The organism is Dactylosporangium sp. NPDC051485, from assembly GCF_040682015.1.
In the GTDB taxonomy this organism is placed as follows: domain Bacteria; phylum Actinomycetota; class Actinomycetes; order Mycobacteriales; family Micromonosporaceae; genus Dactylosporangium.
This window is the reverse complement of sequence record NZ_JBFAZW010000094.1, coordinates 1-43,237: the sequence shown is the minus strand read 5'-3', so window position 1 is coordinate 43,237 and position 43,237 is coordinate 1. Positions and strand designations below refer to the sequence as shown.

At 72.1% G+C, this 43,237-nt stretch carries 39 protein-coding genes, 1 pseudogene and 1 riboswitch; of the genes and pseudogenes, 18 read left to right on the top strand and 22 right to left on the bottom strand.

Annotated elements, in window-relative coordinates; all coding sequences use genetic code 11:
* Positions 1-104: 104 nt before the first annotated feature.
* The 5 genes from AB0M46_RS38665 (at position 105) to AB0M46_RS38645 (ending at position 6,678) form a co-directional block, all read left to right on the top strand.
* Positions 105-1,805 carry an iron ABC transporter permease gene (locus tag AB0M46_RS38665; protein ID WP_363344598.1) on the top strand — a complete coding sequence of 567 codons (1,701 nt, stop codon included), beginning with the start codon at positions 105-107 and terminating at the stop codon, positions 1,803-1,805.
* Positions 1,795-3,963 (top strand): acetate--CoA ligase family protein, encoded by a 2,169-nt coding sequence (locus tag AB0M46_RS38660; RefSeq protein ID WP_363344596.1) that lies wholly within the window; start codon positions 1,795-1,797, stop codon positions 3,961-3,963. Before AB0M46_RS38665 ends, AB0M46_RS38660 begins: the two co-directional genes overlap by 11 nt.
* Before the next feature lie 29 nt (positions 3,964-3,992).
* Positions 3,993-4,415, top strand: coding sequence for a nuclear transport factor 2 family protein (locus tag AB0M46_RS38655; protein WP_363344594.1), 423 nt, complete (start codon positions 3,993-3,995; stop codon positions 4,413-4,415).
* Positions 4,416-4,629: 214 nt separating this feature from the next.
* Positions 4,630-5,403, top strand: a complete 774-nt coding sequence (locus AB0M46_RS38650) for an enoyl-CoA hydratase-related protein (protein WP_363344592.1) — start codon at positions 4,630-4,632, stop codon at positions 5,401-5,403.
* Between the two features lie 75 nt (positions 5,404-5,478).
* Positions 5,479-6,678, top strand: coding sequence for a CoA transferase (locus tag AB0M46_RS38645; RefSeq protein WP_363344590.1), 1,200 nt, complete (start codon positions 5,479-5,481; stop codon positions 6,676-6,678).
* Here the strand turns inward: AB0M46_RS38645 and AB0M46_RS38640 are convergent.
* Positions 6,658-7,770, bottom strand: coding sequence for an iron-containing alcohol dehydrogenase (locus AB0M46_RS38640; protein WP_363344588.1), 1,113 nt, complete (start codon positions 7,768-7,770; stop codon positions 6,658-6,660). The two genes, AB0M46_RS38645 and AB0M46_RS38640, sit on opposite strands and share 21 nt — an antisense overlap.
* 192 nt (positions 7,771-7,962) lie before the next feature.
* Between AB0M46_RS38640 and AB0M46_RS38635 the strand changes: the two genes are divergently transcribed.
* The gene (locus AB0M46_RS38635) at positions 7,963-8,859 is read left to right on the top strand and encodes a helix-turn-helix domain-containing protein (RefSeq protein ID WP_363344586.1); all 897 of its coding nucleotides are present in this window, start codon (positions 7,963-7,965) and stop codon (positions 8,857-8,859) included.
* 36 nt (positions 8,860-8,895) lie between these two features.
* Here the strand turns inward: AB0M46_RS38635 and AB0M46_RS38630 are convergent, their stop codons facing one another.
* The 6 genes from AB0M46_RS38630 to AB0M46_RS38605 all read right to left on the bottom strand — a co-directional run bounded on the left by AB0M46_RS38630 (position 8,896) and on the right by AB0M46_RS38605 (position 17,103).
* Entirely contained in the window at positions 8,896-9,630 is a 735-nt protein-coding gene (locus AB0M46_RS38630) for a cobalt-precorrin-6A reductase (RefSeq protein WP_363344584.1), read from the bottom strand.
* A 15-nt stretch (positions 9,631-9,645) separates the two neighbouring features.
* On the bottom strand, positions 9,646-11,838 hold the full coding sequence (locus AB0M46_RS38625) for a ricin-type beta-trefoil lectin domain protein (RefSeq protein ID WP_363344582.1): 2,193 nt from the start codon (positions 11,836-11,838) through the stop codon (positions 9,646-9,648).
* A gap of 165 nt (positions 11,839-12,003) precedes the next feature.
* Entirely contained in the window at positions 12,004-12,582 is a 579-nt protein-coding gene (locus AB0M46_RS38620) for a hypothetical protein (RefSeq protein WP_363344580.1), read from the bottom strand.
* 1,229 nt (positions 12,583-13,811) lie between these two features.
* Positions 13,812-15,008, bottom strand: coding sequence for an ROK family protein (locus AB0M46_RS38615; RefSeq protein ID WP_363344578.1), 1,197 nt, complete (start codon positions 15,006-15,008; stop codon positions 13,812-13,814).
* Positions 15,009-15,076: 68 nt separating this feature from the next.
* On the bottom strand, positions 15,077-16,123 hold the full coding sequence (locus AB0M46_RS38610; protein ID WP_363344576.1) for a hypothetical protein: 1,047 nt from the start codon (positions 16,121-16,123) through the stop codon (positions 15,077-15,079).
* Positions 16,124-16,281: 158 nt separating this feature from the next.
* Complete coding sequence (locus tag AB0M46_RS38605) at positions 16,282-17,103, bottom strand: SAM-dependent methyltransferase (protein WP_363344574.1); 822 nt, start codon at positions 17,101-17,103, stop codon at positions 16,282-16,284.
* 283 nt (positions 17,104-17,386) lie between these two features.
* Here AB0M46_RS38605 and AB0M46_RS38600 point away from each other — a divergent pair, with 283 nt between their 5' ends.
* Entirely contained in the window at positions 17,387-17,557 is a 171-nt protein-coding gene (locus AB0M46_RS38600; protein ID WP_363344572.1) for a hypothetical protein, read from the top strand.
* Positions 17,558-17,658: 101 nt separating this feature from the next.
* Positions 17,659-18,273, top strand: a complete 615-nt coding sequence (locus tag AB0M46_RS38595; protein WP_363344570.1) for a hypothetical protein — start codon at positions 17,659-17,661, stop codon at positions 18,271-18,273.
* Between the two features lie 80 nt (positions 18,274-18,353).
* Here the strand turns inward: AB0M46_RS38595 and cobM are convergent, their stop codons facing one another.
* The 5 genes from cobM to AB0M46_RS38570 are packed head-to-tail and all read right to left on the bottom strand — an operon-like array spanning position 18,354 to position 24,612.
* A complete protein-coding gene (gene cobM, locus AB0M46_RS38590; RefSeq protein ID WP_363344568.1) occupies positions 18,354-19,100 on the bottom strand; it encodes a precorrin-4 C(11)-methyltransferase in 747 nt (248 codons plus the stop codon).
* Positions 19,097-20,599: a precorrin-6y C5,15-methyltransferase (decarboxylating) subunit CbiE gene (cbiE, locus tag AB0M46_RS38585; RefSeq protein ID WP_363344566.1), complete on the bottom strand. Its 1,503-nt coding sequence runs from the start codon at positions 20,597-20,599 to the stop codon at positions 19,097-19,099. The genes cobM and cbiE overlap by 4 nt, the downstream gene beginning before the upstream one ends.
* Positions 20,590-21,918, bottom strand: coding sequence for a cobyrinate a,c-diamide synthase (locus tag AB0M46_RS38580; RefSeq protein ID WP_363344564.1), 1,329 nt, complete (start codon positions 21,916-21,918; stop codon positions 20,590-20,592). Before AB0M46_RS38580 ends, cbiE begins: the two co-directional genes overlap by 10 nt.
* A complete protein-coding gene (gene cobO / locus AB0M46_RS38575) occupies positions 21,912-22,514 on the bottom strand; it encodes a cob(I)yrinic acid a,c-diamide adenosyltransferase (protein WP_363344562.1) in 603 nt (200 codons plus the stop codon). Before cobO ends, AB0M46_RS38580 begins: the two co-directional genes overlap by 7 nt.
* A gap of 1 nt (position 22,515) precedes the next feature.
* A complete protein-coding gene (locus tag AB0M46_RS38570; protein ID WP_363344560.1) occupies positions 22,516-24,612 on the bottom strand; it encodes a VWA domain-containing protein in 2,097 nt (698 codons plus the stop codon).
* 75 nt (positions 24,613-24,687) lie between these two features.
* A riboswitch (cobalamin riboswitch) is annotated at positions 24,688-24,816 on the bottom strand.
* A 100-nt stretch (positions 24,817-24,916) separates the two neighbouring features.
* On the opposite strand from AB0M46_RS38570, the gene AB0M46_RS38565 reads away from it, so the two are divergent.
* The 3 genes from AB0M46_RS38565 (at position 24,917) to AB0M46_RS38555 (ending at position 27,072) form a co-directional block, all read left to right on the top strand.
* Complete coding sequence (locus AB0M46_RS38565; RefSeq protein WP_363344558.1) at positions 24,917-25,795, top strand: hypothetical protein; 879 nt, start codon at positions 24,917-24,919, stop codon at positions 25,793-25,795.
* A 66-nt stretch (positions 25,796-25,861) separates the two neighbouring features.
* Positions 25,862-26,644, top strand: a complete 783-nt coding sequence (locus AB0M46_RS38560) for a hypothetical protein (protein WP_363344556.1) — start codon at positions 25,862-25,864, stop codon at positions 26,642-26,644.
* A 50-nt stretch (positions 26,645-26,694) separates the two neighbouring features.
* Positions 26,695-27,072, top strand: a complete 378-nt coding sequence (locus AB0M46_RS38555; protein ID WP_363344554.1) for a hypothetical protein — start codon at positions 26,695-26,697, stop codon at positions 27,070-27,072.
* 42 nt (positions 27,073-27,114) lie between these two features.
* Here AB0M46_RS38555 and AB0M46_RS38550 read toward each other — a convergent pair whose 3' ends face one another.
* Positions 27,115-27,789, bottom strand: coding sequence for an ABC transporter ATP-binding protein (locus AB0M46_RS38550; protein WP_363344552.1), 675 nt, complete (start codon positions 27,787-27,789; stop codon positions 27,115-27,117).
* The gene (locus AB0M46_RS38545) at positions 27,786-28,913 is read right to left on the bottom strand and encodes an FtsX-like permease family protein (protein ID WP_363344550.1); all 1,128 of its coding nucleotides are present in this window, start codon (positions 28,911-28,913) and stop codon (positions 27,786-27,788) included. Before AB0M46_RS38545 ends, AB0M46_RS38550 begins: the two co-directional genes overlap by 4 nt.
* A 90-nt stretch (positions 28,914-29,003) precedes the next feature.
* Here AB0M46_RS38545 and AB0M46_RS38540 point away from each other — a divergent pair, with 90 nt between their 5' ends.
* The 3 genes from AB0M46_RS38540 to AB0M46_RS38530 all read left to right on the top strand — a co-directional run bounded on the left by AB0M46_RS38540 (position 29,004) and on the right by AB0M46_RS38530 (position 31,112).
* A complete protein-coding gene (locus AB0M46_RS38540) occupies positions 29,004-29,606 on the top strand; it encodes a helix-turn-helix domain-containing protein (RefSeq protein ID WP_363344548.1) in 603 nt (200 codons plus the stop codon).
* Between the two features lie 410 nt (positions 29,607-30,016).
* Positions 30,017-30,478: a hypothetical protein gene (locus AB0M46_RS38535; protein WP_363344546.1), complete on the top strand. Its 462-nt coding sequence runs from the start codon at positions 30,017-30,019 to the stop codon at positions 30,476-30,478.
* Positions 30,479-30,617: 139 nt separating this feature from the next.
* Positions 30,618-31,112 (top strand): DivIVA domain-containing protein, encoded by a 495-nt coding sequence (locus AB0M46_RS38530; RefSeq protein ID WP_363344544.1) that lies wholly within the window; start codon positions 30,618-30,620, stop codon positions 31,110-31,112.
* Between the two features lie 11 nt (positions 31,113-31,123).
* Here AB0M46_RS38530 and AB0M46_RS38525 read toward each other — a convergent pair whose 3' ends face one another.
* Complete coding sequence (locus AB0M46_RS38525; RefSeq protein ID WP_363344543.1) at positions 31,124-31,756, bottom strand: DinB family protein; 633 nt, start codon at positions 31,754-31,756, stop codon at positions 31,124-31,126.
* An 83-nt stretch (positions 31,757-31,839) separates the two neighbouring features.
* Here AB0M46_RS38525 and AB0M46_RS38520 point away from each other — a divergent pair, with 83 nt between their 5' ends.
* Entirely contained in the window at positions 31,840-32,745 is a 906-nt protein-coding gene (locus AB0M46_RS38520) for a hypothetical protein (protein WP_363344541.1), read from the top strand.
* A 120-nt stretch (positions 32,746-32,865) separates the two neighbouring features.
* Here AB0M46_RS38520 and AB0M46_RS38515 read toward each other — a convergent pair whose 3' ends face one another.
* The gene (locus AB0M46_RS38515; RefSeq protein ID WP_363344539.1) at positions 32,866-33,585 is read right to left on the bottom strand and encodes a copper resistance protein CopC; all 720 of its coding nucleotides are present in this window, start codon (positions 33,583-33,585) and stop codon (positions 32,866-32,868) included.
* Between the two features lie 146 nt (positions 33,586-33,731).
* Here AB0M46_RS38515 and AB0M46_RS38510 point away from each other — a divergent pair, with 146 nt between their 5' ends.
* Entirely contained in the window at positions 33,732-34,994 is a 1,263-nt protein-coding gene (locus AB0M46_RS38510; RefSeq protein ID WP_363344537.1) for a hypothetical protein, read from the top strand.
* A 245-nt stretch (positions 34,995-35,239) separates the two neighbouring features.
* Here AB0M46_RS38510 and AB0M46_RS38505 read toward each other — a convergent pair whose 3' ends face one another.
* The 5 genes from AB0M46_RS38505 to AB0M46_RS38485 form a co-directional block, all read right to left on the bottom strand.
* Positions 35,240-36,340 carry a hypothetical protein gene (locus AB0M46_RS38505; RefSeq protein ID WP_363344535.1) on the bottom strand — a complete coding sequence of 367 codons (1,101 nt, stop codon included), beginning with the start codon at positions 36,338-36,340 and terminating at the stop codon, positions 35,240-35,242.
* Between the two features lie 154 nt (positions 36,341-36,494).
* Entirely contained in the window at positions 36,495-36,980 is a 486-nt protein-coding gene (locus AB0M46_RS38500) for a hypothetical protein (protein ID WP_363344533.1), read from the bottom strand.
* 124 nt (positions 36,981-37,104) lie between these two features.
* Positions 37,105-37,869, bottom strand: coding sequence for a phosphodiesterase (locus AB0M46_RS38495; RefSeq protein WP_363344531.1), 765 nt, complete (start codon positions 37,867-37,869; stop codon positions 37,105-37,107).
* Positions 37,870-38,033: 164 nt separating this feature from the next.
* Positions 38,034-39,617 carry an MDR family MFS transporter gene (locus AB0M46_RS38490; RefSeq protein WP_363344529.1) on the bottom strand — a complete coding sequence of 528 codons (1,584 nt, stop codon included), beginning with the start codon at positions 39,615-39,617 and terminating at the stop codon, positions 38,034-38,036.
* On the bottom strand, positions 39,614-40,114 hold the full coding sequence (locus tag AB0M46_RS38485; protein WP_363344527.1) for a MarR family winged helix-turn-helix transcriptional regulator: 501 nt from the start codon (positions 40,112-40,114) through the stop codon (positions 39,614-39,616). The genes AB0M46_RS38490 and AB0M46_RS38485 overlap by 4 nt, the downstream gene beginning before the upstream one ends.
* Positions 40,115-40,228: 114 nt before the next feature.
* Here AB0M46_RS38485 and AB0M46_RS38480 point away from each other — a divergent pair, with 114 nt between their 5' ends.
* Entirely contained in the window at positions 40,229-40,804 is a 576-nt protein-coding gene (locus tag AB0M46_RS38480; RefSeq protein ID WP_363344525.1) for a TetR family transcriptional regulator, read from the top strand.
* A 95-nt stretch (positions 40,805-40,899) separates the two neighbouring features.
* On the opposite strand, the gene AB0M46_RS38475 is transcribed toward AB0M46_RS38480, so the two are convergent.
* Positions 40,900-41,532, bottom strand: coding sequence for a hypothetical protein (locus AB0M46_RS38475; protein WP_363344523.1), 633 nt, complete (start codon positions 41,530-41,532; stop codon positions 40,900-40,902).
* 177 nt (positions 41,533-41,709) lie between these two features.
* Between AB0M46_RS38475 and AB0M46_RS38470 the strand changes: the two are divergent.
* Positions 41,710-43,237 (top strand): annotated as a pseudogene (locus tag AB0M46_RS38470) (hypothetical protein); the annotation flags it as partial.

Genomic DNA, 43,237 nt, shown 5'->3' with positions numbered 1-43,237 from the left:
CTGCCTAACGCCATCCCAGCAAACTACCCGAAATAGATCCAAAACGATGGCCGCCACGCCAGTGGCGGCCATCGTTTAACACCAGTCACCTAGGGACGGTATCCATGACCACTGACGCACCCGCCGCGCGTCTGGACACCCCACGGGCGCCACGGCCGCTGTGGCGCCGGGTCAAGCCCAAATCGCTCGTCCACCTGCTGGGCATCGTCATGATCGCCGCGCTCGTGTACCCGCTCATCATGCTTCTGGTCCGAGCGTCGGGGGACGCCCGGGCATCCTGGGATGCGATCGCCGCGATCCCCGATCTGTGGCCGTCCCTGCTCAACACCGTGTGGCTGGCGCTCGGCTGCGTCGTCATCGCGGTCGTGGTCGGCGTCCTTCTGGCACTGTGCGTGGCGAACCTGCCCCGGCGCTGGTACAACACCGCGCAGCTGCTGTGCATCCTGCCGCTGTTCATGCCGCCCATCGCGGCGGTGTCGGGTTGGGTTTTCGTGGCGTCGTCGGCGGTGGGCTACGGCAACGTACTCCTGCGCAAGGTGCTGGGCATCGAGGGCGACGACGGTCCGTTCAATGTGTACTCGTTGCCGTGGATCGTCTTCAGTACCGCGCTGTATCTGATCTCCTACGTATTCCTGTTCGTCAGCACCGCGCTTCGCGAGTCCGACGCGACCCTGGAGCTGTCCGCGCGTGTGTTCGGCTCCAGCTGGTTCATGACCCAGATCCGCGTCGTGCTGCCGAGCATCCGGCCGGCGCTGTACTACGCCATCGGCATCGCCATGCTGCTGGGCCTCGGTCAGTTCACCGCCCCGCTGCTGCTCGGCGCGACGGCCCGGGTGAACGTCATCACGACCGAGATGTACCGGCTGACCTCGGCGAGTCCGCCGAACTACGACGCGGCCACCCTGCTGTCCGTCCCGTTGCTCGCGGTCGCCATGATCATCGTGGCCGTCCAGCGGCGTTCGCTGGGAAACCTGCGCCGGTACACCAGCGTGTCGCGGGGCGCGATGCGGGCCCGCAACCCGCGCCGATGGCTGATCGTGCCACCGATCATCTACGTCGTGCTGGCGATCGTTCCGCCGACCGCGTCGCTGATCCTCGTGTCGCTCTCGCCCTACTGGACGGGCTCCGTCGACTTCTCGAACATGTCGCTGCGTTCGTACCGGGAAGTGCTGTCGACTCCGCAGTACGTGGATTCGATCACCACCACGGTGCAGGTCGTGATCCTGAGCGTCATCGGGGGCATCATCCTCTCCACCGCGGTCGCGTTGTACATCACCAGATCGCGGTCGTTCGTCGCGCGGCTGCTGGAGTTCACCATCAACCTGCCGATCGCGATGCCGGGAATCGTGATCGGCCTGGGCATCCTGATCTCCTACGGCCTCGGGTTCCTCGACCTCTACGGCTCCCAGGCGGTCTTCGTCATCGCCTACATCTACCTGTACATGATCTTCGGCACCCGCATGATCATCAGCGGCCTCACCCGACTACCCGACAGCTACGACCATGCGGCGCGGGTGGCCGGCGCCGGCGCGATGTCGACGTTCCTGCGCATCAAGCTTCCGCTGCTGCGCAACTCGATGACCTCGGCCGGCATGCTGATGCTGGTGCTGATGAGCCACGAGTTCGCCGCATCGATGATCCTGCGTACGTCGTTCCTGCAGGTCCTGTCGACAAAACTGTTCGACGCCTTCAACTACGGCATCTACCCGGACGTGGCCGCGCTGGCGGTCATCATGGTCGCCATCTCGGCGATCTGCGCCGTGGTGATCCTGTCGACCCGAGGTGGGCGCAATCTTGAGCTCTGAGCTGACGGACCACCGTGCCCGGCCCCGGCCGGCAGCGGCCGACGCGACGTTCCAGTACGCGGACATCGAAACGCTCGTCCGCCCGAGGCGGGTGGCGGTGATCGGAGCGTCGAACCGTCCGGGGAGCATGGGCAACTCGACCTACGTCAACGTTCGCCGGCACTCGGACATTGAGGCGGTGTTCCCGGTCAACCCGGGCTCGCCGCAGGTGTGCGGGGACGACTCCTATCCGAACGTGTCGTCGATCCCCGGCCCGCCCATGGACGTCGTCATCATCCTGGTCGCGGCCGAACACGTGCTCGACGCCGTGACCGACTGCGCGACGGCCGGCGTCCGGCACGTCATCGTCCTCAGTTCCGGCTTCTCCGAGGTCGGGGTGGAGGGGGTGGCCATGCAGGAGGCGATCCTGCGGACCGCGCGCGCGGCGGGCATGACGCTCTACGGCCCCAACTCTCCAGGCCTGGCGAACATCGCCGACAAGGTCCTGCTCAGCATGTCGCCGGTGGCACACGAGGACGTGGTCAGCGGGCCGGTCGGCCTGGTCACGCAGGGCGGCGGCATCGGCCGGGCGATCATGCAGTGGATGGACCTCGGCCTCGGTATCGGCTTGTGGGCCTCCCCGGGCAACGCCGTCGACCTCGACATCGCCGACTTCATCCACCAGATGCTCCTCGACGACCGCATCACCGTGATCGCCGCGGTTGTGGAGGGCTTCAGCAACGGCGCCAAGTTCATCGACGTCGCGAAGAAGGCACGCGCCGCAGGCAAGCCGATCGTGCTGATGAAGATCGGCCGTTCCGCGTACGGGCAGATGTCCGCCGCGTCGCACACGGCATCGATCGCCGGCGACGACGAGGTGGCCGACGCCGTCTTCGAGCAGTTCGGCGTCATCCGGGTCAACGACGTCAACGAACTTGCCGAGACCGCCGCGCTGTTCTCCCGCATCACCGATCCGGCGCGCGTCGGGGACATCTGTGTCTACTCCTTCTCCGGGGGGACCTCGTCGCACGCGGCGGATCTCGTCGGGGCGCAGGGGTTGCGCCTGGCCGAGTTCAGCCCGCGGACGAAGGCGGTGCTGGACGAGCACGGGCCCAGCTTCGGCTTTGTGGACAATCCGGTCGACCTCACCACCCGCGTCTTCACCGACTCGGAGCTCAACCGGAAGATCCTCGGTGAGATCGCCGCGGACCCGGCGGTCGGCTCCATCCTCTTCGCGATGCCGGCGGACTATGCGGACAGCACCATCTCCGTGGTGAGCGAGGCGATCGAGATCGTCTCCGGTTCCGACACGCTCCTGGTGCCGGTCTGGATGTCGCCGCGGCACGGCGGCGGGTTCCGGGTCATGGTCGACGCCGGCATGGTGCCCTTCGCGAGCGTGTCGGCAGCCGTCCAGGCGCTCGGCCGCATCTCCCGCTGGGCGAAGGGCGCGAAGGCGGACGCCGGCCCGGCACCGCACCCGCAGGACAGGCAGGACGGTGACTCGTCGCCGGTCCGGGCGCTGGACTACGAGTCGTCGCGCGCGCTGCTCGAACCGGCGGGCATTCGCTTTCCGCGCGAAGTCTTCGCGGACTCCGCACCGGCCGCCGCGGAGGCGGTCGTGGCCATGGACCGGCCGGCCGCGGTCAAGGTGGTGGCGGACGGGCTGCTGCACAAGACCGAGGTCGGTGGCGTACGGCTCAATGTCAGGAGCCGCGAGGAGGCGGTCGACGCCTACGAGTCGATGTGCGGCCCGGCCGGCGTTGCCCGCCTGGGCGTGGTCCCTTCGGGAGTCACCGTCCAGGAGATGATCGAGGACGGCGTCGACGTGCTGGTCGGCGTGCACGACGACCCGATCTTCGGACCGGTGCTGACATTCGGCACCGGCGGCATCTACACCGAGCTCGAGCGGGACGTGATGCACCTCAGCATCCCCTTCGACCGGCAGTCCTTCGACACGGCGGCAAGCAAGCTGCGGATCTGGCGGCGCCTGACCGGGGTGCGCGGCGAGGCGTCCGTCGACCTCGACGCGGTGTTCGCCGCGGCGCACAGCGTGGCGACGGCGTACGTGGCCAACCCGCAGGTTTCGGAGATGGAGATCAACCCGTTGCGCGCGCTGCGCGTGGACCGCGGCGGCGAGACCGTCGCGCTCGACGCCGTGATCGTCCTGGCCCGGCCGTGAGGCCTCGACTCCCTGGAGGGGAAGAAGCGTTGGAACTGTCGATTGAGGACCGCTTCGCGATCGAAGACCTCTACACCCGCTACTGCTACGCCATCGACTCGCTCGACGTGCCGGAATGGGTGTCGTGCTTCACGGAGGACGGCACGTTCGCGCCGGCCTACGGCACCATCGGCGGCGAGCACAAGGGCCGGGAGGCGCTCGCGGCGTTCGCCGCCGACCCGGCCCGCGACCGCGGCACCCGGCACTGGAACACCAACCTGCGCTTCGTCTCGGTCGCGGCGGGCGAGGTGCAGGCAACCTGCTACGCGCTCCTGGTCGACTACGAGCGCGAGGAGCCGTTCCTGCGTACGCATGTCGTCTACCACGACACGATCCGCCGGGTGGATGGGCGCTGGCTGTTCGCCTCCCGTCGCCCGCGGCGCGATGCCGCGCGGACCGCGCCGACCCTGTGAGTTCGGCGCACGGCCTCCGCGACGTCGGCGTGTTCGCTGAGGTCCGGCGGGCATTGCGGCCCCCGGCCGTGGCGCGATTTGGCTTCACAGTCCGCCGGTGCGCGGGCCGATCGCTACATACCCAAGGAGAAACCATGTGGGGTTGCAACGACCGGAGCGGGATGCCCGTTGCCCCGGCGACCAGACTGTCGATCCTGCCCGTCACGGGTGCGCGATGAGCGACGTCATCGAGGCTGTCGAGGACCAGGGCGTCCTGACCGTCACCCTGAACTCGCCGCAGAACCGCAACGCGTTGTCCGTCGAGATGCTCAGTGGCCTCGGACGCATCCTCGACGAGGTCAGGCAGAGCACCACCTGCCGCGTCCTGGTGCTCAGGCACGAGGGGCCGGCCTTTTCCGCGGGCATGGACCTCAAGGACAAGTCCGGCACGGTCATGGAGATGCTCCCGCCGGTCCTCGCCTCGTTCTGGACGCTGCCGAAGCCGACCATCGCCTGCGTCGAGGGAGCGGTCCGTGGCGGGGCGGTCGGCATCGTGGCCGCCGCCGACATCACCGTCGCGACGCCGGCGGCACACTTCGCCTTTCCCGAGGTCAAGCTCGGCGTGGTCCCCGCGATCATCTCGGCCCCGGTGCTGCACCGCATGTCCGCACGCGCGGCGTCGCAGTACTTCCTGACCGGGGAGTCCTTCGGCGCCGAGGTGGCGCACGAGGCGGGACTGGTCACCGAGGTCGTCGAGCCGGACCGCGTGGCGGCGACGGTGGCGCGATTCTGCGGCCATCTGCTCCAGGCCGCTCCGACGGCGCTCGCCGCGACGAAAGGCCTCGTGCGAGGCAGCCGGCTGCCGCTGGCGAACGGCGAGGTGCTGCGGGTGCTGAGCGCCCTGCTCGACGTGGCCCGCGCGGCGTCGGACTCCGAGGACGGCCAGGAGGGGCGCGCGGCGTTCCTGGCCAAGCGCAAGCCGGCGTGGAGCGCGGACTACCGGATGTGACGTCCATGGCGGGCGTCGACGGCGGCCCGCGTGGGTACTGCGCGAATTCCAGCACGGACGGTACGAGGGAGAATCATGGTGGGACGGCGCCCGCTCGAGGGCATCCGGGTGGTGGAGTTGACCGTGTGGCTGTCAGGGCCGATCGGGGGCATGCTGCTGGCCGACCTGGGGGCGGAGGTCATCAAGATCGAGTCTCCCGCGGGCGACCCGACCCGGTCGCACCGTGCCCCCACGGCGGGTGAGGCCGCCGGCGACCGGGCGGTTTCGGTCAGCTACGGCGTGAGCAACCGCAACAAGAAGTCGATCGTCCTCGATCTCGGCAGTGACGAGGATCGCGGCGTCCTCGAGGAGCTCGTCCGCAGCGCGGACGTGTTCCTGACGAACCTCACCCTCCGGGCCATCCGCAAGCTGGGCGTCGACGAGGAGGGGATCCGGGCCATCAACCCGGGCATCGTGTTCGCGCACTCGGGTGGCTTCGGCCACCGGGGTCCGCTCGCCGAGCAGCCCGTGCAGGACATGACCGGGATGGCCTACTCCGGCATGCTCTTCACGATGTCGAGCGAAGCGAACACCCCCTTCGCGCCACCCGGGGCGACCAACGACGTCATGACCGGGACCATGGTGGCGTTCGGCATCCTGGCGGCGCTGCTCGATCGCCAGCGCACCGGGGAAGGCCAGACGGTCCGCAGTTCCCTGGTGATGACCTCGCTGTGGGCGCAGATGCAGCTGGTGGGGTCGGCGGCCAACACTGCCGGTGCCGTCGTGACCGGCAGGCCACAGACGAACCCGCGCAGCCCCGTGCTCAATCAGTACCGGTGCGGTGACGGCAAATGGATCGCCATCGCCGTGGTCACCCCGCGGGACTGGGAGCCGTTCCTGCGGGCCGTGGGCCTCACGGCGCAGTCCCTCCCGGACGAGGTGGGCGGCTATGCCGACGCGGTCGCGCACTCGGGGAAGATGCGCGAGTTCCTGGACGGGTTCTTCGCCCAGCGGCCGCGCGACGAATGGCTGGCGATGCTGCGCGCCGAGAAGCTGTGGTGTTCGCCCGTCAACACGATCGAGGACGTGCTGCGGGACGACAACATCCACGAGAACCACTACCTGTCGACGCTCGACGACGGCACCGTGACGGTGGCGATGCCGTTTCAGCTCGACGGGCTCGCGCCGCCGCTGCGCAGCGGCCCGCAACTCGGCGCCCACGATGCGCAGATCCGGGACGAGGTGCGGGCGCAACGCCGGCGGGCGAGCGAAAGCTCACCAGCAGGTCCGCAGTAGTTCGACGAGCTGATGCTCGGACACGCCGGCGCGGACGTTCTCGACGTATCCCCGCTCACGCATCGTGGCGGTCGCGATGTCCGTGAGCTGTTCCGCCGCCACGCCGAGGTCGCGAAGTCGCTCGGGCAGGGCATACGACGCCCGGATCGCGTCGAGTTCCGCCGCCAGCGCCTCGATGTCGGGGTATCCGGCGGCAGCCAGATAGCCGGCCGCTCCCGGCCAGTCCTCGGTGTTGAAGCGGATGGTCCGGGCGAGCATGACGGCGTGGGCGGCGCCGTGCGCGACGCCGGTCACGGCGCCGAGGGAGTGGCAGATGGCATGCTCCAGACCGCTCTTGGCCCTCGTCACCACCAGCCCGGCGAGGACGGCACCGGTCGCGAGGCGACGCAGCCGCTCGGCGTCCGAGCCGGCACTGCGGCCGCAGAGCATTCGCAGGCCGCTGCCGGCCAGCGCGTCGGTGATCGGGGTGCGCGAGGGCGAGTAGAGGCCCTCGAGGCAGTGCGCCATCGCGTTGAACACGGTGCCGTACAGCACGGCTGGCGGGGTGGTGGCGAGATAGTCCGTCTCGTAGATGGCGATCCGGGCCGCGAGATGGTCGGCCCAGACGACGCGCTTGTGGCCCGACTCGTCGATGCTCCCCGCGGCGGCCGTGAGCTCCGCCGCCGACAGCGTCGTGGGCAGGGCGACGATGGGCACGGCCGCGGCGGCGGGCCGCTCGCCGAGCAGGGCGGCCACCACGTTCTTCGCCGTGTCGCTCACGGTGCCACCGCCCAGCGCGATGATCGCGTCCACGCCGGTCCCGGCGAGCTCGCGGGTAATGCGCGTCACGTCCGAGCTGCGGGCGTGGCCGGTGAGGAAGTCGAACACACGTCCGTCGGGGACCGCGAGCGCGTCGGCCAGCCGGCGCAGCCGCCCGTCGTGGTGTGCGGACGGCGAGGCGAGCAGTGCCGGGCGGCGCAGGCCGTTGTCGCGCAGGAAGCCGCGGGCCGCGTCCGCTGCGACACCTGTACCAACGACTACGGTAGGTCCTAGTGCGTCGCCCCGCCACGAGTAGATCGGGCCGGCCTCGTGGGCCTGAGCAATGTTCGGCATATCTCCCCAGCCTCACGCGATTGTTCAAGGTTTGCTACTACTCTATTTGGTAACTACGGACATCGGGAGTGATGCTGCTACTCTGCTCATGGGTGTCGCCGGCGGCGGGGTCACATGAAGTGGGCCGCCCTGCGTGGACACGCATGGTGTGCCGAGCTCGTTCGACCCAAGCGAGCACAGAGGGATAGGGCGATGTCAAAGACGAACTCGGTTCCAGACGGTGGAAAGTCCACGGCGAAGCTCGTCGCGAGCCTGGTCGATCTCGGCTTCTCCCAGTACGAGGGGCGCACCTACGCCGGCCTCGTCGGGCAGCCACCGCAGACGGGATACTGGGTCTCGAAGGAGACGCAGGTACCTCAGCCGAAGGTGTACGAAACACTCGGACGCCTCGTCGAGCGCGGCGCCATCGTGCAGGTCGACGACAAGCCGGCCCGCTTCGTGGCCGTGCCTCCCCAGCGGCTGCTCGCCCAGATGCGGGCAGCCTTCCAGCACCGCGTCGCCACCGCCGAGCTCGAGATCTCCCGCCTGCGGGCCGCCTCCACCGAAGTGCGCTCGGTGCGCCCATACTGGGAGGCGGAGTCCTGGGAGTCGATCAAGGCCACCGTCGATTCGTTCATCACCAATGCCCGTGAGCGGCTGCACGTCTCCGGCCACACCGAGCATCTCGCGCAACTGAAGACCACCGTCCATGCCGCGGACGACCGCGGCGTGCGCATCGACATCCTCTGCTTCGGTGAGCCGCCGTTCGAGTTGCGCAACGGTTTTGTCGTCAGGCACACCAGCACCGACAAGATTGTCTATCCGCACCACCAGGCCCGCCACCTGGCACTCGCCGCCGACAACGAGCACGCCCTGTGGGCCCTCGCCCGCGACGGTGAGGACTGGCAGGCCATCTGGGCGGAGAACGACAACCTGCTTCCCGCGCTGGTCAAGGGTTTCATCCGCCACGACATGTACGTGCAGCGCACCTTCGGCGACTTCAGCGAAGAGCTCATCGCGATGTACGGTCCCGGGCTCGAGGGCATGGTCAACCCGAACTTCAAGCGGATGCGCACCAAGCAGACCGGCCAGAACAGGCGCACTGCGTAAGCGGCCCGGTCTTTTCGCATGGCCGCCCCTCGGGGCTCACCTACCGGATGCGGCCAGCCACGCGACAACTTCGTCCACAGTGGACACGATGGGCACGCCCGCGGGGACCGGGGGGCGGTCGACGACGACCACCGGGATCCCCCGGGCGCGGGCCGCGTCGAGCTTGGCCGCGGTCATCGCTCCCCCGCTGTCCTTGGTGACCAGAACGCCGATGTCGTACCGCGTCAGCAGTTCCGTCTCACCGTCCACCGTGAACGGACCCCGGTCGAGGACGATCTCCAGCCGTGGCGGCATGGGCGCTGACGGCGGATCCACGCAGCGGACGAGGAACCACTGCTCCGTCAGGTGCGCGAAGTGCGCGAGCCCTTGGCGGCCGGTGGTGAGAAAGATGCGGTCGGCGATCCCGGGGACCAGCTCCGCGGCCGCCTCCAGCGACGCGACGCGCCGCCAGTCGTCGCCGGGATGTTGGCAGAACCCGGGCCGGCGCAGCACCACCAGCGGCACGCCCGTCTCGGCACAGGCCTCGGCGGCGTTGGCGGACATCCGGGCGGCGAAGGGGTGGGTGGCGTCAACGACCGCGTCGACGCGCTCGGCCCGCAGGTAGGCGGCCAGCCCCGCGGGGCCGCCGAAACCCCCGATACGAACCTCCCCCGCGGGGCGGGCCGGATCGGCGACGCGCCCCGCGAGGGAGAAGATCACACGGTACGGCGGCAGCACCGAGGCCAGCCGCCGCGCTTCCCCGGTGCCGCCGAGGAGGAGGACGGTCGGCACCGGGGAAGCTTAGCGTTACGGGAAGTTCACCAGGTTGGCGACGTTCGACCCGGAGTTCGACGGGCCGCCGGTGTTGTTGATGATGTGCGCGATGGTGCCCGTGCCGCCCAGCGAGACGGTCACCAGGTCGTGGAACTTCACGTTCGCGGTCTGCGGCACCTCGAACGAGTGGCCGAGGACCACGCTCGAGTTGGTGCTGAAGTAGCAGTAGCTACCCAGGCCCCACGCCTCGTGGGTGGTGACGTTCGCGGCCACCTTGTACGCCGCCCAGCCCTGGGCGCCGCCGCCGCTGGACCAGCTCGCCTGGTTCGGCACGTCGTACGGGATCTCGTTCTGGAAGAAGTAGGTCCGCCCGCCGTTGCCGTTCCAGATGACCTGGTACTGCTGGTAGTGCTCGACGAACAGGCCGTAGAACGTCACGTTGGCGCCGTTGACGATGAGCCCGTTGGCCGCCGTGTTGATGTTCCAGCCGACGGTACCGCCATTGCCGTGGTCGGCCCGCCAGATCCACGTGTGGTCGCCGATCACGTTGTTGCTGTTGATCTGCAGGCTCACGGTGGCCTTGCCGACCGTGGCGCCGCCGATGCGGAAGAACACGTCGGACAGCGTGGTCGGGTTCGCCGAGTGGTCGGCGGACGAGCCGTTCGGGCCGACCTGCAGCAGGAACGGCGAGTTGACGGTGCCGGCGTCGAACAGCACGCCCGCGACCTTCACGCCGTCGACGTCGGCGACGGTCATCGCGGTCACGCCGTTGTCCGGCACGATCGTGGCCAGGCCCAGGCCCAGCACGACGGTGTCGGGGCGGGTGATGCGGATCGTGTCGTTGACGTGGTACACGCCGGGGGTGAAGAGCAGGTTCTGCCCGGCCGCGAGGGCCGCGTTGATGGAGGCCGCGGTGGCGCCGGCCTTGACGACGTAGAACTGGCTGATCGGCAGCGAGCTACCGGGCTGGTTGCCGCCCTGCCACGAGTTGCCGGTCGAGTTGGTCCGGATGCCCGGGACGAAGACCTGGTAGTTGCCGGCCGAGTCGATGTAGAGGAACGGCTTCTCGCGCACCACCGGCGTCTGGGCGACGCGGGTGTACGGCGGGTTCGGGAAGTTGCCGCTCGGCGCGTTGGTGTCGCCGACGAAGACCATGTTCCAGTTCGAGCCGGCCCAGCTGCCCATGTTGGAGTTGCGGGTGATGAACTGCTGCTGCGAGCCGGAACGGATCTGCCCGTCGATGACGGAGTCGGAGATCCAGCCGCCGGAGGACCAGCCGCCGTCGTCGAGCTGCAGGTTGCCCCGCACGTGCATGCGGCGGTACGGCGCGGCCTGGGACACGGCCCAGCGGTCGCTGCCGCCGGTGGGGTTGACCGAGAGGTTCTCGGCGGAGCGCCAGAAGTTCTGCGTCGCGTTGCCCTGGAACCAGTCGGCCTCGGCGTGCACGGCGCCGTTGATGGTCACCTGGTCCGGCGAGAGGCCGAGGCCGGCGACCTGGGTGTAGAAGCCGACGTTGGCGTCGACGTTGTACGTGCCCGGGCGGAACAGCAGGGCGTAGCGCTGCGCCCCGAACTGGTTGGTCACCTGGGAGTTGAAGACCGAGTTGAGCTTGCTCTGGATGGTGGCCTGGGACATGGACGGATCGAAGATCGAAACGTTGGGCCCGAGGTCCGGGTTGCCGGTGTTCGGCGGGTTGCTGGTCGGCGGGTTGCTGGTCGGCGGCGTGGTGCCTCCCGGGAGGGTCCACTGCTGGTTCGCGCTGGCGAAGCAGTCCCAGATCTGCAGCGGGGTGCCGTCGGCCGAGCTGGGCCCGGTGGCGTCGAGGCACTTGCCGAGCGCGCGCAGCGTGCCGTCGCTCTGCTTCGACCACTGCTGGGCGGTGGTGCCGTTGCAGTCCCAGATCTGCACCTTGGTGCCGTTGGCGCTGCTCGCCGCACTGACGTCGAGGCACTTGCCGAGCGCGCGGATGGTGCCGTCGTCGCCGACGGTCCACTGCTGGGCGGTGCTGCCGTTGCAGGTGTACAGCTGAACCTGGGTGCCGTTGGCGCTGTTGGCGGCGGCGATGTCGATGCACTTGCCGCCGTAGCCGGTGATCTGGCCGGCGGACGCGGCCGAGGCGGCGGTCATCGCGAAGACGCCGACGCCGACCGCGGTCAGGACGGTCGCCGCGAGGGCGAAACCGGTCCTCAGGCGCGGCCGCCGCCTGGTCTGGTTGGAGGGGGTCACTGGCGGGTCCCTTCTGGGCGGGCAGGCCCGCCCGGACCCGGTCTTACTCGGGCGGTTGGTCCGGGACGGGCAATCTGTGAAGATGCCTTACAGATTGCCAGGAGGCTATGCCCGCCCGGACCGCACGTCAATATAAGACTTGAATTAAGGTACTGAGCTGCAAATTTAAGACTTCGAGACGATCTGCCCGGCGCCACCGGCGGTCTCGTTGACCGACTCCAGCCACGCCTTCATGTCGGTCTTGCCCAGACCCGTGCCACCGACGACGACGGTGTTGCCGACGATGAGGGTCGGGTACATCGAGGCCTGGTCCTGGGCGTAGGCCTTGGCCGCGTTGGCCGCCTTGAACTCCACGAAGATGGCCTGCTGCCCGCGGTGCGGCATGCGGTCGCCCTTCTTCGCGTAGCAGTCGAACTGCTTGAAGTCGGCCACGGCGGAGCGGTACTTGGCCGGCACGCCGGTGGAGTTGGCGTCCCACTGGCCGAACGGGCAGTCGGGGTCCTTCGTGAACAGCTCGCCGGTCAGCTTGCCGACGGTGGCGAAGCTGAGCTTGCCGACCTCTCCGGACGCCTTGACCGAACCGCTCGCGGAGGCGCTCGGCGCGGCACCGGAGGAGGCGGACGGGGCGGCGGAGGCGGCGGAGGCGGCCGCGGCGGGGGCGTCGCTCTTCTTGTCGTCCCCGCAGGCGGCGGTCAGCAGGAGGGCGGCGGTGGCGACGGCGAGGACGGGCAGCAGACGCTTCATCGGGATTCCTTATGTGGTACCGCGTGCAGGACGCGATGTCAGCCGTGGACGCACCGAACTTATGCGTGCACGGGCCTCGTTGAATCCCGGATGTATGCCACCCGACAACGGATCGTGGGCTACCTCACTCGATCCGGTCCACAGTGGACGGCGGGCCTGTCGGGTAGCCGACGGACGGACCGGCCGCTCGGGTGTGCGTCCGGTCCGCCCTTCATGCCGGTGCCCTGGCCGTCCGCTTACCGGGGCACCCGTCGTTGGCGGCGCCCGCTATCTGTTAAGCGCCTTTCCTAATTGGTGGCAGGCTATGGCCTGGATCCATCGGACGTCAATACAAGACCTGAAAAAAGGTCTACCATCATTTTGGTCGGATATGTCGGGCGCTGGCGCGCCACGACATATCCGATTTATACCCTGACAGGGGAATTGACGGATCTCCCGCCTAGTCGATCATGTTCGGGTGGGCGAGGACCGCCGCCGCCAAGTCCTCGTGTACCTCTGCGGGCAGCGTGTGCCCGATGCCGGCCACTCAGCTCGGCGCCCGGGATGCGCCCGGCGATGATCGCCGTGGCCCGGCTTGACCGGCTCGTGGCTGCAGCGAGCGCACCCGGTCGGGCCGCTCCACCGCGACGAGCAGCCCACAGCAGCTCCTGCGGGGTGAGCGCTGCCAGCGCGGCGGCGGGCGGCGCCTGCCCGGCCTCGCCGGCAGCCCGCAGCTCGTCCTGCGCCCGCCGGGCCCACGGCCGCGCACCCGCGCGCTCGAACGCCTCCCACGCCGCCCGCAGGTGCGCCCGCGCCTCCCAGGGCCGCTGTCCCCGGCGCAGCCGCTCCCCCAGCAGCAGGGCCGTGCGGGCCGCCTCGAACGGGTCGGTGTGCAGCCGCAGCGCCTCGGCGAGGTCATCCTCGCGACCCGCCGGCCAGTCCCCGGCAGCTGGCTAGCAGCGCCCGCGACTCGGGCAGCGCGGCGTGCGCCGTCCACCGCTCGTACGCGGCGAGGGCGGCCCGGGCGCCCCCCGTGCCCGCGGCGGCCTCGACTCGGTCCGGCGTGCTGCGGGGTGCCCGGCCCCGGGCCCGGCGGCGGCGAGCGCCGCGAACCGTTCGTCCGCCGCGGCGTACCGGCCGAGGCAGAGCTCCAGCAGCGCCGGCGATCAGGGCGGCCGTGCGGGCGGCGGCGGACAGGGCGGCCGCACGAGGCGTCGTGGCGCGCCGGCGCGCGACCCGTCCGCCCGCGGTCAGGGGCGGGAGGCCCGGCGCAGGAGCTCGGCCATCGGCAGGGTGGCGGCGCCGAACGCGACCGCGTCCGGGCCGAGCTCGCACAGCTCGATCGAGACCTGCCCGAACGGGTGCTCCAGCGCCTGCTCCTGCGCGGCCGCGCGGACCTGCGGCAGCAGCCGGGCGCCCAGGGCCACGCCGACCCAGCCGCCGAGGACGACCCGCTCCGGGTTGAAGAGGTTGACCAGGTTGCCGATGCCGGCGCCCAGGATGCCGGCGGTCTCGGCCAGGGTCTCGGCGGCGGCGGGGGTGTCGGCGGCGATGAGCGCGGCCACGCCGGCCATCTCGCCGTCGGTGGCCTTGACGGCCGGGTCGAGCGCCCGGTAGCGCTCCAGGATGCCCTCGGCGCCGACGTAGGCCTCGAGGCAGCCGCGGGCGCCGCAGCGGCATTGGCGGCCGCCGTACACGACGGTGGTGTGGCCCCACTCGCCGGCGCTGCTGCTCGCGCCGCGGTACACGGTGCCGTTGGTGATGACGGCGGCGCCCACGCCCGAGCCGACCAGGACGATGACGGCGTTGCCGGCGCCCCGCCCGGCGCCGAACCACATCTCGGCCTGGCCCTGGGTCTTGGCGCCGTTCTCGACGAACAGCGGGGCGGTGATGCCGCGCTCGCGCAGCAGGGCGTGGAAGGAGACGCCGCGCCAGCCCAGCGTCGGGGCGTAGACGAGCGCGGGGTCGGACTGCTCGACGGTGCCGGGGACGCCGATGCCGATGCCGAGCACGGCGGCCGGGTCGACGCCGGTGAGCACCTCGCGGATGCCGGCCTCGAGCTGTCCGGCGACGGCGGCCGGGTCGGGACGCGAGGACGGCAGGGGCTCGTCGACGGTGGCCAGGCGGGTCATCGACAGGTCGAACATCTCGACCTTGACGCCGGTCTCGCCCACGTCGGCGCCGACGAGGCGGCCGAAGTCCGGGTTGACCCGCAGCAGCACCCGCGGGCGGCCGCCGTCGGACTCGATCTGACCGGCCTCGATGATCAGGCCCTCGTGCAGCAGCTCGGCGGTGACACTGCTCGCGGTCGCGGCGCTCAGGCCGGTGATGCGGCTCAGGTCGTGCCGGCTCAGCGGCCCCCGAAAGAACAGCTCCGACAGCAGCGTCGAGCGGTTCCGCCGGCGCATGTCCCGTGTCGTCGCGCGCTCGACCTCGATGCGCACCACCGCAAGCCCCCCTTGATCCCTCGGTAGCGATCGTGTCACGCTCGCCGATGCACGTCGACACCGAGGGGTCATCCGCGCCGCCTTGCCCGCCGGGCGACGGCGGCCACCAGCCCGAGGGCCACCACCGTGAAAGCCCCGGCGAGCAGCGCACCCTTGGCCCGGTGGTCCACCACCGCGACGGGCGGCGCCGACGGTGCGGCCGAGGTTTTCGGCACCGGTCTGGCGATGTCGTACCGCAGGATGCTCACCGGCCCGCTCTGGTCCGACACGGTGAGGAAGGCGTTGCCGTCGGGCGTGTAGGCGATGGCCTCGCCCTGCGGCTCGCCCGGCAGCGGGGTGACCCGGGGCGTGCCGGTGGTGATCGCCTTGGCCACGTCGCCGTCGGGCACGTCGAACTCGTAGGCGTCGGCGTACGTGCGCAGGGCCGCGTGCCGGCCGTCGGGTGAGACGGCGCCGCCCGTGATGAAGGCGCTGCCGAGGAACCCCCACGGGTTGTCGGTGCCGCTGTGCGAGGGCGTGAAGTGCCCGACCAGCGTCAGCGGCGCCCCCTCGGCGTTGTCGGTGGGCAGCGGGGTGTCGAGCCGGTACACCTCCCCGCCGGGGTCCTTCGTGACGATGACGGGCCGGCCCTGCCCGTCGATCAGCAGCGCCTCGGCGTCGCGGGGCACGCCGTCGGGGTACCGAATCCGGTGGATCTTCAGGGTCTTGCTCCCCGGCGCCAGGGTCCACAGCGCGATGGTGTCGCGGCGCTTGCCGGAGCCGCCGGTCAGCGGGCTGTTGTCGCCGATGTCGGCGATCCACACGGTGCCGCCCGAGTCCACGGCCAGGTCCTCGGGGTCGCGGGCGGTCGTCGGGTAGCCCACGCTGCGCGTCAGCGAGCAGTCCGGCGCGAGATAGAACAGGCGCATCTTGCGCGGCTCGGGGTTGGAGTCGTTCTCCACCAGGTAGCCGCCGCCCGGGAGCGCGGCCAGCCCGGACGCCTCGATCACGGCCGGGTCGGTGATGCGGCAGACCTCCTGAGCCGTCGTGGCCTGCGCCGCGGCGGGCCGGGCTCCCACGCACCCGAGCGAGGCGACGACGAGGGCGACGACCATCCCGACCCCCGCCCCGCGCATGCGTCAAGTCTCGCAGAGCGCCGCGAGGTCCCCCGCCCTGGGTGACTGTGGGTCATCCTTCAGGCGACGGAAGGTGACCGACCCGATGATGCGGGACCGGCAGCACGACGCGAGACGGTGGACGCATAGCTGGCAGCCGCCGCCCTGCGGTGATGGTGCTACACCCGGCCGACGGCGCCGTACATTCCGACATCCGCCGGCGATGGGCGCTCGAGGGCGTCCGGGCGCCATTCGCTGATCGGCACGACGCCCGGTTCTACGAGGTCAAGACCATCGAAGAGACCGCCGAAGACCTCCCGGTCGCGTGGCCAGGTATCCGCGTGGCCGCGCGCGAACATCGCGTCGAAGGCGGCAGCATTCTGCGGGTCGAGGAAGTCCTTGGTCATGTTCGTCGCCACCAGGTAGCTGCCGGGCGGCACGGCGTCCAGCAGGTCTGCGACGATCTGGCGGGCCTGCTGGTCGTCGTGGATGAAGTGCAGCACCGCGATGAGCAGGACCGCCACCGGCTGGCGCAGGTCCAGCGTCGCGGTCAGCTCGGGGGCGCTGAGGATGGCGGCCGGATTGCGCGCGTCGGCGTCGATGTAGCTGGTGGCGCCCTCCGGGCTGCCGATCATGAGCGCCCGCGCATGCGCCAGGACCATGGGGTCGTTGTCAACGTACGTGACGCGCGACTCCGGCGCGATGGCCTGGGCGACCTCGTGGGTGTTGTCGGGCGCGGGCAGGCCCGTGCCGATGTCGAGGAACTGCCGGATGCCGGCCTCGCGAGCGAGGTACCGCACGACACGACCGTGGAAGGCGCGTCCTTCCCGGGCCGCCGTCCGGATCGCGGGCCACGCCGCGGCGATGCGGTCACCGGACTCGCGATCGACCACGAAGTGGTCCTTGCCGCCGAGCCAGTAGTTCCAGCGCCGGGCGGGGGACATGGCGTGGGGGTCCAACCGCGGATCTGGTGTGGTGCGGCCGATGTCGCTGGTAGACACAGCCAAGCCCTCCCGGCAATCGAACACCCTGCTGGACGGCGCCGTGCCGCGAGGATGCGACGCAGCGACGCTCATCATAGCCCTGGCGACCACCAAGCGCCGACCCGGGCCTTGGTTGAGACGTGCGCCGCGGTAGCTGCGCGACCTGACCGCCCGCCAGGCCGCCTGGCGGGCGTACGGCGAGGGCATGCGCGACTCCCGGCTGCGCCGCCCGCAGTCGCGGGTGCGCAGTCTTGCGCCTGGCGGCCGGCGGTAAGCGCGACGATCGACGTAACCGTCAACCGTGCGCGCACGGCCGCGGCTACCGCGGCCAAGCAGCCGCGCCGCGGAGCGGGCCGAGGTCCGGCTCCGCGTCGAGCAGTTCGGCGCGCTGCCGGACGGGCATCTGGTCGCGCTCATCGCGGCCCTGCTCGGCGAGACCGCGCGGCGCGGGCTGGCGTTCGAGGTGCCGTAGCACGATAGGCGGGCCCAGGTACGCATTGCGCGCACGCCGGGCCCGCGCTCACGGACGATCGGCTGAGGTCGCTCCGGGTTTGGCTACGCAACACTTCGGCGATGACCGACACTCCGGCCTCCGTCCCGTACGTCCCCGGCCCCACGGGAGCCATGCCTGCGCAGGGCTTCCCGCCCATGGCTCCGCCGGCGGGGCGTCCGCCTGTCCCCGGGCCGAATCCGGGCGGGAAGGGCGGCGGCCGTGCGGTCATCTTTGGCGTGATCGGCCTGGTCGTGGGGCTGGCCATCGGTGGCTGTATCGGCGCGGCGGCAGCCTCGGGCGCGAAGAACAACCCGGCCAGCTCCACCGACGCTGCGAAACCTGCTGCAACCACTGTCTACGTCACAGTGACCGCCGCGGCGCCTACCACGGCCGCGGCGCCAACGCCCGCCGCGACAACCGCCGCCGCGACAACTGCGGCCGCGCCGCCTCCGCCACCGGCCGCACCGACGATCAACGACGGCACCTGGACGGTCGGCGAGGACTTCCCGGCCGGCACGTACAAGACCACCGGCGCCGGGGACAGCTGCTACTGGGCGATCTACAAGTCTGGCACGAACCAGAGCTTTGACTCCATAGTGGATAACCACCTCGGCGGCGGGAACCTGCGGGTGACCCTGAAGGCCGGCCAGGACTTCGAGACCAAGCGATGCGGGGTGTGGAGCAAGGTCGGCTGAGCTGCCCCAGGAGCGCACGACAGACGGCCCGGCTCCCCGAGTGAGAGCCGGGCCGCTTCCGTCGCGTGTGGCCGCGGCCTCTAGTGGTCGCGGGGGCGGGTAGTGGAGTACAGGTGGCTGTCCGGGAATTCCTCCGCCGTCAGGACCGCGCCCACGATGATGACCGCGGTGCGCTTGATGCCTGCGGCCTCGACCTGGGAAGCGATGTCGGCCAGCGTGCCGCGCAGGACCAGCTCGTCGGGGCGGCTGGCGTAGGCGACGACGGCGGCGGGGCAGTCGTCGCCGTACCACGGCAGCAGTTCCTCGACGAGGGCGGCGATGCGCTGGACGGCCAGGTGCAGGACCAGCGTGGAGCGGCTTGCGGACAGGGTGGCCAGTTCCTCGCCGGGGGGCATCGGGGTGGCCCTCGCCGCCGTCCGGGTGAGGATCACCGTCTGGGCGACCCCGGGGACCGTCAGCTCGCGGCCGAGGGTGGCCGCGGCGGCGGCGAACGCGGGGACGCCGGGGACGATCTCGTACGGGACGCCGGCCGCGTTCAGGCGGCGCAGCTGCTCGGCCATGGCGCTGAACACCGACGGGTCGCCGGAGTGCAGCCGGGCCACGTCGAGGCCCTTGGCGTGCGCGTCGAGCAGCTCGGCGAGGATCTGGTCCAGGTCCAGGTTCGCGGTGTCGACGAGCCGGGCGCCGGGCGGGCAGTACTCCAGCAGCTCCACCGGCACGAGGCTGCCCGCGTACAGGCAGACCGGCGCGGCGGCGATGCGGTCGCGGCCGCGCACGGTGATGAGGTCGGGGGCGCCCGGGCCGGCGCCGATGAAGTACACGGTCATTTCTCCACCCACCACTGCGTCACGGGCAGCATCGGCCGCCAGCCCAGGAATCCACCGATCGGCGCGGCCCGGTGCACCGCGATCCGGGTCAGCTCGCCGCCGTGCCGTCCGTGCAGCTCGGCGACGAGCCGCTCCGACTCGACGGTGACGGCGTTGACGACGAGCCGGCCGCCCGGGCGCAGCGCGGCCCAGCACCGCTCGAAGACGCCGGGGGCGGTGAACCCGCCGCCGATGAAGACGGCGTCGGGTGTCTCGAGGCCGTCCAGCGCCTCGGGCGCCGCACCGACCACAATGGACAGCGACGGTACGCCGAGCCGCGCCGCATTCGCCGAAACCCGCTCGGCCCGGGCCGGATCGTGCTCGACCGCGACGGCCCGGCAGGAGCGGTGCGCGCGCAGCCACTCGATGCCGATGCTGCCCGAGCCGGCGCCGACGTCCCACAGCAGCTCGCCCGGGCGCGGGCCGAGCGCGGCGAGCGTGACGGCGCGGATCTCGCGCTTGGTGAGCTGGCCGTCGGAGTCGTACGCCGAGTCGGCCAGTCCCGGCACGACCGGCAACCCGCCCGGGCCGCGGCACTCGACCGCCACGATGTTCAGGGGTCCGGCGGCGGCCGGGTCGTGGTGGATGCGCTCACCGGCGGAGCCGAGGTCCTCGAGGATCGTCACGGCGCTGCCGGCGAAGCCGGACTCCTCGAGGATGTGCCACACCTTCGCTGGCGTGGCCGCGCCCGCGGACAGCACGAGGACGCGCCGCCCGTCGTGCAGGTGCCGGCGCAGCAGCCCGGCGTCGCGGACGACCTCGGTGTCCTCGACCGCCCACCCGAGCCGGGCGCAGGCGAGCGATACCGAGGACGGGCGCGGGTCGACGGTGACGTGGGCGGCGCCGAGCAGCCGCACCAGGGTGGTGCCGATGCCGTAGTGCATGGGGTCGCCGCTGGCCAGCACGCAGACCCGCGCGTCGTGGTGCTCGGCGAGCAGGCGGGGCAGCGCGGGCACCAGTGGCGAGGGCCAGGCGATGCGCTCGGCCCGCACGGTCTCGGGCAGCAGGTCGAGCTGGCGCGGGCCCCCGAAGACGACGTCGGCGGCGTGCAACCGGGTCGGGTCGATGCTGCCGTCGGCGCCGATGCCCACGACGGCGACCGGGGGCGCGGCGGCCGCGACGGCGACGGTGGCCTTCGGCGACGAGCGCTTGCCGGCCAGCAGCACTGCCGGGCGGCCGGCGGCGAGCAGGGCCGCGGCCTCGGCGACGCTCGGCGTGCCCAGCGCGGCCGAGACGCGGGCCGACGGCGACGGGACGGGCACGGCGGCGAGCGCCCCGGCCGGGAAGGTCACCACCGCCCAGCCGTGCGCGGCCGCCACCGCCTCGGCCAGCTCCCGGCGTGAGTCCACAGTGGACACTGTGTCGACCGCGTCCGGTGCGGGCAGCGACTCCGCCAGCAGGGCGAGCACCTCGGCCGGGGACGTGCCGGGCCGGGCGCCGAATCCGACCGTCAGGCGCACGAGGCCACCAGGCGGTAGGCGAGCCGGGGTGCGCCGGCCCAGTGCAGGTGCAGGTAGGAGGCGTGGACGTTGCCGGCCGCGAACCCGTCCCGGCCCTCCCGCCAGGCCCAGGCCGGGGTGGCGCCGGTGGGCGGGGTGACGCGGGTGCGGTGGAACTCGTGGCCGGTGACCCTCGTGCCGGCGGGGGCGAGCACGTTGTCGGCGACGGCGACCGCGTCGCGGTAGCCCAGCGTCAGGCTCGGGGTCATCGCCGCCTCGGCGTCCAGCACGCCGCACATCGGGCGGCCGTCCAGGGCGCGGCACAGCCAGAGCAGGCCGGCGCACTCGGCGGCGATCGGGCCTCCCGCCGCGGCCAGCGCGGTCACCTCGGCGCGCAGGCGCGTGTTGGCGGAGAGCTGCTCGGCGTACACCTCGGGGAAGCCACCGCCGACGACGAGCGCGCGGGTGCCGGGCGGGAGGGCCTCGTCGCGCAGCGGGTCGACCGTGCACACCCGGGCGCCGGCCGCGGCGAGCAGCTCGACGGTCTCGGCGTAGCCGAACGAGAACGCGGCCCCGCCGGCGACGGCGACGACGGGCTCGCCGGGCGTGGGCGGGGCGAGCGACGGCGACCAGGGCACGGCGGACAGCGGCGGGGCGCTGCGGGCGACGGCGGAGACGGCGTCGAGGTCCACGCTGGACGCGACCAGGTCGGCGAGGGCCGCGACCGACGCGGCGGCCTCGGCCGAGCGCTCCACCACGGGCACGAGGCCGAGGTGGCGGGAGGGGGCGGCGACGGCGTCGTGGCGGCGCAGCACGCCGAGGACGGGGGTGCCGACCTCGGCGCAGGCGTCGCGCAGGATCAGCTCGTGACGGTCCGAGCCGACCCGGTTGAGCACGACGCCGGCGATGCGCACGCCCGGGCCGAAGGAGCGGAACCCGTGCACGAGCGCGGCGACCGAGCGGGCCTGTGCGGTGGCGTCGACGACGAGCAGCACGGGCGCGTCGAGGAGCCGGGCCACGTGGGCGGTGGAGCCGTGCTCGCCGGCGCCGGTGCGGCCGTCGTAGAGGCCCATGACGCCCTCGATGACGGCCAGGTCGGCCCCGGCCGCGCCGTGGGCGAACAGCGGCGCGACGAGGTCCTCGCCGACGAGCACCGGGTCGAGGTTGCGGCCCGGGCGGCCGGCGGCGAGCGCGTGGTAGCCGGGGTCGATGTAGTCGGGGCCGACCTTGAACGGCGCGACCTTCTCGCCCCGGGCGGCGAACGCGGCGAGCAGCCCGGTGGCCACGGTGGTCTTGCCGTGGCCGGAGGCGGGCGCCGCGATGACGATCCTTGCTACCACTCGATGCCCTGCTGGCCTTTTCGCCCGGCGTCCATCGGGTGCTTGACCTTCGTCATGTCGGTGACGAGGTCGGCGAGGTCGACCAGGTCGGGGTGGGCGTCGCGGCCGGTGACGACGACGTGCTGGTTGCCGGGGCGCTCGCGCAGCGTCTCCACGACGTCGGCGATGTCGACCCAGCCCCACTTGATCGGGTACGTGAACTCGTCGAGGACGTAGAAGCGGTACGCCTCGGCGGCGAGGTCGCGCTTGATCTGGGCCCAGCCCTCGGCGGCCTCGGCGGCGTGGTCGCGCTCGGTGCCGGGCCGCTGGATCCAGGACCAGCCCTCGCCCATCTTGTGCCACACGACGCTGCCGCCCTTGCCGGTCTCGCCGAGCGCGCGCAGCGCCGTCTCCTCGCCGACCTTCCACTTCGGGCTCTTCACGAACTGGAACACCGCGATGGGCCAGCCGGCGCTCCACGCGCGCAGCGCCATGCCGAACGCCGCCGTGGACTTGCCCTTGCCCTGCCCGGTGTGCACCGCGAGCACGTGCTGGCGGCGGCGCTGGCGGGTGGTGAGCCCGTCGTCGGGTACGTTCTCGACTCTTCCCTGCGGCAACTCAGGCTCCCAGGCTCGACAGCGGAATGCAGTCGGCGTCGAGCGCGGCGGCGAGGCGGCGCGCGAGGCCGAGGCGGATCGGGCCGGACTCGCAGTCGACGACGACGGCGGGCACCCCGGCCAGCAGCGGTACCACGCCCAGCGGGTCGGGCCCGCTGGTCGAGCGCCCGTCGGTGACCACGACGAGCAGCGGCCGGCGGCGGGCGTCGCGGCGCCGCTCGCCGTGCAGGGTCCGGGCGGCCTGGCGCAGCCCCGCGGCCAGCGGGGTGCGGCCCCCGGTGCGCAGCTCGGCGAGGCGCAGGACGCCGACCTCGTGGCTGGCGGTGGGCTCCAGGACGAGCGCCGCGTCGTGCTGCCGGAAGCTGATCATCCCGACCTTGTCCCGCCGCTGGTACGCGTCGCGCAGCAACGACAGGATGGCGGTCTTCACCACGCTCATCCGCTGGCGGGCCGCCATGGAGCCGGACGCGTCGACGACGAACAGCACGAGGTTGGCCTCCCGGCCGACCTTGACCGCCTCGCGCACGTCCCTGGCCTCGGCCCGCCGGGCGCCGCGCAGCGCCGCCGCCCGGACCGTGTCCGGGACGTGGAGGCTGGTGAGCTTGCCGCCGAGCGGGGCGCGGCTGCGCACGACCCGCCCGTGGCGGGAGACGGCGGGCGAGCGGCGGCCGGCGTGCGCCCCGGCCTGGCGGTTGGCCCGCCCGGCGATGCTGAGGAGCTTCGGCTTGTATGGCAACCCCGCGAACGCCAGCGCGCCGGGCGCTTCGACCCGTTGCCCGCTTTCGCCATCTCCGTCCCGTGCATCCACTTCGCCCGACGAAGGGTATAAGTCGGATAAATCCGATTTGCCCTGCAAATCGGATTTATCCGGAACGTTGGCACCTGGCGGTGGGCTGGGCAAACGTGAGGAGGGGCCGGGCTGGGAGCCGTCGTCGGCGTCCGGGCCGCTCTCCGCGCCGTCGCCCGGCCCGCCGTCGCCGTCGCTCGGGCCGCCGTCGCCGTCGCCGTCGCCTGGGCCGCCGTCGCCGGGGCCGTCCGGGCCGCCGCCGTTGTCCGGGCCGGGGTCCTCGTCGGGCTCGTCCGGGTTGGCCTCTGCGTTCAGCACCTCTTCCAAACGGTCTTTGTCGGCACCCGGCGGGTCCAGCGGATCCCGGCGGCGGCGGTGCGGCAGGGCGAGCCGCGCCGCGTCGCGCACGTCGTCCTTCGTGACCACGGTCCGGCCGTGCCACGCGGCCAGGGCCACCGCGGTCCGCGCGACGACGATGTCGGCCCGGAGGCCGTCCACGCGGTACGCCAGGCAGATCCGCGCGATCCGGTCCAGCTCCCGATCGGGCAGGGACACCGCGCCGAGGCGGGCCCGGGCGACGGCGATGCGGGCGGCGAGCTCGGCGTCGGCCTCGACGTAGCGGGTAGCGAACGCGGCGGGGTCGGCCTCGTAGGCCAGGCGGCGGCGGACCACCTCGGCCCGCGGCGGCGCCTCCTGCGGGGCGGCCACCCCGACGACCAGCCCGAAGCGGTCGACCAGCTGCGGGCGGGGCTCGCCCTCCTCCGGGTTCATGGTGCCGACGAGCAGGAACCGGGCGGCGTGCTTGACCGACACGCCGTCGCGCTCCACGTGCGCGCGGCCCATGGCGGCGGCGTCGAGGAGCAGGTCGACGAGGTGATCGGGCAGCAGGTTGACCTCGTCGACGTAGAGCACGCCCCGGTGGGCGGCGGCCAGCAGGCCCGGCTCGTAGGCCTTCACCCCGTCGCCGAGCGCCCGCTGCAGGTCCAGGGTGCCCACGACCCGGTCCTCGGTGGCGCCGACCGGCAGCTCGACGAGGGCGGAGCGGCGCCGCGCGGAGCCGGCCCCCGGCAGGTGGGGGCCGTCGGGGCACTCGGCGTCGGGGGCGGCCGGGTCGCAGGCGAAGCGGCAGCCGGTGACCACCTCGACCTCGGGCAGCAGCGCGGCCAGCGCCCGCACGACGGTGGACTTGGCGGTGCCCTTCTCGCCACGCACGAGCACTCCGCCGATGGCCGGCGACACGGCGGTGAGCAGCAGCGCCAGGCGCAGGTCGGCCAGGCCGACGACGGCCGAGAACGGATACGGCGGGGTCACGGGCACACTTCCCTTCGGCGGGTCCGCGCCCGCGAGGTGGCTGGGCCGCAGGGTTGCCTGCAGCGACAGCGGCCGGAGTCTCCTGGCTCCCGGATCGCCGCCGGCCCCCGGCCTTGCGGCCGTGATCCGGCCGTGGCCCGTGCGCTGGGGGACGACTCCCCGGTCACAGTGGCGGGACCGTCCCGGAATCGCACCGGGTTCCTCCGCGTACCGCTTCCGGTCATCGTGTCCCACCGGCCCCGGTACCGTCAACGCAACGAGATGTGACCCTCACGATCCGCCCGCCGCTGCCGATGGGGAGGGCATGCGGCGCTGGCCGGACCTGGCCGCCCAGACGGTGGCCCGTCTCCTGCTCGTGGCGATCGCGCTGATCGCCGCCACTCCCCTGCGCCTGCCGCCGCTCGCCCCGGAGACCGCGGTCGCGCCGCCGGGCACCCGGGCGATGTGGCTGTGGGAGCGCGACGACCCGCGGCCGGTGGTGGACTGGGCCACGGCCAACGGGGTGCGGGCGCTGTTCGCCTACTACGACCCCCGGGCCGGCGCGGCCGACCTGGCCCGGCTGCGCGAGCTGCGGCAGTTGTGCGACGCGGCCGGGATCGCGCTCGACGCGCTCGGCGGCGAGCCGGCCTGGACCACCGAGCACCCGGCCGCGCTGGCCTGGGCCCAGGGCGCGGCGGCCACGGGCCTGTTCCACGGCCTGCACATGGACGTGGAGCCCTACCTGCTGCCGTCCTGGAAGACCGACCAGGCCGCACTGGTACCGCAGTTCCTCACGCTGCTGGACCAGGTCTCCTCGGCCACGGACCTGCCGCTGGAGCTGGACGTGCCGTTCTGGCTACCCACGGTCGCGGTGCCGGACGGCGGGGGCAACCTCGCCGACGCGGTGCTGGCCCGCACCGACGGCGTCACGGTGATGAGCTACCGCAACACCGCCACCGGGGCCAACTCCATGGTCGGGGTGGCCGACGACCTGCTGCGCCGGGCCGGGAAGGTGGCCAAGCCGGTCCGCCTGGGCGCGGAGACGCAGCCGCTGGGCGACTGCGCGTACTGCAGCTTCCACGGCTCCACCGCCACCCAGCTGCACCAGACGCTCGCGGCGGTGGACTCGGCGGCGCAGCGGTACCCGGCGTTCGCGGGCATCGCGGTGCACCAGTACGACACCTGGATAACGCTCACCGGCTGACTCAACCCGTCGCGCGGGGCGCCGATCTGCCCTGGCGACACAAGAGATCCGGGAAGGACCCCTCCGATGCGCCGTTCTGCCTCCATCGCCCTCGCCGTTGCCGCCGGCGCGGCCGCCATCGTCCCCGCCGCGGCCCCGGCCTCGGCGGCCGTGCCGGACTTCGGCCTCGTCTCACCGGTCCTGGCCTCGATGCTCCCCGGCCAGACCGGCTGGGTCAGCACCATGTGGGCGTCGATCGCCGACGTCTGCGACGTCAAGATCACCGCGAGCGCGAACGGCGTGACGGTGAAGTACCCGTCGAACACCAGTGCCTACTCGTCGCTGTCCAAGGGCGACACGCTCGCCGCGGGCCGCATGGACTACGCCGCGTTCAACCTCACCCTGCCGCAGAACACCCTGCTCGGCGTGGTGCCGCTGACGCTCAACTACTCGTACACCACCAGGAACGCCGGCGCGACGACCTGCACCGGCGTCCAGCGCTCCGGCAGCACCCCGGCCACGATCGCCACCATCTCGCTCACCGGCGACACCGTCGTGCAGAAGACCTCCGCCACCACGGTGCCGAAGGCCACGCCGGTCTGGTCGCAGCTGAACTTCCACTCGCAGGGGACGGCCACCAACGTGCAGGTCACGGTCTCCGGCGGCCCGTCCGGCCTGGTCGTGTCGTACCCGGGCGACCGCGCCTACACCTCGCTGAGCCAGGGCTCGACCCTGCCGGCCGGCGCCGACGACTACGCCGCCGTGAAGTTCGACGCGACAAACGTGCCCACCGGCGTCTACAAGCTCACCGTCAAGATCACCTACGGCGGCACCGTCGACACCAACAACCTGCTGCTCACCGTGTCGTAACGGCCGGCCCCTTCGCGGGCCGGTCCTTCCCCAGAGAGGCTGGCAACCCGATGCTCCGCTCCCGTGCCCTGCTCGCCGTCACCGCCCTGGCCCTGACGGCGAGCCTTTCCGCGTGCGGCGGCAACGCCCCGCAGGAGATCAAGGCGCCGGCCCCGACCACGACCGGCCCGCTGACCGAGGAGCGCCGCGAGACGCTCTTCCTCGACGCGACCGCCACCCACCTGTGCGGGATCCAGTCCCGCGTGTACACCGACCCGGGGGCGATGGCCTCGGCGTACGCGTCCCGGCCCATCTACGCCGACCTCACCGACGCCCAGGTCGACGCCTTCCGGCAGCGACTGATCAGCGACCCGGCCTTCGCGGCGCGGCTGACCGAGAAGATGAAGGTGGTCTGCGGTACCGCGCCATCAGCCTCTTCCGCCGGCTGATGCCGCGATATGCCGCCGTGCTGGTCAGTGTTCGCGTGGCCGTCAGGCAGCGGCCGCGGGGGCATGGTCCAGCATGTCGATGGTGGTGTCGGCCGCCTCGACGACGACCGGGTCGTGGGTGGCGACGAGGGTGACGCAGCCGTGCTCGTGCGTGGTGCGGGCGATGAGCCGGGTGAGGTCGTCGGCGCGGGTGCGGTCGACCGCGGCGGTCGGCTCGTCGACGAGGAGGAGCTCGGGCCGGGCGAGCAGGGCGCGGGCCAGGGCGACGCGTTGGCGTTCGCCGCCGGAGAGCTGGTCGGGGCGGTGGCGTAGCCGGTGGTCGAGTCCGACCTCCGCGAGCAGTTCGCGGGCCTTGGCGCGCAGGGCGCGGGGTTTGTGCCCGGCGAGGGAGGCGGCGGCGAGCAGTTGTTCCTCGGCGGTGAGGCCGGTCAGCAGGTTGCCGCTCTGGAACATGTAGCCGATGCGGGTGCGGCGGGCGTGGGCGCGCTGGCGGTCGGTAAGTGCGGCCAGGTCGGTGTCGTTGAGCAGGACCTGCCCCTGGTCCGGGCGCAGCAGGGCGCCGGCGACGGCCAGGAGGGTGGACTTGCCGGAGCCCGAGGGCCCGACGAGGGCGGTGAGGGCGCCCGGCCGGAAGGAGGCGGTCAGACCGCCGAGGGCGATGGTGCGGGACTCGCCGCGGCCGAGGGTCACGGTGATGCCGTTGAGGTGGAGGGTCATCGCGCGGCTCCCAGCATGGTCATCGGGTCGACGGTGGTGACGCGGCGCAGGGTGAATGCGGAGCCTGCGAGGCCCACCAGGACCACGGCCGCCATGGTCGTGGCGAGGGTGACGGCGGGCAGGCTGAAGGGAACCTTTTCGCCGACGAGGAGGCCGACGGCGGCGGCGAGCGCGGCTCCGGCGGCGGTGCCCACCGCGACGACCACGGCGGCCTGGGCGAGGGTGTGGCCGAGGAGGCGCCGCCGGGACGCGCCCATGGCGCGCAGCAGGGCCAGCTCCGGGGTGCGCTGCACGGTCCAGACGGCGAAGAAGGCGCCGACGACCAGCGGGGCGATGAGGAAGAGGAAGGTCTCGATGGAGTTCATGGTCAGGCGCTCTCCCGCGTAGCCGGGGGCGGCGGCGAAGGCGTCCTGGAGCGCGACGGTCGCGGTGCCGAGGCGGCGGTCGGCGTCGGCCAGTGCCTGCCCGCGCAGGTCGGCGGGGACGTCGAGGGCCATCGCGGTGTACTGGTCGGGGAGCCCGGCGGGCGGGGTGAGCGCCCCGGGGGTGGTGAAGCGGATCTGGCGCCAGGTGTCGAGGGTCATGTACGCGACCGCGACGTGCCCGTAGGAGGAGCGGCCGGTGGTGCCGGTCACCTTCAGGCGGATGCCGAGCCGGTCGATGGTCAGGGTGTCGCCGATGTGGACCCCGTCGTTCACTAGCTGACTGGACACGACGATGCCCTCGGGTGCGGCCGCGTCCAGGCGGTGCCCGTCCTCGGCGCCGGGGTCGGTGAAGGCACCGGGCTGGACGCCGAAGGCGGCGAGGTCGACCTCGACGTTGCGGTCGGTGGTACCGCGGGTGATGGCAACTCCCAGCGGCGTGGCCTGGACGCCCTTCTCGCTCGTCCAGCCGGCGACCGCACGCTGGTCGATCAGGCTCCGGGCGAACTGGTCGGAGTTGGAGCCGGCGGCGAAGGCGATGTGGGTGGCGGGCAGCCTGCGCAGGGCGGAGACGGTGTCGTTGCCGAGGCCGGTGGCGAAACCGGAGACGATACCGACGAGCGCGGCGACAAGGACGACGACGCTGCCCATCAACAGGAAGCGGCCTCTGGCCGCTTTGAGTTCCAGCAAGGCGAGGTACACGGCGCTCTCCAAGGGTAGGGACAAGGCGTCCCTAAGATATGAGATGGCGACGCGGCGTCCCTAAGCGGGGTGGGGTCCTAGACTGGCCGGGTGCCCAGGATCCAGGCCGCTTCGGTCGCCGATCACCGCGCCCAGCAGCGCGCCGCCCTGCTCGACGCGGCACACGAACTGCTCGCCGAGGGCGACGCCGCCAACGTGACGTTCGCGGCGGTCGCCCGGCGCACCGGGCTGGCCCGCAACAGCGTCTACAAGTACTTCTCCGACCGCCGCGAGCTCCTCACCGAAGTGGTACGGCAGGCCGCGCCGCGCTGGACCGAGCGCATCCACACCGCGCTCGCCGCCGCCGGCGCCGATCCCGAGAAGCGGGTCGCCGCCTACGTCACGGCGCAACTGGAAATGGTGCGCGACGGCGAGCACCGCATCGCCCGCGCCAGCGCCGACACGCAGGACACCGCTGCCCTGCGCGCAGGCGCCGACGCGGCGCACCGTGCCCTGCTCGACCCGCTCATCGACACCCTGCACGACCTCGGCGACGACACTCCGCTGCGCACCGCCCGGCTGCTGCAAGGGCTCGTGAACGCCGCGATCACGGCGCTGGAGGCAGGCGACGACTACGCCGCGGTGACCGACCGCGCGGTGCGACTGGCCGTCGCCGCCCTCGCGGGCCTCACCACCGATCCGCTACCCCGCTGAGCGCGCCCGGCCTCGAAACCGGGCCGACGGCCGCAGGGCACCCCCGCCGCGTGATTTCCGTCCATGACCTCTGCCGACGACAGCACTCCCGGTGCCAGTGATGGGCAACACCTTAACCCCTGGTTACTTCGTCCCGGGCCCTGCACTGCCGATCCATGCGGTACGCCGATGAGTGCCGGTGCGCCGCCCACAGCGTTCGGCGAATACCGCACCAGCACAACGCGCAGCACCTACCGGCTCAGACCGCCGCGGCTGATCTTGTCAGTCGGTGCGCGCTGCATAATGCCGATGAGCGTGTGCCCGGCCCATTGCCACCGACTCCGGTGCCCGTGATGCTGGACCGGCAGGCGACACTCCGATCGATCGATTGGCCGGAGCGAAAAGGAACCGGGTGAACGGCGGAGGTCTCAATGACCGAGACGCTCGGGGAGCACATCCCAAGCGGAATCGGAGCGCTTGTCGTCGCTGCGCTTCACTCCCGCTTCAGCAATAACCTGAACGTCGAGGCGTTCGCCGAGCTGCTGGCCGAAGACGCCCGATTCAACATGTGGTTCGTCCGCACCATGAAACGAAACGGTGCATCGGTCGCGGACGCCTGGAACGCGTGCGCGCTGAGTCAGTTGCTGTACGAACAGTGCGAACAGGCGTGGAGGACGTACCTAGCCGATGCCGAACAGGCTGAACGCCACCGCCGCGAACTCCACCGCCGGCTCACTCCCATGAGCCGCCAGGAGCGCGTCGCCGCCAGCCGCGAACGGACCGGGCGGCTGGTAGACGTGCTCATCGGCGCGACCGACCGTCTCCGCCAGGTCCGGCTGACCGGCGAGATCGGCTACGAGGACCCCGACATGCCACCCGTCGAACTGATGTGATCGGGAATCCAACCTCGGCTCACGCCGACCGGGCACACCGCTCGGTCGAGATCCGATGCGCGCACATGCCGCATCGTGCGCGGCGCACTCCGCGACAGATAGCTGGCACCGGGTTTGACGGGGTCGCAACACTGAGCTGATGATCGCCTTCGAGTTCTCCGTGGTGCTGCGCGGATACGACCCACAAGCTGTGGACGCGCTTCTGGCACAGGCCGTCGCCGCCCTCACGACCGTCGACGAGAGTGCGCGGGCAGACGCAGTCACCGCGTTGCGCCGCGCGAACCTGCCCGTCGTACTGCGCGGGTTCGACCGGGCGCAGGTCGACGGCGCGATCGCGAGTCTGACCGCCCAGCTTGAGGGTGCACCCGGGTCAGAGCCAGAGCCAGACCCAGACCTGTGGGACGGTTGGTCGGTGAACATGGCGGAGTTCGACGTGGCCCTGCGTGGCTACGATGTGGCTGCCGTGGACCGGCTGGTCGAGCAGGTAGGCCGAGCGCTGACATCCGGGAGCGCCGCTGCCCGCGCCGAGGCTGCGGTCGCCGTGCGACAGGCAGTCTTCGCGGTCAAGTTCCGTGGATACGCGCGGCACCAGATCGATCGGTTCCTTCAACAGGCAGCACGGGAACTCGCATAGGCCGTGTTCAGTCAACCCGTGTACCCACGGTCACCGGGCATGGGTTGCACTGTGAGGCCCGCGGCGGTGAGGAACTGACGGATCTGGGAGGCGTGCTCAACGACGTGCAGCGGCATGCTGCCGACAATCACCGCGAACAGCATTCCGTGGTATCGATGGGCGCTTGGAAGTGGCCGAGCGGCCATCTCCTCGGTGAGGCCGTCAAGGGTCTGGCGTACGCGTACGCGGCACCAGTCGACGTACCCGAGAAGCTCGGGCTTCGTGAACTTGCGGTTGGGGAAGCCGTAGGTGTTGTCGTCAAACGGTTGTGGCGGTGCCCACGGCTCGAACTCGCCAGCCAGGTCATAGTCGAGCGTATTCAGCGCGTGGTAGCCGAGGAACCAGGGAGCCGAGCCGTGCAATCCCCCGTGCGGCGTCGGAGCCGTAGGCGCCTCGTCGGGCCACAGGTCCGTCTGCCACAGCTCGTCGGGGCAGTCGGTCAGCGCCGTCTCCATCAGCCGCAGCGCCTGTTCGAAGTTGTGGGCCATGCTCTGCACAAACGCGTTCGACACACCGCCGGTATAGCGCATATCGGCGGATCTGGCACGGGCGCATGGCATGGGCACGGACACGCGCTCTTGCCGCCCGCGCAGCAGCAGCTCCACACCGAGGCGTTGTCAAGCCTGATCTGAACCCTGCTGCCGGACCTGTTTCAGCACGGTGAGACTGGCGAAGGCCGGCCGCAACAATGGACCATCCACCTCCTCGGCAGGGTCCGTACCAGCCGCTGCATGTGTTGAACTGGGATATGCAGATGCGTCCCGCAGAACTGGCGGCGATCCGTTCCGGCGATGTCGAGGTGGCGTTCCGCCGCTGGGAACGGCCTCGTGTCAGGGTCGGTACTCGGATGCGTACCGCAGTCGGACTGATCGAGGTCACGTCAGTCGACCGCGTGGCGGTGAGCTCGTTGTCCGCCGCAGACGCCCGCCGGGCCGGCGCGGTGTCGCTGGCCGCGCTCCGGCAGGGGTTGGACCGCCTGCACCCCGATCGGCCGGTGTACCGGATCGGGTTGCGGTACGCGGGCGTGGACCCGCGGCACGCGTTGCGGGAATCAGTGCCCGACGCTGCGGAGATCGACGAGATCGTCGCGTGGCTCGATCGGCTTGACCGCGCCTCACCGGCCGGGCCTTGGACCCGGGCGACGCTGCTGCTGATCGACGAACTGCCGGCGACCCGGGCACCCGACCTCGCACAACGGTTGGGGCGTGACACCCCGGCGTTCAAACAGAACGTGCGCAAGCTGAAGGAGCGCGGCCTGACCGAATCGCTCGACATCGGGTACCGGCTCTCGGCGCGCGGCGCCGCCGTCCTGGACCAGGAGGGGCATCGCCGTCCGGTCCCCGACCGGCCGGTGCCGGTGCCGGGCATCCCGCTGCCACACCTGGGTGCAGCCGCGACCCGTGCGCTCACCTCGCACGGCGTGGCCAGCCTCGAACAGGTTGCCGAACTCAGCGAGGCCGAGGTGCAGGCACTCCATGGAGTCGGGCCCTACGCCCTGCGCCATCTTCGAGCCGCGATGGATGCGGCCGGGCTGACCTTCCGCGACGATCCCGGCGGATCGCCGGCGGCCGGCAGCACAACAGAGATGTCCTGAGTATCGAAGGCCAAGCCACGGCGAGCACCGCGGTTCGCGCACCGCATCACCCGCCCAACACGAACGTGCAGGTGAGTATGCTGGTGGGCCGCCGGAGACTCGAACCGTAAACCTACGGGTTCAGGCGCGGCGGCGCTTTTTGGTGGGGACCGGTGCCCGCCGGGCCGCCGCGACCACGATCCAGCCGACGCCCACCACGATCAGGGCCGGGATCAGCCAGTCGGTGAGCACGAACGGCGTGGGCGGGGTGGCCGCCTGCGCGGGAGCGGGCGCCGGGGGCGCCGAGCGCACGTCCGAGAACAGGCCCGGCGTCGCCGTGGGCTCACCGGACATGGCCCTGGTCAGCGCGTCCGAGGGGCCCGACGTCGGCGCGGCCCAGCCGGCCGGTGGCGGGGTGAGCGGGCCGGAGTAGGTGAACTTCAGCGTGCCCTTGACCGCCTCGCCGTCGGAGGCGACGGAGTGGTAGGCGACCGCGTACTGGCCCTGCTCCGGCCAGTGCGACACCGCGATCACGGCCGGGTAGCCGGTGTTGAAGCTGCGCGGCTCGAACTTGCCGTTGACCAGGTAGTACTCCTGGACCGGGCGGTCGAGGCGCTTCGGCTCGCCGGCGCGCCAGGCGCCCTCGACCCGCCGGCCGGAGGGGGTGGTCACGGTGAAGAAGGCGTACGAGGCCGGGGTCTCGGTGAAGTACAGCGTCAGCTCGCTCTTGGGCTGGCTCACCGTGCTGTCCGCGACCGGGTCCGACATCGCGAGCTGGCCGTGGGCGGCGGCCGGCGTGGCGGGCAGCACCACGGCGGCGAGCACGAGGAGGATCGCGCAGACACGCACCGGCAGACGCATCGACACATGATGGCGGGTTCCGTAGCGCGCGACAAGCGGCTAAATTCACAGCCCTAACGAACCCGCCCGCCCACGGGAGACCCTCAGTGCCGAACGTCCGCAGCGTGCCGTTGCCCTCAGTGGTGCTTTGTCCGGTGGTGTGCTGAGTGGCGCCGGTGGAGGTGCTCGCCCACGGCGTGGGCGGGCGACAGGATCTGCCGCTGACCCCGGCGCAGCTGGCCATCGGGGCCGGGCTCGCGCTCGTCGTGTCGTTCCTGGTGCTGGGGGTGGCCTGGCGGGAGCCGCGCCTCGACCCCGGCGCCGGCCGCCCGGTCCCCGCGTGGCTGGCCAGGCTGATCCCGCTGCTCGACTGGCCGCTGCGCGTCGCCGGGCTCGTGCTCGCGGTGGTACTGCTGGTGCAGTTCACCCACCCCGACACCGCCGACAACCCGGCCGCCGGCCTGGTCTTCGTGCTCTTCTGGGTCGGGCTCGTGCCGTTGTCGCTGCTGTGCGGCCCGATCTGGCGGCGGATGAACCCGCTGCGCACGATCGTGGGCTTCATCCGCCGCGACGGCGGGCGCCCGGTGCCGGAGGGCCTGGGCTACTGGCCGGCCGCCGCCGGGCTCTTCGCCTTCGCGTGGCTGGAGCTGGTCGCGCCGGACCGGGCCACCCTGCCCGTGCTCGGCGCCTGGCTGGCCGTCTACGCCGCGGCGATGCTGGCCGCCGGCCTGGTGTACGGTACCGCCTGGTTCGACCGGGGCGACGCCTTCGAGGTGCTCAGCGACCTCGTGGGGCGGCTCGCTCCCATCGGCCGCCGGCCCGACGGCACGCTGGTGTGGCGCAACCCCCTCGACGGCATCACCGGCCCACGCCCCGCCCCTGGCCTGGTCGCCGTCGTCGCGGTGCTGCTCGGCTCGACGTTCTACGACGCCCTCTCCGGCGCCCTGTTCTGGCTGCGCTTCACGCAGGAGGACGGGCTGCCCGCCCCGGTCACCGGCACGGGCGGCCTGCTCCTGGTGATCGCCGCGGTCGCCGCCGCCTACCAGGTCGCCACCCGTGCCGCCGGCCGCCGGGGGCGCACCTCGGCCGAGCGCACGCCCGGGGAGCTCGCGCATTCGATCGTGCCGATCGCGGTCGGCTACGTCGTCGCGCACTACTGGTCGCTGTTCATCCTGGAGGGCCAGCGCACGGTCGCGCTGCTGTTCGGCCATGGGGACTTCCGGCCGTACTCCGGAATCATCACCCCGCTCGGCGTGGCCAACCTGCAGGTGACGGTGATCGTGCTGGGCCATCTCGTCGGCACGGTCCTGGCCCACGACCGCGCGCTGCGCCTGTTCCCGCGGACGCGCACCCTGACCGGCCAGGTCCCCCTGCTGGCGCTGATGGTGGCGTACACCGTCGCGGGCCTGTTCCTGCTCTTCGCGGGCTGACGCTGCGCGGCGGACATGAGAAGACCGGCGGCACGAGGGAGGGGCGCCGCCGGTCTGGCTCATATATATGGATATCGAGAGCGTGTTCTCGAGGTAAGTGGAGCGAGGACCGTGTTTTGCGATCCCTTCGGGCTTGCTGAAACCACTATCGAGGAGGGCACTTGGCAGACACTTGGCGTGCGCTTGCGCCAATGTGTCGCCCGCCCGACACCACTGCAACAGGGGCCTCAGCCGGCGCCGGGCGGTCAGCGGACGGCGGCCTCCAAGGCCAGGCGCTCGGCGGCGGCGCCGCGGACCTCCAGGGTCTCGATCGGGTCGTCGCGCAGGTACGCCAGGCGCCGTTCGAGCTTCTCGTCCAGCGGGACGTGCCGGGCCGCCAGCACGCGGACCTCGGCCTCGCAGTCCCACAGGCCCTCGGTCAGGGCGCCGGCGCAGGTGCCGGGCTCCAGGGCGAGGCGGGCGCGGAGGTAGGCGGCCCGCTCGTACGAGTGCGGGCTGAACCACAGGGAACGGATCCTCGGCAGGGCCTGGATCGCGGCGTCGCCGCCGACCCGGGCCAGGCCGGTGACCAGGCGGTCGTAGCCGCACAGGTCGTCGGGGCGGGTATCCAGCCACGAGAGGCCCGCCAGCAGGGCCGGGCCGTCGGACTCGTCGCCGTGCTCGGCCAGCACGCACAGGCTCTGCCAGTAGGGGCCGGAGGCCGGGTCGGCGGCGACCCGCCGGGCCGCGGGTAGGGTCTGCACCTCCGGGGAGGCCAGGCACTCGCCGGCCTCGTCGAGCAGCGCGCCGAGCCCGCGGACCTCCTCTGGGCCGGCGGCCAGGGCGGCGCGGACCCGCTCGTCGCGGGCCGACCAGTCGGTCCACGGCGGGCCGGGGACGAACCTTGGCGGGCGGTCGGTGCTGGCCAGCCGGTCGGCGGCGATCGGGAGCAGGTCGTCCCACCAGTTGGCGGGCCACCTCGGGGCGACGGCGGCCAGGGCCTCCTGCCAGTAGGGGCCCAGTTCGACGTACCGGCGCAGGCTCTCGATGATCCCGTCGGACCCGGCCCGGCCGAGGGCCTCGACCACGCTCAGCACGTGGGAGAACTCGCCGGTCTCGTCGGAGGCGGTGAAGAGGCGGGCCACGATCGGGCCGGTCGGCAGCTCCAGGTCGCGGACCAGCCGGGCCAGGTAGATGCCCCGGTCGTCCAGGGGCAGCCAGCGGTGGTCGCGGCGGATGCAGGCGTACACCAGCTCCGGCGCGGCGGGGTCCTGTCTGGCCCGCACGGCGCCCCGGCCGAGTCCACGCTGCAGCGCGCCGGCCCGGGTGCGGGTCGGCAGGTAGTGCCAGTCGTCGTCGAGGCTCATGACGATGCAGTCTGCGTCGTTTGCGGGCGGTGTGCCGCCGAATTCTGCCCCGGAAAAGCCTTGACAAGCTGGGCGGATGCGACACAGCGCCGGTCAGCGGGGATCCCGCCGGCCGGCGCCGTGAGCGCAATCTCACCGCCCCGAGAGGAGATGGTCACGCGCTGGCGTCGTCGATGTCGTTGTCGCTGAACAGCCCCGAGCCGAGGAAGTTCTCGAAACGCGACGTGATGCTCTGCAGGCCCGAGGCCGCCGAGGCGGCGCCGAAGCCGTGCGCCAGGCCCAGGCCGTCGCCGCCGCTCGCCTCGCCGAAGCTCGCCTCGCCGAAGCCGGCCGACTCGCCCTCGGCCGCGCCGAAGCCGGCGTAGCTGCCGCTCTCCTGGCCGTAGGCGGCGTACTCGTGCGAGTCCTCGATCTCCGTGCGCTCGTAGTGCGTGTACTCGGTGATCTCGTAGTGGTTGCCCGCCGCGTCCGTGTACTCGATGTGCTTGACGTTCTCGTACTCCTCGTGCTCGACGCTGTGGTGGTCGCGCTCGAGGATGCCGTACTGCGACTGGTGGTCCATCGCGGCGCCGTGCTCGGTGTGCGCGGCTTCCAGGCTGCCGTGCTCCTGCCCGGTGTCGAACTCGCCGTACTCGCTCATGGGGTGTTCCTCTCGGGTGCATGTCACGTGGTGCAAGGGGGGAGGTGCTGCTGAGACCAAGGTACGGGGGTCCGCAGCGCACCAAATCCCGGAAACGTGCCACGCGGGTATCGGCGGATCGGTCTCAATAGGCGGTGACCGGGGCGCCCGTGTGACTGGTGTGCACCAGGTGGGTCACGCAATCGTTGCCGTCGATGCGGTGCAGCAGGAAGCCGGCCGGCTCGGCCACGAAGCTCACCGGGCGGCCCTCCCGCATCCCGAGGTCGACCTGGCGGTAGGTGCTCGGCGCCACGCTCAGCACGGTGCCCGCGAACCCGGCCGTGACCACCCGGTGCAGGTGCCCGGCCAGCACCCGGACCACGTGCGGGTGGCGGCGGATCACCTCGGCCAGCGCGGGGCCGTCGGCGAGCCGGATGGCGTCCATGCCGGGGATGCCGACCTTGATCGGCGGGTGGTGCAGGCAGACGAGCGCGGGCACGCCGGCGCGCCGGCCGAGCACCTCGTCGAGCCAGGCCAGCTGCTCCTGCCCCACCTCGCCGGCGTCGCCGAGCTCGGGGCGCAGCGAGTCGAGCACGACGATCGTGAAGCCCGGGTACTCCGCCGCGTAGGACGTCTCGGCCAGCCCGAACGCCCGTTGCAGGGGCGCCTTGCCGTCGTGGTTGCCCGGGACGAGGTGGACCGGCACCGGATAGTCGCGCAGGAGCTCCTGGAGCACGTCGTACTCCGCCTCCTGGCCGCGGTCGACGAGGTCACCGGTGACGACGACGCAGTCCGGGCGCGGCTCGAGAGCGAGCACGCGGGTCAGCGCGCGGTAGAGCCCGGCGGCCGGCTCGGCGGCGAGCGCGCCGGTGGTGATGTGCGAGTCGCTGAGGTGCGCGATGAGCGGCATGGCGATCATTCTCCGCCGCCGAGGTGAACGGCCGGCGCAAACCACAAACGCACTGCACGAACGCACGGCACGAACGCGAACGGGCGGCGCAAGCAGACGAACGGGCGGCGGGAGCTCCGGGGGTGAGCTCGCCGCCGCCCGTTCGGGCTTCGGATCCTTGCGTGTTACCGCTGGACGCCGACGTGCTCGGCGACCGGGTCGGCCGGGTCGGCCGGCTTGGGGCTGGACAGGTCCAGGGTGCTGCGCAGCATGGTCGGGCGCATCAGGATCGCCGCGATCACGCCGACCACCGCGATGCCCGCCGAGACCAGGAAGATGTGGCCGGTGGCGTCGCCGTACGCGGCGCGGACGATGTGCTGCATCGCATCCGGCAGCGCGTTGAGGTTGAGGTTGCTGGTCTGGCCGCCCGCCGGGGCCTGCACGCCGGCCGCCGCGAGGGAGTGGGTGATGTTGTCGGTGACCCGGCGGGCGAGCACCGCGCCGAGGACGGACACGCCGATCGTGCCGCCCAGCGAGCGGAAGAACGCCACCGTCGAGCTGGCCGCGCCGATGTCCTTGAGCTGCACGGTGTTCTGCACGGCGAGCACCAGGTTCTGCATGGACATGCCCACGCCGACGCCGACCAGCAGCATGCCGCCGCCGACGAAGACCAGCGAGGTCTCGTGGTCGATGGTGGACAGGGCGGCGAAGCCCGCGACGAGGACGATGGTGCCGGCGACGATGTACGGCTTGATCCGCCCGCTGCGGGTGATCAGCCGGCCGACCACGATCGAGGAGACCAGCACGCCGGCCATCATCGGGATGGTGAGCAGTCCGGCCTCGGTGGGCGAGTAGCCGCGGCCGATCTGGAAGTACTGGCCGAGGAAGACCGCCCCGCCGAACATCGCCATGCCGACCGCCAGGCTGGCCAGGATGGACAGGGCGGTGGTGCGCTGGGCCACGATGCGAAGCGGCACGACCGGCTCGGCGGCGCGGGCCTCGACCCACACGGCCAGGGCGAGCAGGACCAGGCCGGCGGTGACCATCACGGCGGTCTGCCAGGACAGCCAGGCGAACGAGCTGTCGACGAAGGAGACCCAGATGAGCAGCACGGACACGCCGGCGGCGATGAGGGTGGCGCCCAGGTAGTCGATCTTCAGGCTGTCGCGCTTGATGGTGACCAGGTGCAGGGTCTTCTGCAGCACGATGAGGGCCAGCACGGCCACAGGCACGCCGACGAAGAAGCACCAGCGCCAGCCCAGCCACGAGGTGTCCACGATGACGCCGCCGAGCAGGGGGCCGCCGACGGTGGCCACGGCCATGACGGCGCCGAGGTAGCCGTTGTACCGGCCGCGCTCACGGGGCGGGATCATCGCCGCGATGACCACCTGGACCAGGGCCTGCAGGCCGCCGACGCCGATGCCCTGGAAGGCGCGGGCCGCGATGAGCTCGCCGGTGTTCTGCGCGAAGCCGCTGAGGACCGAGCCGACCACGAAGATCACGATCGAGACCTGGACGAGGAGCTTCTTGCTGTACAGGTCGGCGAGCTTGCCCCAGATCGGGGTCGTCGCGGTGGCGGTCAGCAGGGTCGCGGTGACGACCCAGGTGTACTGCGTCTGCGTGCCGTTGAGCGCGCCGATGATCTTCGGCAGGGCGGTCGAGACGATCGTGGAGCTGACCATCGCGACGAAGAGGGCGAGCAGCAGTCCGCTCAGCGCCTCCAGCACTTGCCGATGGGTCATCGGCTCCTCGGTGTGCGTCTGACTCATGGTGTTGCCTCCAGGGCCTTGCGGCCGTCCGTGGTGCGGTTGTCCGTGGTGGTGCGACCGGGGACCGACTGGGCGGCCACCGACTCGACGAAGCGGCGCAGCAGGCCGCTGAACAGCTCGACGTCGGTGCGGGTCCAGTCGCGCAGAGCGTCGGCGAGCAAATTGGCGTACAGCTCGTTGGTGCGGCACATGGCCTCGCGGCCGGCGTCGGTGAGCTCCAGGAAGCTGGCCCGCCCGTCGTGCGGGTCGGCCACCCGGCGGACCAGGCCGTCGGCGACGAACGCGCTGACCGCCCGGCTGGTCGTCGACTGGTCGAGCGCGCAGTCGGCGGCGAGCTCCTTGAGATGGCAGCCGCCGGCCAGCCGGTCGATGGCCACGAGCATGCCGGCCACTCCTGGCGCGAGCGTGCCGCTGCCCTGCTGGTGGTGCTGCTTCACCAGGCGCAGGACCTTCATCAGCTCGCGCACCTCGTCGCGCAGCGCGTCGACGTGGTCCACGGTGATCCCTCCAAACGAGCCCCAACGGGCTCCGAATACTTGCCTGGTACAAGCATTCAAAAAGATTGCCCACTGCGCAAGTTTTCCCGATGAGAAGTAGGTAACATCGGCTGCGTGTCCGGCCTGCGGGAACGCAAGAAGCTCGCGACCCGGCAGGCCCTGCACGAGGCCGCCGTGGCGCTGTCGATCGAGCACGGCCTGGACAAGGTCACGGTCGAGGCGATCGCCGACGCGGCCGAGGTGTCGCGCCGGACCTTCTCCAACTACTTCGCCAGCAAGGAGGAGGCGCTGCTGTTCGGCGACCGGATGCGCGTGGGGCTGCTGGTCGACGCGGTCCGGGAGCGCCCGGCCGGCGAGCCGCCGTGGGCCGCGCTGACCGGCGCCGCGCTGGACGTGCAGCGGCGGCAGGGGACCCGCGACCCGGGATGGGTGGCCCAGGTGCGACTCGTGCGGCGCCATCCGTCGCTGGCGGCGCAGCAGGTCTCGACGTACGCCTCGATGGAGGACGAGCTGACCGCGCAGGTCGCGGCCCGATCGCCGGGCGCCCCGGTGCGCGCCCGGCTGATGGCTGGCGCCTTCCTCGTGGCCATGCGGGTGGCCGTGCACGAGTGGCTGGACCGGCCGGCGGACACGGCCCTGGTCGACGTGATGCGGGAGTGCCTGGAGGAAATGGGCACGCAGTTCCCGTAAACGCCGATATGCCCGGCGCGGGGCGCCGAGCATATCGAAAACCGGGCATATCGGAAGTCAGCGGGAGTGGGATCGATACGGACCTGCCCAGCTCGTCACGGGCGAGCCCCCGTCAGCGTGGGGCGGGCGACCAGGATGAGGCCGAGGAGCATGTACCCGATGAGCAGGTGCGCCCCGCCCACGTAGTCCGCCACCGGATCCCCCGCGATCGCGAAGGCCGGCACGGACACCACGGCCCAGCTCTCGGCCACCGACGGCCACACCCGGGCCGCGCCCTTCCAGCGGCCCGTGAACAGGATCTTCAGGCCGATCACGAACATGCCGAGCATCGACAGGGGCCAGAAGACGTCCATCGGGACGAGGAAGGCCGAGTCGCGCAGGGACGGGATCGCGTGCAGGAAGCTCCACACCGTGGCCACCGCGAGCAGGACGTGCTCGACGTACAGCATCCCGCGGGCCACCTTCGAGGTGCCCGTGGCGCCCGTGCGCAGCTGCACCGCCAGCAGCGCGAAGAGGCCCAGCTGGAACGCGCCGCCGGTGAGGTCGGTGATGGTCTGGCCCAGCGAGTCGGTCGGGTTGTTGCCGACGGTGAACATGGCGGCCGACCAGCTCAGGGTGCCGGCGACGAGGATGGCGCCGAGCGCGCGGGTCGGGCCGGCCGAGATCCGGGCGGCGACGACCGGCGCGTCGTCGGTGCGGGCGGGGATCGGTTCGGTGCGAATCGTCATGACTGCGTTCCTTCTCTATGTGAAGCGCTCCGAGCACAACACCGAAGCGCGGTATGCCGAGAACTGTGCGGGACCGGGCGACCCGGGCGGCAGGGTCCCGCGCCCCGCGCTGTGTCCCTGACCGGGCGGGACTCGTGTCCCGGGCCCGCGGGACGCCCGGCCTGGCACCATGTCCGGGTGCCCAAGCCCCGCGCGTCCACCCTGGCCGGGGGCGCGTTCGTCGCGCTCGCCCTCGCCGCCACCATCGCCGCCGTGGCGCTCGAGGCGGCCATCGGTCCGCAGCGGCGGGCGAGCGACGGCCTCGAGGCGGGCTGGATCTCCGGGCTCGCGGGGCTCGCCCTCGCCGTGCCGGGCGCGCTGCTGGTCCGGCGGGTGCCGCGCAACGCGGTCGCCTGGATCATGTGCGCGACCGGCCTGCACTGGGCGCTGGACGGCGCGGCCGTGGCCTGGGTGGCCTACGCGACGACGCAGAGCCCGCTGCCGCACGGCACGGTGTTCGCGTACTGGATCTACCAGCGCGCTGGCGCCGGGCTGCTCTTCTCGCTGCCCCTGGTCCTGGTCTTCTACCCGGACGGGCGCCTGCCCGGCGGATGGTGGCGGTGGGCCTCGATCGGCAGTCTCGGCGCCACCGCGGTACTGCCGCTGACCCTGCTCTTCGCGCCGACGCGGATCGCCGAGGCCATGGACAACGGGCCCGCCCCCTCGGCCGCGCGCGGCCTGTCCGCCGACCTGCTGCGCCTGCCGCTGCCCGACGGCGCCTGGGAGGTGCTGCTGCGCATCGGCTACGCGGCGCTCCCGCTGAGCCTGCTCGTGCCCTTCGCGGTGGTGATCCGGCGGTACCGCGCGACCAGCGGACTGGAGCGGGCGCGTATGCGCTGGCTGCTCTGGGCCGGGGTGGTCGACGTGCTGGTGATGCTCTCCGCGCTCGTGCTGCCGCAGTCGTGGCTGGGCGCCGGGCTGTTCGTGGCCATCGGGCTCACCTCCGGGGCGATCACGATCGGCGTGCTGGCCCCGCAGCGCTTCGACATCGACCGGCTGCTCGGCGGGACGGTGCTCTACGGCAGCCTCGCCACCGTCGTGGTGATCGTCGACGCCGGGATCCTGGCCGTGGTCACCACGCAACTCGGCGACCGCGGGGCGGCGCTGGTCGGCCTGCTGGTCGTGCTCCTGGTGTACGGCCCGCTGCGCAACCGGCTGTGGCTGCTCGTCCAGCGGGTGGTGCTCGGCCGGCGCCACGACCCGTACGGCATCATCTCCGGCCTGGCCGAGCAGCTCGAACGCTCCGACGGCCCCGAGCACCAGCTGCTCGCCGTCGCGCGCAGCGTCGCCGAGGCGTTCCGCGCCCCCTACGTCGCCGTGGAGGTCCTGCGCACCGGCGGGCAGGTGATGCTGGCCGAGTTCGGCACCGCGCCGGCCGCCACCCAGGTGCTGCCCATCACGTACCGCGACGAGACCGTCGGCCGGCTCATCCTCGCCGCCGGCGGGTACCGGACCGCCCTCTCCCCGCGCGACGAGCGCCTGCTGGCCGACGTGGTCCGGCAGGCGGCCGCGGCGGCCCGCTCCAGCTACCTGGCCGCCGAGCTGCAGGTGAGCCGGGAGCGGCTGGTCGGGGCGCGGGAGGAGGAGCGCCGCCGGGTCCGCCGCGACCTGCACGACGGGCTCGGCCCGGCCCTCGGCGGCGTGGCGCTGCGCATCGACACGGCCC

Coding starts and splice junctions, on each gene's coding strand:
- AB0M46_RS38530 (WP_363344544.1), top strand. CDS start 30,618: ATGATCGCCTTCGAGTTCTCCGTGGTGCTGCGCGGATACGACCCACAA.
- AB0M46_RS38645 (WP_363344590.1), top strand. CDS start 5,479: ATGGTGGGACGGCGCCCGCTCGAGGGCATCCGGGTGGTGGAGTTGACC.
- AB0M46_RS38610 (WP_363344576.1), bottom strand. CDS start 16,123: ATGCGCGGGGCGGGGGTCGGGATGGTCGTCGCCCTCGTCGTCGCCTCG.
- AB0M46_RS38475 (WP_363344523.1), bottom strand. CDS start 41,532: ATGACGATTCGCACCGAACCGATCCCCGCCCGCACCGACGACGCGCCG.
- AB0M46_RS38520 (WP_363344541.1), top strand. CDS start 31,840: ATGGACCATCCACCTCCTCGGCAGGGTCCGTACCAGCCGCTGCATGTG.
- AB0M46_RS38535 (WP_363344546.1), top strand. CDS start 30,017: ATGACCGAGACGCTCGGGGAGCACATCCCAAGCGGAATCGGAGCGCTT.
- AB0M46_RS38555 (WP_363344554.1), top strand. CDS start 26,695: ATGCTCCGCTCCCGTGCCCTGCTCGCCGTCACCGCCCTGGCCCTGACG.
- AB0M46_RS38500 (WP_363344533.1), bottom strand. CDS start 36,980: ATGAGCGAGTACGGCGAGTTCGACACCGGGCAGGAGCACGGCAGCCTG.
- AB0M46_RS38620 (WP_363344580.1), bottom strand. CDS start 12,582: ATGAAGCGTCTGCTGCCCGTCCTCGCCGTCGCCACCGCCGCCCTCCTG.
- AB0M46_RS38490 (WP_363344529.1), bottom strand. CDS start 39,617: ATGAGTCAGACGCACACCGAGGAGCCGATGACCCATCGGCAAGTGCTG.
- AB0M46_RS38495 (WP_363344531.1), bottom strand. CDS start 37,869: ATGCCGCTCATCGCGCACCTCAGCGACTCGCACATCACCACCGGCGCG.
- AB0M46_RS38635 (WP_363344586.1), top strand. CDS start 7,963: ATGTCAAAGACGAACTCGGTTCCAGACGGTGGAAAGTCCACGGCGAAG.
- cobM (WP_363344568.1), bottom strand. CDS start 19,100: ATGACCGTGTACTTCATCGGCGCCGGCCCGGGCGCCCCCGACCTCATC.
- AB0M46_RS38515 (WP_363344539.1), bottom strand. CDS start 33,585: ATGCGTCTGCCGGTGCGTGTCTGCGCGATCCTCCTCGTGCTCGCCGCC.
- AB0M46_RS38665 (WP_363344598.1), top strand. CDS start 105: ATGACCACTGACGCACCCGCCGCGCGTCTGGACACCCCACGGGCGCCA.
- AB0M46_RS38565 (WP_363344558.1), top strand. CDS start 24,917: ATGCGGCGCTGGCCGGACCTGGCCGCCCAGACGGTGGCCCGTCTCCTG.
- AB0M46_RS38640 (WP_363344588.1), bottom strand. CDS start 7,770: ATGCCGAACATTGCTCAGGCCCACGAGGCCGGCCCGATCTACTCGTGG.
- AB0M46_RS38505 (WP_363344535.1), bottom strand. CDS start 36,340: ATGAGCCTCGACGACGACTGGCACTACCTGCCGACCCGCACCCGGGCC.
- AB0M46_RS38595 (WP_363344570.1), top strand. CDS start 17,659: ATGACCGACACTCCGGCCTCCGTCCCGTACGTCCCCGGCCCCACGGGA.
- AB0M46_RS38650 (WP_363344592.1), top strand. CDS start 4,630: ATGAGCGACGTCATCGAGGCTGTCGAGGACCAGGGCGTCCTGACCGTC.
- AB0M46_RS38550 (WP_363344552.1), bottom strand. CDS start 27,789: ATGACCCTCCACCTCAACGGCATCACCGTGACCCTCGGCCGCGGCGAG.
- AB0M46_RS38560 (WP_363344556.1), top strand. CDS start 25,862: ATGCGCCGTTCTGCCTCCATCGCCCTCGCCGTTGCCGCCGGCGCGGCC.